This window comes from Microcoleus sp. Pol12B5 (genome assembly GCF_036701335.1).
Classification (GTDB): Bacteria; Cyanobacteriota; Cyanobacteriia; order Cyanobacteriales; family Microcoleaceae; genus Microcoleus.
Genome location: NZ_JAUBQQ010000047.1, coordinates 1 through 45,791, shown reverse-complemented (window position 1 = coordinate 45,791; position 45,791 = coordinate 1). Strand labels below are relative to the sequence as shown.

General features: G+C 45.9%; 38 protein-coding genes and 1 other RNA gene. 16 read left to right on the top strand and 23 right to left on the bottom strand.

The features are described 5' to 3' along the window. Positions 1-261: 261 nt before the first annotated feature. Positions 262-2,403 carry a protein phosphatase 2C domain-containing protein gene (locus tag QUA24_RS18790; protein WP_333231203.1) on the bottom strand — a complete coding sequence of 714 codons (2,142 nt, stop codon included), beginning with the start codon at positions 2,401-2,403 and terminating at the stop codon, positions 262-264. A 334-nt stretch (positions 2,404-2,737) separates the two neighbouring features. Here QUA24_RS18790 and QUA24_RS18785 point away from each other — a divergent pair, with 334 nt between their 5' ends. Next, positions 2,738-3,169: an NfeD family protein gene (locus tag QUA24_RS18785; RefSeq protein ID WP_333208874.1), complete on the top strand. Its 432-nt coding sequence runs from the start codon at positions 2,738-2,740 to the stop codon at positions 3,167-3,169. A gap of 102 nt (positions 3,170-3,271) precedes the next feature. Beyond that, positions 3,272-4,240, top strand: coding sequence for an SPFH domain-containing protein (locus tag QUA24_RS18780; RefSeq protein ID WP_333084632.1), 969 nt, complete (start codon positions 3,272-3,274; stop codon positions 4,238-4,240). A gap of 446 nt (positions 4,241-4,686) precedes the next feature. Here QUA24_RS18780 and cimA read toward each other — a convergent pair whose 3' ends face one another. Further along, positions 4,687-6,345: a citramalate synthase gene (gene cimA / locus QUA24_RS18775; protein ID WP_445242627.1), complete on the bottom strand. Its 1,659-nt coding sequence runs from the start codon at positions 6,343-6,345 to the stop codon at positions 4,687-4,689. Positions 6,346-6,420: 75 nt separating this feature from the next. On the opposite strand from cimA, the gene QUA24_RS18770 reads away from it, so the two are divergent. Together QUA24_RS18770 and thiO are read left to right on the top strand one after the other, a co-directional pair. Next, the gene (locus QUA24_RS18770) at positions 6,421-6,759 is read left to right on the top strand and encodes a 2Fe-2S iron-sulfur cluster-binding protein (RefSeq protein ID WP_333084631.1); all 339 of its coding nucleotides are present in this window, start codon (positions 6,421-6,423) and stop codon (positions 6,757-6,759) included. A gap of 151 nt (positions 6,760-6,910) precedes the next feature. Next, positions 6,911-8,008 carry a glycine oxidase ThiO gene (gene thiO, locus QUA24_RS18765; RefSeq protein ID WP_333231201.1) on the top strand — a complete coding sequence of 366 codons (1,098 nt, stop codon included), beginning with the start codon at positions 6,911-6,913 and terminating at the stop codon, positions 8,006-8,008. Between the two features lie 74 nt (positions 8,009-8,082). On the opposite strand, the gene QUA24_RS18760 is transcribed toward thiO, so the two are convergent. Beyond that, complete coding sequence (locus QUA24_RS18760; protein WP_333231199.1) at positions 8,083-8,550, bottom strand: hypothetical protein; 468 nt, start codon at positions 8,548-8,550, stop codon at positions 8,083-8,085. A 979-nt stretch (positions 8,551-9,529) separates the two neighbouring features. Here QUA24_RS18760 and QUA24_RS18755 point away from each other — a divergent pair. Then, entirely contained in the window at positions 9,530-10,615 is a 1,086-nt protein-coding gene (locus QUA24_RS18755) for a fatty acid desaturase (protein WP_333231197.1), read from the top strand. A 208-nt stretch (positions 10,616-10,823) separates the two neighbouring features. Here the strand turns inward: QUA24_RS18755 and QUA24_RS18750 are convergent, their stop codons facing one another. Continuing rightward, positions 10,824-12,572, bottom strand: a complete 1,749-nt coding sequence (locus QUA24_RS18750; RefSeq protein ID WP_333231206.1) for an ABC transporter ATP-binding protein — start codon at positions 12,570-12,572, stop codon at positions 10,824-10,826. A gap of 438 nt (positions 12,573-13,010) precedes the next feature. Here QUA24_RS18750 and QUA24_RS18745 point away from each other — a divergent pair, with 438 nt between their 5' ends. Further along, positions 13,011-13,169, top strand: coding sequence for a hypothetical protein (locus QUA24_RS18745; protein ID WP_333208885.1), 159 nt, complete (start codon positions 13,011-13,013; stop codon positions 13,167-13,169). Positions 13,170-13,199: 30 nt separating this feature from the next. Next, a complete protein-coding gene (gene groL, locus QUA24_RS18740; RefSeq protein WP_333231195.1) occupies positions 13,200-14,891 on the top strand; it encodes a chaperonin GroEL in 1,692 nt (563 codons plus the stop codon). Positions 14,892-15,330: 439 nt separating this feature from the next. On the opposite strand, the gene QUA24_RS18735 is transcribed toward groL, so the two are convergent. Further along, positions 15,331-15,588 carry a DUF2811 domain-containing protein gene (locus QUA24_RS18735; RefSeq protein ID WP_050813024.1) on the bottom strand — a complete coding sequence of 86 codons (258 nt, stop codon included), beginning with the start codon at positions 15,586-15,588 and terminating at the stop codon, positions 15,331-15,333. 225 nt (positions 15,589-15,813) lie between these two features. On the opposite strand from QUA24_RS18735, the gene QUA24_RS18730 reads away from it, so the two are divergent. Continuing rightward, positions 15,814-16,053, top strand: coding sequence for a hypothetical protein (locus tag QUA24_RS18730; RefSeq protein ID WP_333231193.1), 240 nt, complete (start codon positions 15,814-15,816; stop codon positions 16,051-16,053). A gap of 85 nt (positions 16,054-16,138) precedes the next feature. Here the strand turns inward: QUA24_RS18730 and QUA24_RS18725 are convergent, their stop codons facing one another. Both QUA24_RS18725 and QUA24_RS18720 read right to left on the bottom strand, forming a co-directional pair. Beyond that, positions 16,139-17,644, bottom strand: a complete 1,506-nt coding sequence (locus QUA24_RS18725) for a cryptochrome/photolyase family protein (RefSeq protein ID WP_333231191.1) — start codon at positions 17,642-17,644, stop codon at positions 16,139-16,141. A 103-nt stretch (positions 17,645-17,747) separates the two neighbouring features. Next, positions 17,748-18,392, bottom strand: coding sequence for a class I SAM-dependent methyltransferase (locus tag QUA24_RS18720; RefSeq protein WP_333231189.1), 645 nt, complete (start codon positions 18,390-18,392; stop codon positions 17,748-17,750). Positions 18,393-19,056: 664 nt separating this feature from the next. On the opposite strand from QUA24_RS18720, the gene QUA24_RS18715 reads away from it, so the two are divergent. Then, positions 19,057-21,102: an ATP-binding protein gene (locus QUA24_RS18715; protein ID WP_333231188.1), complete on the top strand. Its 2,046-nt coding sequence runs from the start codon at positions 19,057-19,059 to the stop codon at positions 21,100-21,102. 31 nt (positions 21,103-21,133) lie between these two features. Here the strand turns inward: QUA24_RS18715 and QUA24_RS18710 are convergent, their stop codons facing one another. From QUA24_RS18710 to QUA24_RS18685, 6 genes are all read right to left on the bottom strand, one after another. Then, positions 21,134-22,306, bottom strand: coding sequence for a Gfo/Idh/MocA family oxidoreductase (locus QUA24_RS18710; RefSeq protein WP_333231186.1), 1,173 nt, complete (start codon positions 22,304-22,306; stop codon positions 21,134-21,136). A 181-nt stretch (positions 22,307-22,487) separates the two neighbouring features. Further along, positions 22,488-23,210: a ribonuclease III gene (gene rnc / locus QUA24_RS18705; protein ID WP_333231184.1), complete on the bottom strand. Its 723-nt coding sequence runs from the start codon at positions 23,208-23,210 to the stop codon at positions 22,488-22,490. Positions 23,211-23,489: 279 nt separating this feature from the next. Further along, positions 23,490-23,923: RNase P RNA component class A (rnpB, locus tag QUA24_RS18700), an RNA gene on the bottom strand. A 448-nt stretch (positions 23,924-24,371) separates the two neighbouring features. Further along, entirely contained in the window at positions 24,372-25,550 is a 1,179-nt protein-coding gene (gene corA, locus QUA24_RS18695) for a magnesium/cobalt transporter CorA (protein ID WP_333231182.1), read from the bottom strand. A gap of 76 nt (positions 25,551-25,626) precedes the next feature. Next, complete coding sequence (locus QUA24_RS18690) at positions 25,627-29,862, bottom strand: PAS domain-containing protein (protein WP_333231180.1); 4,236 nt, start codon at positions 29,860-29,862, stop codon at positions 25,627-25,629. A gap of 577 nt (positions 29,863-30,439) precedes the next feature. After that, on the bottom strand, positions 30,440-30,577 hold the full coding sequence (locus QUA24_RS18685) for a hypothetical protein (RefSeq protein WP_333231178.1): 138 nt from the start codon (positions 30,575-30,577) through the stop codon (positions 30,440-30,442). 27 nt (positions 30,578-30,604) lie between these two features. On the opposite strand from QUA24_RS18685, the gene hemG reads away from it, so the two are divergent. Beyond that, the gene (gene hemG, locus QUA24_RS18680) at positions 30,605-32,065 is read left to right on the top strand and encodes a protoporphyrinogen oxidase (protein WP_333231176.1); all 1,461 of its coding nucleotides are present in this window, start codon (positions 30,605-30,607) and stop codon (positions 32,063-32,065) included. A gap of 119 nt (positions 32,066-32,184) precedes the next feature. Continuing rightward, positions 32,185-33,390 (top strand): transposase, encoded by a 1,206-nt coding sequence (locus QUA24_RS18675; RefSeq protein ID WP_333231174.1) that lies wholly within the window; start codon positions 32,185-32,187, stop codon positions 33,388-33,390. Between the two features lie 127 nt (positions 33,391-33,517). On the opposite strand, the gene QUA24_RS18670 is transcribed toward QUA24_RS18675, so the two are convergent. The 5 genes from QUA24_RS18670 to QUA24_RS18650 all read right to left on the bottom strand — a co-directional run bounded on the left by QUA24_RS18670 (position 33,518) and on the right by QUA24_RS18650 (position 38,922). Then, positions 33,518-34,210, bottom strand: coding sequence for a response regulator transcription factor (locus QUA24_RS18670; protein WP_333059446.1), 693 nt, complete (start codon positions 34,208-34,210; stop codon positions 33,518-33,520). 105 nt (positions 34,211-34,315) lie between these two features. Further along, positions 34,316-36,589 (bottom strand): hypothetical protein, encoded by a 2,274-nt coding sequence (locus QUA24_RS18665; RefSeq protein WP_333231172.1) that lies wholly within the window; start codon positions 36,587-36,589, stop codon positions 34,316-34,318. Positions 36,590-37,160: 571 nt separating this feature from the next. Then, a complete protein-coding gene (psb34, locus tag QUA24_RS18660; protein WP_106333461.1) occupies positions 37,161-37,328 on the bottom strand; it encodes a photosystem II assembly protein Psb34 in 168 nt (55 codons plus the stop codon). A 69-nt stretch (positions 37,329-37,397) separates the two neighbouring features. Next, positions 37,398-38,204, bottom strand: coding sequence for a thiazole synthase (locus QUA24_RS18655; RefSeq protein ID WP_333231204.1), 807 nt, complete (start codon positions 38,202-38,204; stop codon positions 37,398-37,400). Between the two features lie 208 nt (positions 38,205-38,412). Next, complete coding sequence (locus tag QUA24_RS18650; RefSeq protein ID WP_333231170.1) at positions 38,413-38,922, bottom strand: CdiA C-terminal domain-containing protein; 510 nt, start codon at positions 38,920-38,922, stop codon at positions 38,413-38,415. 45 nt (positions 38,923-38,967) lie between these two features. On the opposite strand from QUA24_RS18650, the gene QUA24_RS18645 reads away from it, so the two are divergent. After that, positions 38,968-39,669: a Crp/Fnr family transcriptional regulator gene (locus tag QUA24_RS18645; protein WP_333231168.1), complete on the top strand. Its 702-nt coding sequence runs from the start codon at positions 38,968-38,970 to the stop codon at positions 39,667-39,669. Positions 39,670-39,829: 160 nt separating this feature from the next. Here QUA24_RS18645 and QUA24_RS18640 read toward each other — a convergent pair whose 3' ends face one another. From QUA24_RS18640 to QUA24_RS18625, 4 genes are all read right to left on the bottom strand, one after another. Further along, entirely contained in the window at positions 39,830-40,165 is a 336-nt protein-coding gene (locus QUA24_RS18640) for a cupin domain-containing protein (protein WP_333231166.1), read from the bottom strand. A 92-nt stretch (positions 40,166-40,257) separates the two neighbouring features. After that, on the bottom strand, positions 40,258-41,037 hold the full coding sequence (locus QUA24_RS18635; protein ID WP_333231164.1) for a class I SAM-dependent methyltransferase: 780 nt from the start codon (positions 41,035-41,037) through the stop codon (positions 40,258-40,260). 143 nt (positions 41,038-41,180) lie between these two features. Then, positions 41,181-42,758: a sodium:proton antiporter gene (locus QUA24_RS18630; RefSeq protein ID WP_333231163.1), complete on the bottom strand. Its 1,578-nt coding sequence runs from the start codon at positions 42,756-42,758 to the stop codon at positions 41,181-41,183. Positions 42,759-42,777: 19 nt separating this feature from the next. Then, positions 42,778-43,716, bottom strand: coding sequence for a DUF389 domain-containing protein (locus QUA24_RS18625; protein WP_333231161.1), 939 nt, complete (start codon positions 43,714-43,716; stop codon positions 42,778-42,780). A gap of 543 nt (positions 43,717-44,259) precedes the next feature. On the opposite strand from QUA24_RS18625, the gene QUA24_RS18620 reads away from it, so the two are divergent. The 4 genes from QUA24_RS18620 to QUA24_RS18605 all read left to right on the top strand — a co-directional run bounded on the left by QUA24_RS18620 (position 44,260) and on the right by QUA24_RS18605 (position 45,608). After that, positions 44,260-44,676 (top strand): MAPEG family protein, encoded by a 417-nt coding sequence (locus QUA24_RS18620; RefSeq protein WP_333208917.1) that lies wholly within the window; start codon positions 44,260-44,262, stop codon positions 44,674-44,676. 181 nt (positions 44,677-44,857) lie between these two features. Further along, positions 44,858-45,040: a hypothetical protein gene (locus QUA24_RS18615; RefSeq protein WP_333231159.1), complete on the top strand. Its 183-nt coding sequence runs from the start codon at positions 44,858-44,860 to the stop codon at positions 45,038-45,040. After that, a complete protein-coding gene (locus tag QUA24_RS18610) occupies positions 45,009-45,371 on the top strand; it encodes a hypothetical protein (protein ID WP_333231157.1) in 363 nt (120 codons plus the stop codon). Before QUA24_RS18615 ends, QUA24_RS18610 begins: the two co-directional genes overlap by 32 nt. A gap of 36 nt (positions 45,372-45,407) precedes the next feature. Further along, positions 45,408-45,608, top strand: coding sequence for a hypothetical protein (locus QUA24_RS18605; RefSeq protein WP_333231155.1), 201 nt, complete (start codon positions 45,408-45,410; stop codon positions 45,606-45,608). On the opposite strand, the gene QUA24_RS18600 is transcribed toward QUA24_RS18605, so the two are convergent. Further along, positions 45,605-45,791 (bottom strand): hypothetical protein (locus QUA24_RS18600; RefSeq protein ID WP_333231153.1); only part of this gene is annotated, 187 nt, incomplete at its 5' end. The genes QUA24_RS18605 and QUA24_RS18600 overlap by 4 nt on opposite strands.

Sequence of the window (45,791 nt, the reverse complement as noted above, 5' to 3'; positions counted from 1 at the left end):
GCTGGGTGCGGTGAAAGTCGCACGCCCAGATCTAACCGAGAGGGGCGGGGAATAATATCCCCCCTCGACTCAACCTATTTGTAAAAACACTTCTTCTGGCTCCTTCCTTCTGCCTCAAATTAATTCAATAGACCTCTTGCAAAAATAATTAGGACGGGCTCTCCGGCCCATCCCACAAGAAAAAATAACTCTTGTGGGATGGGCCGGAGAGCCCGTCCCATCAATTGAGGAAAAGGATTTTTAAAAGAGGTCTAATCTCCCTTACTCCGCTGATGGCAAAGGAGTTTCCGCTTCTTGGGGCGGCGGAATTTCCGCAGGAGTCGATTCCGGCGACGGCGAGAGACTCTCGCTATCGGGCGGCGGAATTTCGGCAGGAGTCGATTCGGGCGACGGCGAGGGACTCTCGGCCCCGGGCGAGGGAGTCTCCGAAGGACTTGGGGCGGGAGTTTCCGGCGGTGGCGGAAGTGGTGCGGGATCTGGCTGGCGGCTTTGGAGGCTTTGCACCCACAAACCTAAACCGCCGCCGGCTAATATCAGCCCCAACACCCCCAGTAGGGGCAGCGGCAGCTTGGATCGCCGTTTTTGAACTGGTTCCGGGGCGGGGGAAGTTTCGGGGTACAACAACTGTTTGGACGATTCTGAAAGCTGAGATTCTGGAACCCTCCCGGACTTCTGGAGGGACGCAGCGACGAGGGAAGGCGGCAGCGACACCGAGGCTGACACGGGCGCTGACGCCGGCGCTGAGGCCACCGCCGGATCAAACAGTACCAATCTCTCCGGCGACATCCGACAGTGAGTCGCTACCACGGAGGTGTTGTCATAACCATTTTTCTCGTTGGCGAGACGAATCCAAGACTGAACTGCCGCTTCCAAAGACATTTTGCCCTCAAGCACCTCTGGGCCATAATTCTCCCAAGATTTCTCTACCCAGTCGTTGTCGCTCAAACCGTCGGAACACAGCAGCAGTAAGCCTTCCTCTTCGACAATAAATCGCTGAATCGTCGGGCGCAGGAAATCGGCATCCCGCGTTCCCAAAGCTTGAGTCAGGGCTCCTGCATCGGATCGCAGTTGAGTCTCCCAATATAAACAATGTCCTAGCTGGACTTCCCTTGAGGCTACGTCGTCGTCCACAGTCAGCCGGTGACAGTAATTTCTGCCAATCCAATAAGCGCGGCTGTCTCCAACATTGACTAAATAAAGTTCGTGGCTGTTATTTGAGGGCAAATCCTCGGAATTTTTCACTTTTTGAGGCAACTGGAGGGCCATCACCAAAGTCGTCCCCATCCGTTGCCGCAACTCTTTTCCCTGCTCATTATTTTGAGCAGAAATCACATTATTCACAACTCGGACTATTTCTTCGAGTTGCTTGATCACCATTGTTGGCGTCATCAACTCTTCTTGTTGAGCAATTTCTGCGAGCAAATTTTGGATTAAAGCTTTCAGGGATTGCACGGCTAATTGACTGGCAACTTCTCCTCCTTCGTGGCCTCCAACCCCGTCGCAAACCATTGTTAAGTAAGGAATTAATTTCTCGCCCCCTGAAGTTTTGCTAAATTGAAAATCAGCAGCAACCGGATAGCAACTGTCTTCATTTTGGGAGCGCTGTGGCCCGGTATCAGTCATGCCGACTACTTCTAAGTGCAGAGGCAATTGAGCGGCTTGTTCTAATAGTAAATCGTTTAGTTCCAGGGCGATCGCGTCGAAATTCATGCTGCTGCGGCGCATAAACTGACAAATTTCTCCGAGTTTCGACTGCACCTCGGGTTGCGCTGATTCCACCAAACCTGACCACACATCTCCCAAGTCCCGTAGCGTCGGTACAAAATTGCCCCGGTGCAGTTCCAGCAGGCGTACCCGCCAACCTTCCACCCGCAAATTTTCCGGTACCAGCAAACTCGAAGCGACTCCCTGTTCCGATAGTCGCGCCCACAGTTGGAGCATTTGCCACAGCCAGTAAACTTGGCGCGCGGCGGTTGTCCCAGACCAAGCTTCTAAAATAGAAGGATACAGGCGACCGAAATTATTGATGGGCACATTTTGCAACAACAGCACTTCTGTGGCTTCCGGTGCTTCCCCAAGCGAACAAAAACCGTATACTTCCGGCGTATGCAGCCGTTGGGGATACAAATGCAGGTAAGGCATAATCGTATCCGGCAGTTGTTCCGGGACGCTCGGAGGCAAAGCTGGACGGCTGTCGAGCCAGATTTGAGGTGCAATGACAAAGTATCGATCGGCTATTACCTTACCCGTCGGCACTTCCTCGGCTGCTTGCCCTACCACCCACACATAGCGATAAATTAAATCCGTTTCGCACGCTGCACAGTGCTGGCGGCCAAAGGTATTGCGGGGATCGGGACAGCTAAGATTCGGGCAATAAATGGGTTCGGAGAAACTGCTGATCATATCGAAATAGTTTGTGTAAAAAGATTCTGAAGATATATGATTCGCCAGCCCAAATTCATGAGCTTGAGAATAAACTGATTTTAGCCCCTATCAATTTCTTAACTGCCTTTGGGCCCGTAGAAATTGTAGTTTCTGCCAGCCTGCACCGGCTTAAATTGTAATTTAAGTTACTAAACTCAGACTTCGAGTACGATGGAAGCCTCAACCTGGTACCGCTGCGCGAAAAATCGCTCTGAGTGGCTGCAAGTCGCAAACCCTTGCATAGTCAGTTGTTGGCAATTCTTAAATCTTAAATTTCCAATCTAAGATCTAAATAGTATCACCTATTCTTTTTATGATCTTGACTCCTACGCTCCTTTGGCTGATAGCTGGGTCTTTGCTCTGTTTGGCAGAGCTATTTCTCCCGACTGCTTTTGTCGCTTTTATGATGGGACTGAGCGCCTTCGCGGTAGCTGGATGCTCTCTAGTTCTACCTTACGTTAATTTACAAATATTCCTGTGGATGGTATTTTCGACAGTTTTTGTGCTGGTGTCTCGGCGGTTGATACCAAAAGGCACCGCAAGGGCGATCGCAGATTCTCAGGAAGCCAAAACTTTAACAGAAATTCCCCCCGGAGAAGCCGGTCGAGTCATTTATGAGGGGAATTCTTGGCAAGCTCGCTGCGAAGACACGAAGGCCACTATCCCCCCCAACCAAAACGTAATTGTCGTCGGACGAAAAGGCACTACTCTGATAGTTTTGCCTGAAAATCTCTTGCATTCTTAAACAAAATGCGTAATTAATCACAGACAATTAGTAGTTAGTCATCAGTCTTTAGTCAACATTTAACAGTCAACACTCAACACTCAACATTTATAGGAGGCGACCGTGGAACAATTTTTTTTACTTGTATTTTTAGCACTCGGCGGCTCAGCCCTCGCAGGTTCCGTCAAGATTATCAATCAGGGAAATGAAGCGCTGGTGGAAACTTTAGGTAAATACAGCGGCAGGAGACTGGAACCCGGTTTGAATTTTGTCAAGCCGTTTCTCGATCGCGTCGTGTACGAGCAAACCATTCGGGAAAAAGTCTTAGATATTCCTCCGCAAGCTTGTATTACCCGCGACAACGTTTCCATCACTGTTGATGCTGTGGTTTACTGGCGCATTGTAGACTTGGAAAAAGCTTGTTACAAAGTAGAAAATCTCCAGTCAGCAATGGTAAATATGGTGCTGACTCAAATTCGTGCCGAAATGGGTCAACTGGATCTCGAACAAACCTTTACTGCTCGTTCTCAAATTAATGAAATATTGCTCAGAGATTTAGATATTGTTACCGATCCTTGGGGAGTGAAAGTAACGCGGGTAGAACTGCGGGATATTATCCCTTCTAAAACTGTACAGGAATCGATGGAATTGCAGATGGCAGCCGATCGACGCAAGCGGGCGGCAATTCTGACATCCGAGGGCGAACGCGAGTCAGCAGTTAATAGCGCCAAAGGTAAAGCAGAAGCGCAAGTTCTGGATGCAGAAGCGCGCCAAAAAGCGACTATTTTGGAGGCGGAAGCTCAACAAAAGGCGATCGTCCTGAAAGCTCAAGCAGAACGCCAAAGTCAGGTTTTGAAAGCTCAAGCTACTTCTGAAGCCTTGCAAATAATCGCCAAAACTCTGCAAAATGACCCCACTGCCCGGGAAGCTTTACAATTTTTGTTAGCTCAAAACTATCTGGATATGGGTCTAAAAATTGGCACCAGCGACAGCAGCAAGGTGATGTTTATGGACCCGCGCAGCATTCCCGCGACGCTCGAAGGAATGCGATCGATCGTTGGGGAAGGTAATAATAATGAGGTGAAAAAGTAGGGGAGCATCTCATATTTGTAAAAACACTTCTTCTGGCTCCTTCTGCCTCGCAGCAAGAGAGCCTCCTGCCTCAAAACTCCAATTTTGGGCTTGGCTGCTTTCATTGAGATGCTCCCAAAAGTAGGGGAGCATCTCACATTTGTAAAAACACTTCTTCTGGCTCATTCCTTCTGATATCGTTTCCGGTTGCATCGGAATCATAAAATCGAGTCAACAGTTAACACTCAACTATTCAGTTTTTCGACCCCTCCTTCTACAGTCAACAGTCAACAATCACGGACGGTGTAACCGGAATTGATATGACTCTTTCCTCCTGCCTCGCAGCAAGATAGCCTCATGCCTCAAAACTCCAATTTTGGGCTTGGCTGCTTTCATTGAGATGCTCCTTTTGGTATTTGGTATCTATTTAAACATCGATATTCAGGCAACTTCTCTTGGTCGTTAACCTAATAACTCGACATAGTTAAAACGATCGCCTCCCTATCTCCCAACACCAAACCATACTCCAAACCCTCAACAACTGCTTGATAAGAAGCATCCAAAATATTACCAGAAACCCCCACAGTCGTCCAGCGGTCTTGACCGTTGCTAAACTCAGCCAACACGCGAGTTTTAGCAGAAGTTCCGGCACATCCGTCCAGAATTCGCACCTTATAATCTGTTAAGTTAAAATCAGTAATTGCCGGATAAAAATTCCGCAAAGCCTTCCGCAAAGCCGCATCAAGTGCAGAAACAGGCCCGTTTCCTTCCGCGCATTCCAGAATATCTTGACCGTTAACAGTCACTTTCACGGTTGCTAAAGAATTAACTGTTTCCTCCTTACCTTTATCACAGTGAACTTGAAAACCTTTGATTTCAAATAAATGCTTCCGCTTTCCCAAAGCCTCCCGCATTAACAATTCAAAAGAAGCCTCAGCACCCTCAAATTGATATCCTTGACTTTCCAAATCTTTCAATTTTTCCAAAATTTGGCGGCAAGCAGGATTTTTGCGATCGAGATCCATGCCAAAAGTGCGCGCCTTCGCCAAAACATTGCTCAAACCGGCTTGATCCGAAATCACAATTCGCCGCCTGTTGCCAATTTTTTCCGGTTCCAAATGTTCGTAAGTTAACGGATTTTTTTCAACAGCCGAGACGTGAATTCCGCCTTTGTGAGCAAAAGCCGAAAGACCCACAAAAGGAGCATGATCATCGGGAGCAAGATTGACAATTTCGCTAATCGATCGACTTACTTGAGTTAATCTAACTAATTGCTCGTCTTCAATGCAATCATAACCTAACTTTAGCTGAAAATTTGGAATCAAAGAACATAAATCCGCATTGCCGCAGCGTTCGCCGTAACCGTTAATAGTTCCCTGTACCATCCTCACTCCTTCCCGCACAGCAGCCAAAGCATTAGCAACCGCAACTCCTGAGTCGTTGTGAGTGTGAATTCCTAATTGTAAAGATTTTTCACGATTGGTTCCTAAAGCTTCTAAAACCTCACGAACAACCTGACTGACTTCGTGAGGTAAAGTACCCCCGTTAGTATCGCAAAGTACCAGCCATTCTGCACCAGCATCGGCGGCAGCTTCTAAAGTTTTAATAGCATAATCTGGATTGTGTTTGTAGCCGTCAAACCAGTGTTCGGCATCGTAAATAACGCGCCTTCCCTGACTCCGCAAATATTCAATTGTATCTCGAATCATCGCCAGATTTTCTTCTAGCGTTGTCTTCAAACTTTCAATAACGTGCAAATCCCACGACTTGCCAAACAACGTCACCCAGCGAGTACCGGCGGACAAAATAGCCTGCAACATTTCATCATTAGCTGCCGTAGTTCCCGGCCGCCTAGTCGAACAAAAAGCTACAACTTCTGCTTGAGTTAGGGGCTGTTCTTTGAGACGCCAAAAAAATTGTACGTCTTTAGGATTTGCCCCTGGCCAGCCGCCTTCAATAAAGGGAATTCCTAAACTGTCTAACTGTCGAGCGATTCGCAGTTTGTCTTCGAGAGATAAGGAGAGTCCCTCGCACTGAGCACCGTCTCGCAGCGTGGTATCGTAGATCCAGAGCCGATTTGTCATGGGAAATTGCGATCGAGAAATTGGTAATATATCACTTACCATATTAGATGAATTTATTTGAATTTAATGCGATAATATATAGGAAAATTAACATAAATCTAATTGGGGTAAATTGCTGTGGTCAAGGTACAAGCGCAAGGAAAAACATTTGAGTGCGATCGCGGAGCCAATCTCCGTGAAGTTTTGCTCAAAAACGGCATTGATCTCTACAACGGCAATGCCAAAGTCATCAACTGCCACGGCCTCGGCACTTGCGGCACCTGCGCCGTCACCGTCGAGGGCGAAGTTTCCGAGCCCCAGTGGCGCGAAAAAGCCCGACTTTCGGTTCCTCCCCATTCTTCCACCTCCAACCGCCGTTTGTCCTGCCAAACCAAGGTTTTAGGCGATATTAAGGTGACAAAATATGACGGTTTCTGGGGTCAAGGTTCTGAAACTGTCTGGAAACCCCAAGCATAGATTGTTTGTTAAGAAAGGCTGATAGGACGATCGCCTTGCCAGATAATCTGTAAGACTCGCATAATAATTCTAACTGTAAGGTGTGCTTAGCGCACCTTACCCTAAAGAAAGCCGAGAGGTCAAAAAAGCCAGAAAGTCCATATAAAAGTTAATGAATTCATCTAAAGATATTCTGATTATTGGCGGCGGAATAATCGGCCTTTCGCTAGCAGTAGAACTGAAATTGCGAGGGGCGTCTGTCGCGGTTCTCACCGCCGATTCTAAACAACCGACGGCGCGGGCTGCTGCTGGAATGCTTGCCCCGCAAGCCGAACGAATTCCCCCCAGTCGGATGCTAGAGTTGTGCTTGCAAAGCCGCGCACTGTATCCCGCCTGGGTGGAACAGCTAGAAGATATTACCGGATTGAAAACGGGATATTGGCGATCGGGAATTCTCGCACCCGTGTGTCAAAATGAGCCTCAAGAAAAGCCGCTTTTGTCAAACCTTAATTATCAATGGTTGGACAGAGATACTGTTCGCCGGCATCAGTTTGGATTAGGTCAAGAAGTAATAGGCGGTTGGTGGTATCCTGACGACGCTCAAGTTGACAACCGCGCTTTATTTCGGACGCTTCAGGCAGCAACTAAAGAATTGCAGATTGAGATTATTCAAGGCAATGCAGGGGAAATTATTCGGCAGGAAAAGCGAGTTGTTGGCATTGAAACAACAGCAGGAAAATTGCAAGCAGACCGTTATGTTTTGGCTGCGGGTGCTTGGTCTGAGCAGTTATTGAATGTTCCTGTTTTTCCAAGAAAGGGACAAATGCTGTCAGTATGTGTACCAGAAGATTGGGGAGTTATCCAGCCCCTGCAAACCGTTCTATTCGGGACGGGCATTTATATTGTGCCGCGTCAAGATGGCCGAATTATTATTGGTGCAACTAGCGAAAATGTGGATTTCACGCCGGGAAATACCCCTGCGGGAATCCAAACTTTGCTAGCAGGAGCGATTAAGCTATATCCCGAATTACAAAATTATCCGATTCTGGAGTTTTGGTGGGGATTTCGGCCAGCTACTCCTGATGAGTTGCCGATTTTGGGTGCTAGTGCTTGGGAGAATTTGACATGGGCTACGGGGCATTACCGCAATGGCATTTTGTTGGCTCCGGTGACGGCTAAATTGTTGGCTGATTTGATGTGGGAGCAAAAGTTAGATCCGTTATTGGCTGCTTTTCATTATTCGAGGTTTGAAGCTTCAGCACTTACTTGAACCTCTATACGTAGGGTGCAACGTACCTTACTGCTATAATAGGCACATCCAAGCATTTTTTGGTAAGTCTTTAATTAGTTTGCATCCTGTTTTTTGGGTTGGTTTAATTCCCGGCATTTAGCTGCAGCCAAATCGTAAGCATTTTGGTAATCGCTACCGCCTAACATCAAATCGCCGTAATATTCATAAGGTTGATTGCCATAAATCGGCAGCGGGTCGTCTTCAGGGTAATCTTCTTTTGATTCTTCTAGGATTGCTTTGAGTTTCTTGACGCTGAAGCGCTGGACTGGGAAGTAATGAATGTCTTGAGCGATGAAACCGAGATGGGGAAAGGTGGGGTCAATAATTCGCTCGTCGAGTTCAATCCAGCTATATTCGATGGGTTTATATGGCACTCCCGGCACGGCTAAAAAGCCTTGAACATAAATCGCGCCCTCGGTGGCTAACGCTGCTTTATAAGCGTTGTCAAAGCAGTTTTTACGGTTGCTTTTGATGCGAGCGGCCATTTCAATAGAAAACGCCTCATCTAATAGTTCGGTCATAATCCCTTCTAGTCGCGTGTGCGATTAGATTGTAGCAAATCCGAGCTATCTCCGAGCACAAAAAACGCAGGCAATTGCGATCGCTCCTCAAATTCTCTTCTCAAGGACTTTAGCCAAAATCCTCTGCGGTTGTGGATGTTGTGTCAGCTTTGGTTTCCGGGGCAGGCGGTTTCTCGATCGCGCTTATAGCCCGCCAATACAAAGTTTTCGCCAGTATCCCAACTTTTGAGCGTGCGATCGAGTTGGGCTAGAACCCGGTAGAGTAAAGTGTGGCACAGACGATGCAAGCAAAAATAGTGGCATAAATTACTGAATGGCGTGCAACCAACCAATGATATTCATGCCTTCCGGTGCAGCGATTTGTTCGGCTGTTGACAGGCTTCACAGTTTTTTCTGTAAACAAAGCAGAGTTGTGATAACCTCATAAATGTGCAAAAATCGGTTCCAACAAAAAAACCTTTGGAAGAAACGGGGAAAGTCCGGCGTAAATCCGCCCCTGTCCCCCAAATGTAATGAGATTATACAGTCTCTACGGTTCCGCATCACTTGCAATTCCTAACTGAATTATCGCTAACAGATTATCTGTAACGACTGTCAAGAGAGCCATCCTCTATCTCAATTTTGCTTCAAATCATTGCGACATACCATCCCACCCAAGAAATTATTCTGCTAACAAATGACGGTCAAATAGAAATCGATTTTCTGCAACAATTAGAAATTACTCTGGCCGTTTGTTATGAGCAACTACGTCAATGCTGGGATTAATTTCAGCTTGGCGAAACCACCAAAAGGACGAGCTAATGAACTAAATATTATCAGCAGTTTTGTAAACTCTGGGTCAATTTTCAACCGCGATTCACCCAATTACCTGCAATAAAACAATTCCAAAAATAGCCAGCATCTCCTGATGGTAAGCTAAGCACTGATCCACACACCATAGACATACTGAATGAAAAACGCGATCAAAAAGTCGGATTTTGTGCTAGCTCCTTATATGAAGAGCAACAACTTGAAAGCTAGTTGCCAAATATTAAATACAGTGATTCCTTATACATTTTTATGGTTTTTAGCCTTTAAAGCGGCTGCCATTTCTGTATTCCTGCTGCCGCCGATAATGGTGTTGATGACACTTTTTTCAGGACGTTGTTTCTCTTTGATGCACGATTGCGGACACTATTCTCTTTTTAGCTCCAAAAAAGTCAATCGCATTATGGGTTTTATACTAGGTATCATCAATGCGATTCCTCAGTACCCCTGGTCGAGGGGACACGCTTATCACCACAAACATAATGGTAATTGGGATATGTACCGAGGCCCTTCGGCATTGATATCCACCGAAAAATTTGCGGCGCTAAGCCCATTTAGTCAAAAGATTTATCAGTTACTCAGACACCCATTGATGCTGTTTCCCGGTGGTTTTTTCTATCTAATTATTAAGCCAAGACTCGCGCTCATCTTGGGAATTACGGGTTTTATCCGACATATTTTTGCTTGTCTCAAGCAAGATTTTGGTATGGGTTTATCTGCAATTATTGCTTCTTATAAATCCAAACATTGGTATACGACGGCTGAATTTTGGGATTTACTGTTCAACAATATTTGTGTTGTTGGTAGCTGGATTTATCTGAGCAACTTACTGGGGTTTGGCTTTTTCTGGAGTGTTTACTCAATTGTCATGACTTGTTCTGCAGCGATATTTATCTGTATTTTCTTTGTTCAGCATAATTTTGACGGTTCCTACGCCCACAAAACAGAGGGCTGGGACTATCTGCTGGGCGCAATAGAAGGCAGCAGTTATCTGAAATTACCAACTATTCTTAATTGGTTTTCGGCTGATATTGCTTACCACAATATTCATCATCTCTCTGAGCGAATACCTAACTATAATCTTCGGGCTTGTCACAATGCTAATATTCACCTGCTGGCTAATTCAAAATCACTGACAATTCGCGATATTCCTGACTGCTTCCAATTCATTCTTTGGGACGCTGCTTCAGATAGTCTGCAATCGATTACATTATTTCAACAACAAGAAGAAATTCCCTTGAGTAATGTAGCTAATTAAAATCGGTGGGCAATAAATTTGGTTGCTTCTTTATCCCCACAATCCTATGATCTCGTTTCCGGTTGCACCGGAATTATATAGAGGACACGGCAGAGCTGTGTCCCTACACGGATTAATTGTAGGGACACAGCTCTGCCGTGTCCAGGCTGTGAATAATATTAATTCCGATGCTAGCGGATTTGATATAACTCAAAGTATCTGTCACTTGTCAATGCAGCAATTCCTCTAATTTTTGCTGGTTCCACAAATACTGATAAAGCCCTGTTTGCCCTACCAATTCAAGGTGAGTGCCGCTCTGAACTATTTCTCCTCTCTCCATCACAAAAATGCGATCGGCACTGGCCGCCGCTGACATTTGATGCGAGATAAAAATTACTGTTTTGCGATCGGTTCCCGTTGCCAAGTTTCGCAAAATGTCGGTAGCAGTTTGATTGTCAACGCTGGAAAGAGCGTCATCCAAAATGAGCACGGGGGCGTCAACTAACAAAGCGCGAGCAAGTGCTGTCCGCTGCCGTTGTCCGCCGGATAAAGTAATGCCGCGCTCGCCGACAACTGTTTTGTACTGCTGGGGAAAGTTGAGGATTTCGGCGTGAATTTGCGCTTGTTTTGCTGCGGCTTCAATCTCCGGCTGTTCCGCTAAAGGGTTTCCGTAGCGGATGTTATTCTTAATGGTAGTGCCGAACAGGAAACTTTCTTGCGGAACGTAGGCGATCGCCCCCCGCAATTCGGTCAATTTTACCTCGGTAATATCCTGTCCGTCTACAAATAACTGACCCCGATCGATGTCCAGCAGTCTGGGCAGTGCATTAGCTAAAGTTGATTTTCCTGAGCCGATCGCCCCAACAATTGCGACAGTTTCGCCCGGTTTTATGGTAAAATCAACATTTTTAAGCGCGGGTGTCTTAGCACCTGGATAAGTATAATTTAGATGGCGAGCTGCAATTTCGCCTTTGACTGGAGTTGCCAGTTCCACTGCATCGGCAGCATCCTTAATTTGCGGTTCCACAGTCAGAATTGATTCGATGCGATCGACACTCACTTCTCCCCGCTGGTAAGCAGTAATTGTGAAACCCAACAGCGCCGTCGGAAACACCAAACGCTCCACATAAATCAGCAACGCCACAAAATCGCCAATGCTAATTTGGCCATTAGCAATTGCCCCCCCACCAGCAGAAAGCAGCACCAACAAACTAATGCTTGCCAAACCGCCCAGCAGCGGAAAAATAAAGTTTCTAGTTTTTGCTAATTCCAAGTTTGCTGATAGCAACTTCGCATTGGAATTGCGAAAAGCTCGGCGTTCGTTTTCTTCTTGAGCGTAGATTTTAATTACTGACATCCCGCTCATATCTTCCTGAATTAAATCGCTCATCGCCGACAATTCCTCTTGCACGGCTAACTGTTGGATGCGAAGTTTGTCGCTAAATAACTGTACCAAAACCAGCATTAAAGGATAAACTGCGATCGCAAACAGTGTCAGCCTTACATTAATCCCCAGCATCACCGGCAAAGTCAAAGCATAGGCAAATGCCGTATTCGCCAAACTCAGCACTGCAAACCCCACCAAGCGCCGAATATTGTCCAAATCGGAAGTAGCCCGGTTAATTAAATCTCCTACCGTATTGGCTGCAAAATAAGACGGTTCTAATGTTAATAAATGATTAAATATTTGCTGTTTGAGGTCAAATTCTACTTGACGCCCCACGCCAAACAGCAGAATCCGCGACACCATCCGAATTACCCACATAATGGAGGCGAGGATCAGAATTAGTGCCACGAAGTTGAAAACTTCGTCAAATTTAGTCGCAACTTGGAGAGTGTCAACTGAATTCCGAATCAGCAGGGGAATGTAAACGCCCACAGCATTGACAATTAATAGCGAAAAAATGCCCCAGAATGTTGGCTTCCAGTGCGGGCGCATATAAGAGCCGAGTTTTTGCAGTCGAGAATAACGAGCCATAGGAAGAAGGAAGAAGGAAGAAGGTTCGGCAGCGGATTTTGTAACGGATGTAACGGATGGATGCTGAAGGAAGAAGGAATCTTCCTCAAGGTTTTCAGCAATTAAGAACGTCCTAATAATCTTGGCGGTTGCTATAGGGATGAGAATTAAATAAAATCCACTTTTCATGACTGTTGTGGGATGGGCGTCCCGCCCGTCTATTGGGGACGGGCGGGACGCCCATCCCACAAGAAAAAAGGGAAATTATTTAATTGACGATCCATAGAAGGTAGAAATCTGAAAAAAGAATAGAAGCTCTATCGAAAGGTAGATGACGGAAAACACAAGTTAAGAAATTTTTAATAAAAATTCTGCTTTGGGATAACGCGCCATCAAAATTAGGTTTTGACCTCAACCAAAACCTGAGTATATCGATATGTAACAAACCACATTATATCTGTGGCGACACGAGATATGTGGGGACACGGCAATGCCCTGTCCTTAGCCACCCGGAACGATCGCCCAAATCTCCCATCCGTCCCCGCAATCCCGCCCAGCGTTGAGTCGCGCTACAATCAAAAATCGATCGACTTAGCACTCAGCCTCAGAGAGTGCTAAATTTGCTAATGTAAGCGATTGGAGACAAACATGACCAAAATAGTTGCATTTAGCGACAAATCTCGGCGGGCACTAGAACGCGGCGTCAATCAACTCGCCGATGCAGTCCGCATCACCTTGGGCCCGAAAGGCCGGAACGTCCTATTGGAAAAGAAATACGGCGCTCCCCAAATTGTTAACGACGGTATCACCGTTGCTAGGGAGATCGAACTCGAAGACCCCCTGGAAAATGCCGGCGCTCGCTTAATTCAAGAAGTCGCCTCCAAAACTAAAGATATCGCAGGCGACGGCACAACAACCGCAACGGTTCTAGCTCAATCCCTCATTCGCGAAGGTTTGAAGAATGTCGCAGCAGGTGCAAACCCAGTCGCGCTGCGCCGGGGTATTGAAAAAACGATCGCCCACTTGGTGCTGGAAATCGAGAAATTGGCGAAACCCGTCGAAGGGGCTGCAATTGCTCAAGTCGCCACTGTCTCCGCCGGTAACGACGAAGAAGTCGGCGCCATGATTGCCCAAGCAATGGAAAAAGTCACCAAAGACGGCGTAATTACTGTTGAAGAGTCGAAATCTCTGACAACAGAATTGGAAGTTGTCGAAGGGATGCAGTACGATCGCGGATATCTTTCTCCCTATTTCGTCACCAACACCGATCGCATGGAAGTTGAGTACGAAAACGCTCGCATCCTGATTACCGACAAAAAAATTAGCTCGATTCAAGAACTCATTCCAGTTCTCGAAAAAATCGCCCGCACCGGTCAACCGCTGCTAATTATCGCCGAAGATATTGAAGGCGAAGCTTTGGCAACTCTGGTAGTCAACAAAGCGCGCGGTGTATTGAACATCGCAGCAACGAAATCTCCTGGTTTTGGCGAACGGCGCAAAGCTATGCTTCAAGATATCGCCGTTCTTACTGGCGGTCAACTGATTTCTGAAGAAGTCGGACTCAGCATCGATACCGCAACCCTAGAAATGCTCGGTACCGCCCGCAAAATTACGATCGACAAAGAAAACACGATCGTTGTTGCTGGCGAAGAACACAAAGCTGACGTGCTAAAACGGATCGAGCAAATCCGCAAGCAGCTAGAAGCGACGGATTCCGACTACGACAAAGAAAAGCTAACCGAACGCATCGCCAAACTCGCCGGCGGCATCGCTGTAATTAAAGTCGGCGCAGCTACCGAAACCGAGCTCAAAGACCGCAAACTGCGTATTGAAGACGCTCTGAACGCTACTAAAGCTGCTGTGGAAGAAGGTATCGTTGCCGGAGGTGGCACGACGCTAATTCACCTGATTACAAAAATAGATGCGATCGCAAATACTTTAGACGCCGAAGAACAAGTAGGCGCTGACTTGGTGAAGAAAGCTTTGGAAGCACCTTTGCGTCAAATCGCTGATAATGCGGGTGTTGAAGGTTCCATCGTCATCGAGCGAGTGCGGGCGAGCGAGTTCAACATTGGATACAACGCTCTCACCGACGTGTACGAAGATATGATTGCCGCCGGGATTATTGACCCGGCTAAGGTGGTGCGATCGGCTTTGCAAAATGCCGGTTCCATCGCTGGTATGGTTTTGACCACTGAAGCTGTGATTGTCGAAAAACCCGAGAAGAAAAAAGCCGGCGGCGACATGGGCGACATGGGCGGCATGGGCGGCATGGGCGGCATGGGCGGCATGGGCGGCATGGGCGGCATGGGCGGCATGGGCGGCATGGGCATGATGTAGTCTTCAGCCATTAGTTTGTAGCCTGTAGGGTGCGCCATAAGCATCATTGGTGTCAACAAGCGCGTCTTATGTACTACCCGTCTACTGTTTGACGATTAAGGCAGCTTATCCTCCCGGCATCCCCTGATAGTCCGGGGGGCTGTTTCATTCTCTTGTAGGGGCAATCCCCCGTGGCTGCCCCGATATTTGAAACACCGATTCCCTCGTCCGTGGAGGGGGTAGGCACGGGGAGTAGGGGTAGCACTACCCTACAAAAGCCTGATTTTCGTGAGAATGAAACCGCCCTGCTTCTTAAGGGAGATGCAATGGGGCTCAGCATTAAGCTATAAGCGATAGTTCTCAGGGATTTTAAGCTGAAGTTGCCACCTCTGCAGTGCCCGCCCTCTCGGTCAACTAAAATCCTTCCCAGAAACCGCGTCTCCCCCTCTCCCCTGATCCTTTAAGACGACGGAGTTACGTTGTTGCTGTGCAAGTCTTGAGGAGATTGAAACAGAGTTTCGAGATAAACTCTCGCAGCTTGGCGATAACTGCGCGAAGCTTCAGGCGTACCGCTATCGGCATTCTGCAACAAAAACAGCGACAGGGCCGCGCAAAATACTCGGTCTAGATCCCATTCGGGATGGGTTTCCAGGTAAGTTTTGAGAGAATCGTGCAGCGTTTCGGGAATTTCAGCAAAAATACTGACTGTTGGGTTCATCATTTTTTTTAGTCTCGCTAATAAATTGAAAACAGAAACCCCCCTCGGCCGGATACAGGTGCAGGCACAGCCGAAATCAGAGCGCTCTTTTTTAGGTCGGTCGCATCATTGTGCGCTATGAGGGGGTGGGTTTGTCAATGTTGCGAAATATTACAAACTCCTTTATATAAAAAAAAGATTTACCAAAGAATGAGCTTTTTAGGGCATTTTTTGTTACATATCTTTATGTATTGGGGGGTTTATAAGGAATTAGCCAGCAAGTTAAGGAAATCCCCAATTCCGCAGCAAGATGCTACCGTGCCGTTAATTTCTGTGGAAAACTTTGTCGTATCTGTGGAAAACCTCAGACTTGCCTGTGGAAACGCTGTGGAATGTTTAGGGAAAAGTCAGGGAAAAAATAAGAATTGCAAAGGGCATGGGGCATGGGGAATGGGGCATGGGGCGTTGTTGACTGTTGACTGTTGACTATTGATTAATGTTATTGGTTATTTGTTATTAGCCACTGCAAAGGATTAACAACTGACAACTGACAACAGTCAACTGACAACAGTCAACTGACTAAGTGCCACTCTGCCGCTTTTTGCCGGATGGTGGCCAATTCTGCCGGCGGCATTTTGTCGAGATTGGCTAAGATAAAGCTCATGCGACCGATCGACTGAAGTTTGTCCCGGTGGCGCGCTAGGAAATCCCAGTAGAAGAAGTTGAAGGGACAAGCATTTTCGCCCGATCGCACTGTGCGATCGAATTTGCACCCCCGACAATAATTGCTCATTTTATTAATGTAATTGGCAGAAGCAGCATAGGGCTTCGAGGCCAACACACCGCCGTCAGCAAACAAACCCATACCCAGCACATTAGTCTGCATTACCCAGTCATAAGCATCCACAAACGCACTGTGGAACCATTTTTCTAGCTCCTGGGGCGAGATTCCCGCAATTAGGCCAAAATTGCTCAAAATCATCAACCGCTGGATGTGATGCGCGTAACCGCTGCCTTCGACTTGAGTTAAAACTTGGCACAAACAGTTCATATCTGTTTTACTAGCGTCCCAAAAAAACTCCGGCAGCGGCTGAGTGTGGTTGAACCAATTCTTCTCAAAATAATCAGCATCCACGTAAAAATACATACCGCGAATGTATTCTCGCCAGCCCAGAATTTGGCGGATAAAACCTTCGACGCTGTTTAAATTTAAGTTATTGTCGAGGTAGGCTGTTTCGGCGGCTTGAATAACTTCTAAAGGATGAAGTAATCCAATATTGAGATACGGAGAAATTAGGGAATGCCACATTGTTTCCTCCCCCGTTACCATCGCGTCTTGATAAGAGCCAAAAGCGGGGAGAGACTGTTCGATGAAATTATCTAATACTTGCAGTGCTTGCTCTCGTGTAACCGCCCAGCGAAAAGGTTCAATCTTGCCGTAAGTTGGGAAAGATAGAGATTTAACTTGTGCGATAACTTCTTGAGTTATGGCGTCCGGTTCAAACCATAGAGGTTTCGGGGTATCCAGTTTTCCTTTGGGTGGCTGACGATTTTCTTTGTCAAAATTCCACTTCCCTCCCACAGGTTTATTGCTGCTATCCATTAAAACTTGAAAACGCTGGCGGCTGGCTCGATAGAAGTCTTCCATTAACAAACGTTTGCGGCTTGAAGCCCAATCTTTGAATTCTGTTTCTGTCCAGAGGAATTGATTGTTGGGAATTAGGGTTGTTTGACAGGGGAGTTGCAAGTTTTGAACGATCTGTAAAAAAGGTCGATCGTTCGGAGCCATCACCCGCACTTCGGTGATATTCTGAGCTTGTATCCAAGCTTTGAGAGGTGCTTCAAAGTCCTCCGATTTTGTGTAAGTAACTTGCCATCCACTGTCGCGCAATTCTTTCGCGAAGTGCCGCATTGCCGACCAAATTAATACTAATTTTTGTTGGTGGTAGCGCCGCTGTTGAACGTGCTGCCAAGATTCAATTAAAATTATCGGTAGGGAGGATTTATCATCTGTGCGGTTGAGAGCAACTTGGTTCTCCCACAATTGATCGCCTAATATCCAAACGCCAACAGTCATTTTACTTTTTGTGAGTGAAAGTTATCTTTTACTTTTTATGAGTCCTGGTGGTCTAGTCAAAAAACTTAATTTATTGACCACTCACAACTCATAAGTTTTTAGGTTATCCTGAAAACTTACTAGAGCATAACATTGATTTCCAAAGATAGGGACACCGACCAGCAAATTTAAATCTTATGTCTGTGTATCCTTCAGATGTCAATAACTTGGTCAGCGTCTCTACTGAAAAAAATTTAATGTGACCGTTATCCCAAAGAACGGTAAAATGTTTATCTAGTTTGCCAGAGACCGCTAAAGCCAGATTTTTTAAATAGCCGTGATATGGTGTGGAAATAATTAATTTTCCTCCCGGCTTGAGGCATTTTTTCGCAGTTTTTGCTAGCTCTTTAGGATAAAGCAAGTGTTCGATTACTTCAATAGCTAAGACAACATCAAATGAGTTCACAGTATCGGTATCTGGAAGGTCGTAAATATCTGCTTCGATAAACTGACATTCGGGGAAACTTTGACTGGAGATGGCAATTCCGGCCGCTGAACTGTCAACGCCGACAACTTCGCAGCCGTGCTCTGCGATAACGTGACTGAGGCTGCCATTGCCACAGCCGAGATCCAAAACTCGGAGTTTTGTCTTGCTGGTCTGCTGAAGTGTCGCCAGCATTTCTAAAAGGGGAGATATCAAATATGCGTGATGATATCTCGGACGGTTGTTTGTGTAATAATACGTATAATTGCTAAAGTTTTTTTTCATCGATTAAGCTATGGAGATTATTGCCGAGACCGCGAATTTACCGAGCGTGGGTACACTGTTTGAGCTAAGGTTCCCCACATTAGGGTTGTCAGAGTTGATCGGCAGCTCGATCGTCTCATTCTTTTTGTTTGACAGGTGAATTATTGTCACTGAATCAATCAGATGGCAAAAGAAATATTTGACAAGGTGCAAAATCTCGCATCGCCCATCTCTGGCCCATTTCTCGAAGGCCTTGGGAAAGAAAAAGTCCGATCGAGCAAGAATGATCTCTGTACACTAACCGGAAACCGAACTTTTTGCCTGTTAATTGGGGGCGAGTGCATCTATGCGATTCTAGCTTCAAGCCACTGCGGTATGTCCACCCGACGCTTTCTGCAGCCTGAAAAATAGGCATCTGGGCGATCGGGTGTCACTCGCTCCGAGAATTGTGAAGGGAAGTGTGACCGAAATCACAGGCATTTGCCCAACAAATTGCTCAGCATCTTTTAGTCCACACACTTAGAATCGAGATTACTACAGTGGCTTCTATAATTGTGTTTAAATGTTGTTCTGAAGCTGTGTTGTCCAGTCAGCAGAGCCCCCTAGACAGATTCATGCTTTCGGTCTGGTTTATTTCACTGTAATGGTCGCTGTTGGGTGTTGCACCTTAATTTAGATATTTCCTATGGTTAAGTTAGGTCAATCCTCCTTTCGCCGTATTTTACTGTCGCGGATTTTGTTGCTCAGCGTACCTGTTCTACTGGTGGGGGAGTATGTTACCTATCGCAAGGCACGCTCGACGCTTCTGGAAACTGCTCGTCAAAACTTGACAGAAAGTGCAGTCAGAAAAGCAGACACTATTGAACAGTGGGCGAAATCGCTGAAGTCGAATCTGATCGGCGCTTCGGAAAGCTCGATGTTGCAGTCGGTAGATCCGAAGGATTATCAAAAGTTTATCGCCCAATTAGGGCAGCGGTTGCCAGCGCAGGTTGATTGCTTGCAATTGACTAATTTAAAGACAAATCAAGTGATAGCAAGCACTTGCGGGCAACAGCCGATTCAGTCCTTGCCCGCAAAATTTTGGCCACCCGTACAGCAGCAGCAAACGCTGCTGGACGACAAGAGCGTTTACATCAGTCTGTCCTTACCTCCGCAGCGACAGGGGACAGCAAACGATCAGAAGGTGGCTTTGGGGGCTGAGGATTTTCCCGATGCGGGTAAAGAAGGCTCCGATAGCCAAGCGAGTTTGGTGTTGAGCGCTCCTGTTTACATTCGTCGGGGCAATACCCTGCAGTTGAGTTATGCTTTGAGTCTGCAGTCGGCATTGCCTGTGCAAACCAGCGCTCCCAAGGGTTCTTTAGCCGGCTATACGGTGGCGATCGACCAAGATGGGACGATCTTGGCGCACCCGAATATCAACCGCGTGGGCCGCAATATTGACCAAGAAGCAGATGCCGCTCGACTAAAAAGTATTGTCAGAAGGGCGATCGCCGGCGGCACAGCTTTTCTCCACCTATTTTCCTTTGAAAGAAATGGTGTAGAGTTGCTAGCAGGATACGCCGCTATCCCGAGTCCTTCAACTACACAGGAGAACAGCAAGTGGATTATTTTAGCTGTCTCTCGTTTAGATTACGCTCTGTCGGGTTTGGAAGAAATTCAGCAAGTTTTATTTAATTTAATTGTAGGTTTGGTTGCTGCTAGTATCATCGCCACTTTATATCTGTCTCGCGACTTGGCGCGTCCTGTGGAAAAACTGAGAGACTATGCGATGAAAGTAGATACAGAAGCGTCGCAGACAGTGCCACAAAATTTCCAAATTAGGGAATTCAATCAACTATCAGAAGCACTAAACAGCATGGTGCAGGGTCTCAGATCCAGGGCCAAAGAATTGGAAGTCGCAACCAAGGAAGCGCAAGTTGCCAATCAATTAAAGAATGAATTTTTGGGCAATATTTCTCACGAATTGAGAACCCCGCTCAACGGGATTATTGGTTTTATTCAAATTGTGCGGGACGGCTACTGCGATGACCGAGATGAAGAAATGGAATTTTTACAGCGGGCCCACGACTCGTCAATGCAATTGCTCAATATTATTAATGATATTTTGGACATTGCTAAAATAGAATCCGGCACGTTCTCCATGATGTTAGAAGTAGTTGATATTACTCAGGTACTTGAAGACGCGATTGATTTGCAAGCGACTCCAATCGAGGAAAAAGGCTTGAAGTTAAGTTTGCCAGCTCCTCACGATCCGATTATTGTTCATGCCGATCCGGAGAAGCTAAAACAGGTGTTTTTAAATGTTTTGAGCAATGCGGTTAAGTTTACAGAGTCGGGCAGCATTAATATATCTGTGCGACTAGAATCGAGGACTAATTCTGGTAGTTTTAACGGCAGTGCTGAAAATACGACTGGCACCAGCGGTCAAAGCGATTGGGTGGTGGTGACAATTAAAGATACGGGAATTGGTATAGATCCCGAGCACCAGCAGAAATTGTTTCAACCTTTTGTGATGGCTGATGGTTCTACAACTCGCAAGTTTGGCGGTAACGGTTTGGGCTTAGCTATCTCGCGAAGGATAATGGAATCTATGATCGGAAGCATTACCCTGCACAGCGCGGGCGTGAATCAAGGTACTACGGTGATGATTTCTTTGCCGGTAAACCAGCAGTCAAGTTTTTATTTTCACAGCCCCGACTTAGTAACGGAAAAGGGAAATTTCAAAAGTTGAGGAGTGATGTTCCCAATCTAAAATCTAAAATCTAAAAGGGTATTAGGGGCTGTCCGCCGAGTTCGAGGGATTTGCTCAAAGTGCTGAGAATGCGGATTAATTCGACGGAGGCGGCGCCCGAAGAGGTAAGACAGGGGGTATTTGTTTGCACGCAATTGAGGAAGCGATCGCACACTCTCCGCAGCGGTTCTACTTGTTCTAAACTCAACACTTCGCGATGGCTGAGGCTTGTTGGCTGCGGCGCGATCCTCTTCGTTGGCGTAGCCCCCGTAGGGGCGGGCTTCGCTAACGCACTTTCAAAACAGTTATTCTCTTCGCCTCGCCAATCTGGATTGCCGCGCTGCACAATCAGGGGAGTTTCTGGCGACATTTCATCAAAAATTAAGGTTCCCAAACTGCCAACAACTGTTAAGCGCCGTTGTTTGTCGGGATTTAGCCAGCACAGGTGAATAAATGCTTGAAATCCGTCGGGATAGGTGAGTGTTACCCAAACTAAATCTGCTAGTTTTTCTGCAGGATTAGTAGTCACCAGCGAAGGAGCAAATTGATTTTCCATTTCTGCTGCTTCTTGATTTATTCCTTCTTCCTTTTTCCCTTTTCCTGATTCCTTTGGAAAAACAGTACCCATCGCCCTTACTTCAATTGGCGTTTGTTCCAGCCAAGTATTGAAAATAGCGATATCGTGAACTGCCAAGTCCCAAAGGGCATCAACGTCATGGCGGACCGGTTCAAAATGGGTGCGCTGGGCGTAACCGTAGCGCAATTTTCCGAGTTGATGCTGTTGAATAATTCTTTGGCCTCGATCGACTGCTGGATGAAACAGATAAGTGTGGTCAACGAAGAGTTGCCGCTGCTGTTTTTCGGCTAATTGGCAGAGTTCTATGGCTTCAGTGAGGTTGAGGGCGAGGGGTTTTTCTGCTAAGACGTGGTAGCCTTGTTTCAGCGCTGCTGCTGCGAGAGTGTAGTGTGTGGAAGCTGGAGTAGCGATCGCCACAGCTTGCAGTCCCGGCAGGGCTTGCACTTGAGACCAATCGGTAGCTAGAATCACCGAGGCATCCAGATTAAATTGTTTTTGAACGACCGCCAATGAATCTCGATTCGGGTCTACCACCGCTAAAACTTGGCTGTTGGGATGTTCGAGAAAGTTGCGGATTAGGTTAACTCCCCAGCGACCTGCACCCAATACAGCTATTCCGATTTTCATTGATTATAATTGCAAAAATCGCACAGTAATTATAGCATAATTTGTTATTATTATCTATCTTTTCATTCAAAAAAATCACTGTTGACTGTTGCTAGTAGTTATGTAGTAGTTATTGATTATTGGTTATTGGTAGCAGCTAACAAATAACCAATAACTGATAGCACGAGTCAACAGTCAACAGTTAACAGTCAACAGTCAACTGACTATTAACTAATTTATTGAAAGCTACCTGAGCCGCTGCTTGTTCGGCCGCTTTGATCGATCGACCTTTTCCCTCTGCTACCAACTTTCCCTGAATGAGAACTTCTGCGGTAAAACGATCCTCCCCCCCCTGCACTGTCCCGGTTTCTTGCACGCTATATTTGGGCAAAGTTTTGTATTTGCCTTGAGTCAACTCTTGGAGAGCAGCTTTGTAGTTTTGGCGGGCAGGATCACTGCGGATTTCTGTCGCTAAGCGTTGAAAGTGAGAATCTAGCCAAGGGCGAATTAATTCTAAGCTCTGGGTACTCAAATAAAGCGCAGCCAGTACCGCTTCCAAAGCATCTGCCAGCCGGGGTTCAGCGCCTGTTTTGTCTGCGGCGGCGCTGCTGGAAACAATTAAATAGCGATCGAAGCCGTAACTTTCAGCGATTTTAGCAAGAATGCGATCGCTCACCAAGATCGATCGAATAGCAGCAAATTCCCCCACTGTACAGTCAGGATAAATCTCAAACAACAATTCCGACGCAGCCAGCCGCACAACTGCATCCCCGACAAACTCTAGTTGCTCGTAATTTGCTTTAGCTGACGCGCTCGCATGAGTCAAAGCTAAATCGAGGAGATGCCATTTTATCGAAGCATCCTTCGTCAGTCCCAATTTTTGAATTAATGTTTCAAGTTGCTTTTGCCGACCCGGATAAATCATACCATTTTAGATTTTAGATTTTAGATTTTAGAAGTGGCAATCACGGATGACTATCCGGGTTGGGAGGTTTTAAAAAGTGACATTATTTTTTTTAACTGGTATCAGATTCATATTAATAAAAAACTTTTCCTTAACAAACTCAATATTCCTCCCGGTGTTTATGGCGCACCTTACCCAAAATCTTCCTCCCGGTGTGCAGTGCACACCTTTCCCAACATAAAACAGGTCTAAAGGATTGGTCAACCTGATTTCCCAGCGGTAATTTTAATTAAATGGGGGGGAAAAAGTCGGACATAAGCCGGGTTCTGTTCTCTCAACTGCAAGCAGTTTTCGAGGGCAGTTATCTATCTGGGGCGCCTGTTACCAGACGCCTCAAGCGGTACCAAAAAACGGAACTGGTAAAAAACCAACCATAGTTCCTCCGACCTTGCTCCCAACTGGGGTTTACCGAGCCAGCACCTCTCGATGCTGCTGGTGCGCTCTTACCGCACCTTTGCACCCTTACCCCCTAACATTTTGCGATTTTCGATGCTTGATTTTTGATTCAATCTCAAATCTCAAATCTCAAATCTCAAATCGGGGGGCGGTATCTTTCTGTGGCACTATCCTCACGATCGCTCGCACTGGGCGTTACCCAGCAAGTTTGGTTTTTCGAGAGCCCGGACTTTCCTCAGACAAGCTTTCGCTAATCCGCAACCGCCTGCGCCTACTTTTTCCCCAGATTTATTGTACGCGATCGTTCGTCAATCAATTTGGGATTTGAGATTGAATATTTTAACTTGTCGCCCACTTAACTTGGACATTTGTGTTTATTCTCACATCTGGCACTATTGTCAATAAGCTTTTTATGAACAGGCTTTCCGGCCTGTTCCACAATCAAGTTTATTTTTTGTGGAACAGGCCGGAAAGCCTGTTAAGCCAGAATGGTGAAACATCTCAGTTTATTCAAACTCTTGTACGGTGGACCCGAAGCCCGCCCAACAATTAAATTTCCCTGCAACTCCCTTAAAATCACTCACTGATGAATCAGGAGGCACAAAAGTTGGCAATTATCATACAAGGATTTATCGCACGGATTTAACTAGGGGCAGGAAACCTTTTCACCTAACAGGATTTTGAATTCTTCAATCTTTAATCCCCAATCTTAAATGTTCAATTCGGTTACTTTAATGAGTCATCTTTGATAGTAGAAAAATTATCAAACCAGCCACGCCGCCAGAAGAAGTAAACTAAACCAGAGGCGATTCCTACCATCACCGCCCAACACAGCGGATAGCCAAAATACCAATTCAGTTCCGGCATATTCCAGGGCGATTTCTCTGTATTGAAATTCATCCCGTATACTCCTGCCACAAAAGTTAGAGGAATAAAAATACTGGAAATAACCGTCAGCAACTTCATGATTTCATTCATTTTATTACCAACCGAAGACAAGTAAACATCCATCAAACCCGAAGACAACTCTCGATAGGTTTCCACCATATCCATCACTTGCACCGTGTGATCGTAACAGTCCCGCAGGTAAATTCGCACCTCTGGACTAATCAAATCACTGCTATCTCGAATCAAAACATTAATTGCATCCCTCTGCGGCCAAATGGCGCGGCGCAGAGTCAGCAATTCTCGCCGGATTTTATAGATTTTCTCCAGGGTTTTGCGCGTAGGGTTCACCACCACTTCATCCTCTAATTCTTCAATGCGCTCTCCGTAAACTTCTAATACAGGGAAGAATCCATCTATAATGGAATCTAACAAAGTATAAGCCAAATAATCTGCTCCGTGTTTGCGAATCATGCCTTGTCCTTTACGAATGCGATCGCGCACTGGTTCAAAACAATCATAGTCCGGTTCTTCCTGAACAGTTAACAGGTAATGCTTGCCCAAAATAAAACTTACTTGTTCTTTATGAAAAGTATCTGATTCTGGATGCAGCATCACCATCCAAGCAATGATTAAAATGTGTTCTTCATAGTCTACAACTTTCGGTCGCTGGGGAACATTAACTACATCTTCCTGAGCCATTACGTGCAAATTAAATACTTCGGCCATTTGCCGCCAAGTTTCTTTGTTTCCCAATCCCAACATATCAACCCAAGAAACAGATGCTGTATCTAAATACGCAGCAGCTTTTTGAGGATTTGCCAAGTGGGCGCGAGTAGCTGCTGTGTCGCAATAGTCAATTAATACAATCTCCGGAGGCGGCGCATCTGGTTCTAAGTCGAGAGTTCCAGGCGGAGCCCCCTGATCGTCATAAAAATAGTCAACATAGGAATCATCATTTTCTTCTTCTTTAATTTGTTTTGCAACGGCACTAGAAGTATGTATGCTTTTGTATACCATGCTAATATTCCTGACTTTTAGAACCTTTAATTAGATTATCATTTTTCTCGTGCAACTACCAATTACCAATAACTCATTACCTCTGCCGAATTGGAATCTCGATCGCAAATTCAGTTCCCTCTCCCGGCGCGGAAATGCACTGCAGCGTCCCTCCGTGTCTTTCCACCACAATCTGATAGGAGATAGACAGTCCCAAACCTGTACCTTTGCCTACTGGTTTAGTAGTAAAAAACGGGTCAAATACCCGACACTTAACAGACTCTACCATGCCATACCCGTTATCTGAAATTACGATCGCCACCCGATTGTTCTCCAACACATTCGTGCGAATCCGAATCAAGGGCAATGTGTCGCAAGTTAAAGGTAAACCAGCCAAATCTTGCCGTTCTTCTTCCGAATAACTCGCTAATTCCAGCTTCCTATTCCTGACATTCGCTAAAGCATCAACAGCATTATTTAAAATATTCATAAACACTTGATTTAACTGTCCCACGTAGCACTGTATCTGCGGCAAGTCCCCATATTCTTTAACTATTTGAATGTGACGATTTCTGCCATTTTCTTTAATCTTGTGTTGCAAAATTAATAGAGCACTGTCTATTCCTTCGTGAATATTAACACGCTTAATATCTGATTCTTCCAGGCGGGAAAAGTTACGCAAAGACAGAACAATTTGGCGAATCCTATCTGCTCCGGTTTGAATTGAATTCAGCAGGTGCGGGAAATCCTCTTTCATGAATTCTAGTTCTATTTTTTCTGCCACATCTTGGATAACAGCAACAGGTTTCGGGTAGTGTGCTTGGTACAAACTGCACAGTTCCAGCAAGTTTTTGGCATACTCACTAGCGTAAGTGATATTACCGTAAATAAAACTGACAGGATTATTGATTTCGTGAGCAATTCCCGCCACTAGCTGTCCCAAACCCGACATTTTTTCCGCTTGAATTAGTTGAGCTTGAGTCCTGCCTAATTGTTTCAATGTTTGCTCTAGCTGGCGATTTTTATGTTTTAATTGAGCTTCGGCTTCTTTGCGCTTGGTAATATTGCGGGCTAGAATAATAATCTGATCTGAATTAAACGGCAACAGTCGAGCTTCATAAGTTTTTTCTCCTTCCGACATGGAAAGCGAATATTCTATGTCGATTGAGTTTCTTGTTTGGGAAATTTCAAAGATTGCTTGGGCAAATTGGCCTGCGACATTCCGTGGCAATACGTCTGTCATTCGTTGACCAAGAAAATGTTCGGGAGGTACGTATAAATTCGAGGAAGTTCCTGACAAATAATCTACAATTATACCCTCAGCATCTAGTCGAAAATACAAATCAGGCAAAGCGCGAAAAACTGCTTCTAACTCTAAAGTTTTTTGGCGCAATGCTTCCTCAGCGTAGTACCGATCGCTAATATCAAAAATCACCCCGTCCAAACAGCAAACGTTTCCCTCTGCGTCGAACACAGGAGAACCTTTATCCCACACCCATTTAACCGTGCCGTCTGCTGCTAGCAAGCGGTATTCCAAGTTATAAGACTCTTTGTTTTCTATGCCTTGCCGAATAGTTGCTTCTACTTTTGCCAAATCTTCCGGGTAAATAATACTAGCAAAAGTCCGGGATCCCCTGTCCAAAAACCAAATAAAATCTGCCGCAGGGTAGCCTGTTAATAAGTAAACTGCCTCGCTAATAAAATTAGTCGAAAAATCGCACTTCCAGCGATAAACCACTCCGGGAATATTAGCAACCAAAGACCTAAACCTTGATTCACTTCTACGCAAAGCTGCTTCCGATTCATGTCGTTCTGTAATATCGTGAGCGAAAGCTAGCACTGCAAATACATTACTTTCAGCGTCGCGCAGGGGAAGTTTTTGGGTATCAAAAATATGTACTGAACCGTCAGCAATAGTTGCCGGATCGCAGGGATTGTGGATAATTTCGCCGGCCAGTACAGCAGAGTCGTCTGTGCGGAAGCCTCGGATATTTTTGGCGGAATTCCCAAACACTAGATCTTCGGAAAATCCTAATTCTAAGTCGGATTTGCCAATTATTTCTTCGACTGTTTTGCCGATCGCTTCAGCGAAACTCCTGTTGGCCAAAATATAGCGAAAATTTGTGTCTTTGGCAAAAATCCAGTCGCTAGTTTTGTCTATTACTGTACGCAGGAGTTGTTCGGAACGTTCGGTTTTTTCCAAAGACGCCTGCAGTTGTAGTTCTAGGCACTTGCGAGCAGTAATGTTTTCAAAAGCAACACCTACGCAGTTGTTGGGTAATGGAAAAGCTTTAATAGAAAAAGCGCGAGTTATTCGGCCCTCTTCATCGCAGTCAATATCTTCAAGTTCTACGGCTTTCTGGCTGCGAATTACCGAAGCAAATGCTTGGGGAATGTTTTTCGATCGCAGGTGGGGAAAAATCTCGTCGATTGTCATTCCCAAAACATCAGCCATTTCTAATCCGGTAAATAGGGTAGCAGCGGGATTCGAGGCGATCGCCCTGAGAGTGCTGTCATCGTCTATATTTTCTAAATGGTAGACGTACAAACCAATTTGCATATTCTCGACAATTTGGTCGTAGAGGCGCACGCTTTCGTCTACCTGCCTGCGTTCGGTAATATCTTCAGTAATCCCCAAAACGTACTGAGGACGGCCTGCTGCGTCGAGAATTGGCACTTTGCGGGTGTGCAGTATTCTCATACCTTTGTGGCGAGTTTGGATCGGCTCTTCGGCGATGTCTTTAACAGTAGACTGATTGTGATGACCGGTCAATATTTCTCTGTCTTGAGCAGTAAAAACATCAGCTTGTTCTTTGGGGTAAATATCATAGTCATTTTTGCCGATCGCCTCTTGAGAGGTAACACCTGCGATCGTTTCTCCCGCTTTATTCCACAGCACAAATTTCAGCGAAGAAGCATCTTTAGCAAAAACTCCCACCGGTAGATTTTCTACTACGGAATTGAGAAAGCCTCTAGCTGATTTTAATTCAGCTTCTGCACGCTTGCGTTCGATGCCTAAAGCAATGACATCGGCAACCGATGCTAAAGTTTCCTGAAACGGTGCTGTCAGCGGTTGGCAACTGATAATTACTATGACTCCCACCAGCCGTTCTTCGACTATCAAAGGGTAGCCTGCGAAGGTGAGAATTTGCTTGGGAATTGGGCAGTTTGTCGGCTTTTGACTGGTGTTGATAATTGCTACTTCGGAACTGTGTACGTCTTTTGCTTTTGCGGATTCTTCCTCTGGTAGTCCAAAATTATTCAGTTCAAATCCGCAGTCAAATTGCGGTTTTTGCTGTTTGGCGATTGAGTTAACCTTACTTTCAATATAGCTAGCCCGATCGTCTGTGCGACTGTATATTCCCGATGCTGCTTGCAATTGCCAAAGATTATGTTGAGAGTTGAAAATCCAAATTTCAGCAGAAGCGACATCAATATTCTGCACCATTGCCTCGCAACAGGGAAGCAGGATATCTTGAGGGTGTTTGGTGAGGGCAATACCCACATCGGCTACCATTGCTGTGAGGCGAGAAGCTTGGGCTTTTTCTGCTTCCAATCGTTTGCGATCGGTGATATCTTCCACCAAAGAAAGCACGGTAAAAGTGTCGCCACTGCGAATAATCGAGTTGAACCAGCGACACCAAATTACCTGTCCGCTTTTAGTATAGTTGCGGTTAATTGAAGTATTGCCGTTGCCAGTGGCTAGTTCAAGCTCGATCGCGCTTATAGCCTCTCTATCTTCCTGGCAAACCAAAGCCAAATCGCCGAAGTGCTTGCCCATCATATCATCGGATGTCCAGCCAAAGATTTCCTCGGCACGTTTCGACCACTGAACGATCCGAAAATCTTCATCCCAGCCTACCATTGCCAGCGGACTGTTAGCTGCATTCAACCACAGTAAATGGTTCGACCGGCGTAACTGTTGAGTTTTCTGCTGCTGCCAGCGGTAGTGCCTGGTGATATCTCTACCGACGCCCAAAACCCGCATCTGCTTGCTAGAGGAATCCACCGCTGGCGTATAAGCAGTTTCGTAAATTTTAATCCGGCCGTCTGCCGTCGTCACCTCATGAATTGCCAGCCGTTTTTCCCCGGTAATAAATACTTGTTGCAGGCAGGAATCAATCTGCGAGATTATATTTCTGACAGCCGCATTATTGGGATATAATTTTAATAATTCCTGATTAGTTTGGTTGACTATTTCAGCAGGCTCCAATCCCATCCAAGCAGCAGCGACAGGATTGATCGATAGGTACTTTTGCTGTCGATCGCACTCTAGGAAAGCATCAACAGAGTTAGAGAAAAAAGACTGAAACGAGTTGATAACTTCCTGCATGGGTATTTTTTCATGAGAAAAGCTTAGTATTGTGGAAACCTCGTGTCTAAAGACCGATCGAGGTAACACTCATCAGGCAGTTTTCACCGCCTTGAATATTGATTGTTGCTACAGGGGGCTACTTCGGCACTTGGTACTTTTATGATCTACTTTCAACGGAACAATTACCGTTTCAAATATTTCACGCGATATCGCATAGCAGCTTGAGCTTACACCCATAATTTTGATAACGTAATCAGTTAAGACGATAGCTGGTCAACTATGTCTTTTGATTAGGGCATAAAGCCCCATCTCTTCCGAGCGGGGTGCTGACTTGCTTAAGCTCTAAAATTTTCCTAACGTTAGTTTAACCCACTCAAATCTTTTTGAGCACTCTACTGCTGCGTTTCCCGGTGCAATTTTCGGCGCTGTTCCCTATAATACAAAAATTTTAAAGAAATAGTGTTTTTGGGAATATAACTTAATTACAGCAGATGCTCTTTTTTTAAACCAGACCCAGCGGATACAAAAGCGAGATGAAGAGACCGGGAGACGGGGAGGTGGGCAGAGGTCAATCCACAACCTGCGAGAAAAATGCTTAAGAAATGCCGGACAGCTTACCGATTCCCAATCCCCAATTCCCAATTCCCAATTCCCAATTCCCAATTCGGTAATCTGAAAGCGGTTTGGCAGTACGCCCAGCAAAGAACGCAAGCCGTGCAAAGCCATGTAACATAAAGATTGCGATATTTTTCTATGTAATATGGAACTATTAGATACCTTGATTGTGGGTGCGGGTATTAGCGGTTTGAGTTTGGCGCACGCACTTCACAAGGAAGCAACGAGTCCATCCTCGCTGAAGATTTTAGTCGCTGAGAGTCAAGGACGTGTGGGCGGGAACATCACCACTGTGACAGCGGAAGGGTTTCTCTGGGAGGAGGGCCCGAACAGTTTTTCGCCGACACCGGAATTGATGAAGTTGGCTGTGGATGTGGGATTGAAGCAAGAGTTAATTTTTGCCGATCGCAAATTGCCTCGTTATGTTTATTGGCAAAAAAAGCTGCAACCGGTGCCGATGACTCCACCGGCGATGATTCAGTCTCAGTTGCTGAGTTTTCCGGGAAAACTGCGGGCGTTGTTCGGGGCTTTGGGGTTTGTCGGGCCGGCAATGGGCGATCGACTTTCGCAGCAGGGTGACGAGGAAACTGTTTCTCAATTTTTCCGCCGTCATCTGGGGCAGGAAGTGATGCAGCGGTTGGTGGAACCTTTTGTTTCTGGGGTTTATGCCGGCGATCCGCAACAACTTAGCGCGGCGGCGGCTTTTGGCCGGGTAGCCAAGATGGCTGATGTGGGTGGCGGGCTGGTGGCGGGGGCGCTGCTTTCTGCTAAAAACAGGCCGAAGAAAATCCTTGCAGACCCGAATGTTCCTAAGACTAGGCCGGGGGAGTTGGGTTCGTTCAAGCAAGGGTTGAAGGCTTTGCCAGAGGCGATCGCTGCTCAATTGGGCGATCGAGTGAAACTCAACTGGCACTTGACTCGCCTCCAGCGCACAGAACGCGAAACTTACATTGCTGTATTCTCGACGCCCGACGGACAGCAGGAAGTTGAGGCACGCACCGTGGTTTTGACAACGCCGGCTTACGTTACAGCCGATTTGTTGCAGCCTCTGCAACGGAAAGTTAGCAGTGCTTTACAAGCTTTTACTTATCCTACGGTTGCCTGCGTTGTATTAGCATATCCGCAGTCTGATGTCAAAGGTAAATTAGTAGGTTTTGGAAATTTAATTCCGAGGGAGCAGGGAATTCGCACTCTGGGGACGATTTGGACATCAAGTTTATTTGCCGATCGCGCGCCCGCAGGGTGGCAAACTCTCAGCAGTTACATCGGCGGGGCTACTGATTCGGAAATTGGCAATCTCGACTCAGAACAAATCGTTCGTGAGGTACACCGAGATTTGTCTCGGATTTTGCTGAAGCCCTCGGCGGCGCAGCCGAAAGTTTTGGCGGTGAATGTGTGGAAGCGGGCGATTCCTCAGTACAATTTGGGACATTTCGATCGCCTGCAACAAATCGATGAGGGCTTAAAATCTTTGCCTGGGGTGTATTTGTGCAGCAACTACGTTGGCGGCGTGGCTTTGGGAGATTGCGTGCGAAGGGGTTTTGAGGGTGCACGAGAAGTGGGCGACTATTTACAGAAAAAACAATCAGATACTCGATCGATCTGAATGATTGTGTGGGGAGGGCGGGTTTGCCGAAAAAATGGGTTTAAAGCCCCGTCCTTACAGGACGGCTTTAATTCCGTCAAAACTGTGAATTAGTTTTTATATCCATTCCCTCGACGTAAATGTTAGTATGTGAAGCCAAGCTAGAAGGAAAGAGCGAGCAGTACGAACGGCTAGACGAAGCCATTCGTACTGCTCGCTTTATTCGTAATAGCTGCATCAGGTACTGGATGGAGACAAAAGGTGTAGGTCGCTATGACTTAAGCGCTTATTGTGCAGTCTTAGCCAGGGAATTTCCTTGGGCAGCCAAGCTTAACTCAATGGCTAGGCAGGCTTCGGCCGAAAGAGCTTGGTCAGCGATTGCACGGTTTTTCGACAACTGCAAAAAAGCAAAACCCGGAAAGAAAGGTTTTCCCCGTTTCAAAAAGCATGAAACGCACGGTTCTGTTGAATACAAGACTTGCGGATGGAAGCTTTCTGACGACAGGCGAAATATAACTTTCACCGACGGATTTAAAGCAGGAAGTTTTAAATTATGGGGAACTCGTGACCTACACTTCTATCAGTTAAATCAAATCAAGCGGGTTCGTGTAGTTCGTCGAGCCGATGGATACTACGTGCAATTCTGTATTGATGCCGAACGAAATGAAAAGCGGGAACCTACGGGACGAACCATTGGTTTAGACGTAGGGTTAACGCACTTCTATACAGATTCTGACGGAAATACCGTAGAGAATCCACGTCATTTGAGAAAGTCCCAGAGGTCGCTTAAAAAGCTTAATCGCAGGCTTTCTAGAACGCAGAAAGGCTCTAAAAATAGAGCTAAGGCTCGGAATCGTTTAAGTAGAAAACACCTCAAGATAAGTAGGCGACGTAAAGACTTTGCCGTGAAATTAGCAAGGTGCGTAGTCCAGTCCAACGACTTGGTAGCCTATGAAGACTTGTCGGTGCGTAACATGGTGAAAAATAAAAAGCTGTCCAAGTCTATATCAGATGCAGCCTGGACAGCTTTTAGGAATTGGGTTGAATATTTTGGCAAAGTATTTGGGGTGGCGACTGTTGCAGTACCGCCTCACTATACAAGCCAAAACTGTTCTAGTTGCGGGAAAGTGGCGAAGAAATCGTTAAGTCAAAGAACACATATTTGTCCGCATTGTGGATTTGTTTTAGACCGAGATTGGAATGCCGCTCGCAACATATTAGAACTAGGATTGCGTACCGTAGGGCATACGGGAACCTCAAACGCCTCTGGAGATATCGACCTCTGTTTGAATGAGGAGACTCTTTCAAATAAGTCGGGTCGCCGAAAGAGGAAGCCTAAACAGTGATGTTATGAATCACCGTGGCTTTAGCTGGCGTGAGAATGTCAAAAATATCGAGTGTTAATCCGAAATATTGGTGAACCCGCACCTACAGCCTTCTGCCTTCATATCCGCTGCCCAATGCCGAATGTTACTAGGTTGTTGGCTCAAACTTGTAACCCACCCCCCGGACGGTTTGAATCATCGGCATTTGATTGGGATCTAGTTCAATTTTGCGGCGAATTTGACCGATATGGACATCCACCACGCGATCGGCTCCTACATACTCGTAGTCCCACACTTCATGCAGCAATTCCGATCGCCTCCACACGCGACCGGGTTTGCTAGCCAAACAGTACAGCAGGTCGAATTCTAAAGCAGTCAAAGCAACTATCTGGCTGCCGAGAATTACCTCGCGGCGAACCGGATCTATTAGTAGCTCTCCAAAAGTAAGAGTTTGTTGTTCGGCGGGAGTAACAATGCGTTTGCGCTTCAAAATTGCTGCAACACGAGCTCCAATCTCTACAAGACTAAAAGGTTTAGTAATGTAGTCGTCAGCACCTTCGGCAAACCCTTTCATTTTGTCAGCTTCATCGGTTCGGGCAGTCAGCATTAACACAAACACACCCGTGCGTCTTTGCATTTCTTGACACAGTTTGTAGCCAGTTGTATCAGGTAAATTTACATCTAGAACTACTAAGTCAGGATTGAGTTGCTCAAATAATTCCAGACCAGTCTGACCGTCCTCGCCAGACTCAACTTGATAACCTTGCTGGCTCAAAAAACGGTGAATTAAATTTCGGATTGCCGGGTCGTCATCAACCACAAGGATTTTTACAGGGGCCATGACCACAAGTTTGCTTGAAGAATTAGGCAAGAATATTCAGCCATAATAATAGAAAACTGGATACAAATCTCGAAAAAATTGAGCTTTTAATAGTTATAGCCCTATTTATAACCTACGCAAAATTTCAGGCAATAAATCTCCCGGAACTTTGGATAAGGCTAAATTTTGGCCTGGCAGCCCACATTCACTATAGAAAGCTCTAATCGTTTTGACAATATAGCTCAATGCTGTTTGCCGGGAATCAGCAGCTTGGGAGTTTGCTGCGGCTTGCAAGTTGAGTTTATCCCCATATGTTAACCCTTTGTCATTGAGATGTTGTCCCCATTCGGCACACACTTGCAACTGGTGGTGCAGTGCTGCTTCTAGATGGCTTGTCTGTGCGACTTTGTTAGCGGCGAAATCTGGGTCGGTGGCTAGTTGATAGTGGGCTAGTCCGAGATTGTTGCGGGCGGCCAAGGCGTCAAAGGTGAGTTTGGTTCGATCGATCTCTGCGGCGATATCCAGGGCGGCTTCGTAGGCGGTAATCGCCTGCTGCAATGATTCCGTCCGCGCCTGTTTCTGCTGAAACTGGTTTGCCAAATGCCAATAAGCCGTACCGAGATTGTTGTACGTGGCGGCTGCTGCTGCGGGTACTAATTCTCGGGTGCGGTATTTCAATGCTTCGCGGTAGGCGGAAATCGCCCTGACTAGCAGGGGTTCTGAGGGTTGGTGCTGGGCGAGGTTCCAGCAGGCGGTACCGAGGTTGTTTTGCACTCCGGCATAGTTAAGGGGTTCTCGTTCGGGACTGTAGCAGGAGAGGGCTTGGGTGTAAGCTGCGATCGCACTTTTGAGATATACGATCGGCTCACCATCTTGAGCTAAATTCCAGTATGCTGTCGCCAAATTATTCTGAGCAGCAGCGTACTGCTGAGGCTCCACGGCGGGGTCTAGATCCAGCAGCGCTTGTTGGTAAGCTGCAACTGCGTGCTGCAAGTTCTCTGTCTTGTCTTGATAGCGGGCTAAATCGGCCGAGGCGATTCCCAAATTTTTGTTTAATCTAACGCGGGTTTGGGGTACGGTTTCGGCATCTGTTCGGTTCAAACCTTCAAGGTAGAGGGCGATGCTGCGTTCAAGGCTGGATACCGGATCTGAGGCGTTGAGGGCATTGGTGCGATCGCGCGATAGCATCCAATAGAGAGTGCCGAGATCGTTGAGAAGATCGGAAATTGGCGGTAGGCTGTTGGACTCCTGGGCGTACTGAGTTAAATTTTCTGTCAATTGGGCAATCAGCCGCGCGCATTCCTCAGTTAGTGGTTGATTTTGCTGCGAGTTGCTGTCAAGGTCGAGATATGCAATCACTTGTTCGATCGCACGAATGGCGATTGTCAGGTTTTGCTCTGAAACGTCTCCGCCCAGAATGCGATCGCGGTAGTAATTTCCCAAACCGTGATAAGCCAAAGCCAATGCTTCGGAACAACACTGATGTTCTTGCAGCAGTTCGATGTATTGCAGGGTTTGCAGCGGCAGAAAATTCTCCTCTGATGCGGAATTATTTTCGGCTGCCAAATCCTCAGAAGCCGCTGCTAGCACCAAATCTGCCAGTTGGACGGATTGAGAATCTGGCGCTGGGGACGGGGGATGGGAAATTGGCGATGGTTCCTCATTTGCCAATGGGACGGATTTAGAACCAGGCGCTGGGGACGGGGGATAGGAAATTGGGAATTGTTCATCGGGAATTGGGGATTGTCCCGACAAAGAAGATATTAAAAGTTTGTTACCAAAATCTCCGCTGTCCCGCAGGTTTCGCAAGTCTCCTGAGTTCCCGAAGTCCTCAAAGTGCCCGAAGTCTTCCTTAGCTGGAGTTGGTTCGCCTTCAAACTCAAATACTCCGGTTCGCCAGTGCCAAAATTCCGGGGCCGATTGTTCGATCGAACTTAGCCAGGGCCGCGACACCCACAGCAACAGAGTAGACTCGCACATTTGCAGGTTTGCTTCGATGTCTCTCAAATAGCTCAGGAACGACCACTGCACGGCTGCTGACTGCCTGGTCAGGTGTTCGGCCCCAAGAATTTGAAATCCCGGCACAGGGCTGTAGCTGCCCCTGTTTTGCGGCTGTGGGTGTTGGGTCAGCCACGCGGCGATCGAACCCCAAGGATTTGGATCGCTCAAGTCGAGTTCCAAACTGACAAATCGGGGGTAGTCGATCGGGGAGCGAGGATAGGAGCCTGCGCTCTCTGCGGCTAATTCTGTCTGCAAGCGGGCGGCTAGACAGTCCCGCAACCACAAGTCGTCGCAGGCGGCAATAAAAATTTGACGGCGTAAATTGAGGTCGATCGCCTGTTTCAAGCGTTGATAGATCAGCTTGTTTGAGCTAGAAACTTTTTGGGAAGGAATAGACATCAGGAGCAGCCGATTTTAGATTTTAGATTTTAGGTTTTAGGTTTTAGATTTGGGATTGTAGATTTTAGATTGTAGAGTTGAGAGTTGAAATCTCGATCGCTCATAACTCACAACTAAGCCCCGAAGACAGTCAATCGATTTTAGATTTTAGATTTTAGATTTTAGATTGAAGCCTTGACCCCACGGATAAATTCGGGTGCTCCTTTATCGGATACAGGTTTTTTATTTCTGGACGGATGAATCCGGGGGCTTGTATCCTGGATGCTTGATTGTCAATCGCACCGATGATGACTAAAGGATTGTAGATTTTCAATTGGCAATTTTATGTGGGTGGCGAACCAGTGTGATTAAGTGCAACCCAAGTCCCTGAACCCGACAGCCAAGAGGAAAACACCAAATTTATGCTTGTCTTATTTAGCTTTCCAGCTCGCTCGGCACGCTTCAGGATTGTCGCAACTACCTGCTTTTATTGAAACACAAAAACCATGTTTCCTTGGGAAAGGAAAACATGGTTTCTCGAAGGATTATTTAAAATTGCGATTTGAAGCAGCTTTGAGTCTCAGGCCAGTTTTCAGACGGAGGCAGCCACGTACACCAAACCGGCGACTAACATGGCTGCTGCAATACCCATGATGATGTAGTTGCGTTGCTGATTTTTGTTGGGAGGTACGGCTTCATACACCTTCGGCTCTTTAGCAAAGTTGTTCAGGCGTCCATCGTCATCTTTGATGTAAGGCATCAGTCACAATCCTTAATATTTTTGATGTTTACAACTCTACCAAAAAAGCGCCCAGGAAAATTCAGGAATTTATTTGGATGTGACAGTGCCTGTTTGGGGGGAAGAGGCGATCGCGTAATCTTTGATCGGCATTCTGCCTGCTAAGTACGCCATCCGCCCCGCTTCTGCTGCCATTCCCATTGCTTTTGCCATTGCCGGGGAATTTTGGGCATTGGCGATCGCGGAATTAATCAACAGTGCATCGGCTCCCATTTCCATTGCTCGCGCCGCTTCGCTGGGCGTTCCGATCCCCGCATCGACAACCACAGGAACATTTACCGTGTCAATAATGATTTGAATGTTGGCCGCATTGTTGATCCCTTGCCCTGAACCGATGGGCGAACCTAAAGGCATGACTGTCGCACAACCGACTTCTTCTAGGCGTTTTGCCAGCAGGGGATCGGCATTGATGTAGGGCAAAACGGCAAAACCTTCTTTAACTAATTGTTCTGCAGCTTCCAAAGTGCCGATCGGATCTGGCAGCAAATATTTAGCATCGGGAATCACTTCTAACTTGACAAAATTATTGTCTTCTTGTCCTAAAAGTTTCGCCATTTCCCGCCCTAAACGAGCTACTCTAATCGCCTCATCCGCAGTTTGGCAACCGGCAGTATTTGGCAGCATCCAGATTTTAGTCCAATCGAGAGCCTCTGCCAATCCTTCATGCCCCGGAGCATTTGTTTGCACTCGCCGCACAGCTACGGTAACAATTTCGCACCTGCTAGCGTTGACACTTTGCTGCATTTCTGCGATGCTGCGATATTTTCCCGTCCCCGTCATCAAGCGAGAATGAAAAGTTTTGCCGGCAATAATTAGAGGTTTGTCTAAAGATGGCATTTCTGTATCTACTGGATAGCCAAAAATGCTGTACTCAAGTGCCTCTTCCCAGTTTTTTCTGCCTCCCAGCATTGCTTCAAGCTGCCAACCTTCTTTATTTGTCAGCTCATCGCGGGTAACTGCATAAAGAATTTGCCCAACAGTTATCAATTGGGCATCTCGCGGCATATTATTTTTTAATCCTCTTTGTATAATTTCTTCAAACTCATTAAAAACGTCTTTCATTTTCCCATTCCTCCCTAGTAATTTCTTGAGATTCTTCGCTATTGAATACTAATATAATGCTCTGAATCCGTTGTGTGTCGTCCCAATAAAAAGCTTTTCTGATGCCGTCGTTTACCTTCCAAAACTCGTAACTCTTTCGGTTTACGTGAAAAATAATCGTTACTGCACCTTGTTTTTTTGCTCTACTGATGCCTTCTTGCACTCGGTCTCTGATGTTTTGAGTCTGTTCTGTCAACTCCTTAAATTCGCAAATCTCACCGTCTATCTCAGCATCTGGCGTTCTCACACCCTCTGCTGCTTGCTCGCTCAACATTCTAACTCTCTTCCCTATTTTAGCCAAAACTTCAGTAATAAAGATTTCCGAATTATTAAGATTATGTTGTTGGTGAATTAGCACAAATCCGCCAGCTATCTCATCAAAATAATATCGCCGATATTCTGGTTCTGCTTTTTTGTAGATGGCTCTGCTTGTTTCGATATATTCTGAATTCACCGTTACTATACTCTCAATGGACTCGGATCGGGTAGAGTTAAAGGTATGAAAGCAAATGTTGAGCAACTGGCTAAAATAGGAATATTTACCAGCTTAAACCAAACTGAATTAGAGCGATTGCAAGAACATACAATAATTCGCACTTACCGACAGGGAGAAGTTGTGATGTATGAGGGCGATCGCATCCCCGAAAAATTATACACTCTTTTGAGCGGTTCTCTGCGGGTTGCAAAAACAGCGGCGGCGGGTAAAGAAACAATTCTCCGCACTTTATTTCAGGGAGATATTTTTGCCGCACCTGCTTTGCTAGGCAACGGCATTGCCCCCGCAACGGTGACAGCAGAAACTGATGTGGAAGTTCTTACCACAGAACGGGAAGTTTTGCTAGCAGCAATTCGGGAAAATCCTGAGATTGCGTTGCGAATATTGGCGGTGTTTAATCAGCGGTTGCAGCAACTGCACGAGACTGTGCACGGTTTGGTGTCGGAAAGGGCGATCGTGCGGCTGGCCCGATTTATTCATTACTTTGCCGTCGAGCAAGGTACGAAGATTGCGGATAATAGTGTATGTTTAGAAAAACGTTTTCCCTACTATCAAATTGCTCGCAGTATTGGAATTACCTACGAAGAATGCGTGCGGTTGTTTAAGAAACTCAAGCCGTTTGTCTCCTACGGTCGAGGCGGTAAAATTATTGTATTAGATTGGGAAAAATTGGAGTATATCGCCTCTGGAGATGACATAGACTAAATGTTAACATCCCAATTTTTGTAGTACGGGTTTCACAAACCATATTTTACTGCTACTCACTATATAAAACCGCCCCCACAATCTGTGAATCAGGACGGGTTGATGAGATGATTGACTTGAGGCAAGTATGAAACCCGCCCCCCAAGCAATATTGCGTAAATTAATTCGCTTCGGAAAGTGTCAAAATAAACGCCAAATTTTCTTCGGCTTTCAAAGCGTGAAGAGCTTGACCGGGCATGAAGACAAATACCCCCGGTTCCAAAACAATATCCTTGCCTTCCAAAGTCAAAATACCCTTTCCTTCGATGACATTAACTGTGGCATTCCGTGCCGAAGAGTGTTCGGAAATTTCCGTTCCTGCAGCTAGACAAAATAAACTGTACTGACAATTCTTGTCTTTGACTAAAATTTTGTTCAGCACTCCGGCGGCGGGATATTCAATTGCGTCTCGGAGTTGGATTGCTGAAGATTGTAGCGGTAAAAGAGTAGTAGTCATAGTTTTTGACAATTAATTAATTTGGTCACAAGTCTCGGATTTATCAGTGACTTCACTTTCTTCCATCGAAAATCGAAAATCGATTGAGTCGGTTAAGATGGTTTTTTGGCAAAGATAAGGATGTAGCCTAGATCCTGTTGGTAATGCTGGAAAACTCGACGCATTGCTAAGATACGATCGCGAATTTGCGATCGACTTAAAATGTTCCACACAATCCGCACAGTACCCACAAACCCTTCATCTTGCAGCATTCGCGACAAATTTAGGAGACCCATCGCCCCGGTTTGAGACTTTTCTACTTGCAAACCCGCGTTTTGGCAAACAGCAATCCAGCCAGACTCAGACAAAGGCGTTGAATTGACGCGAATCACTTCTGATAAAGCTTTGTGAATTTCAGCTTCTCGGTTTCTAGCTAAAAGTTCGTGAGAGAGAAACTTGCCACCTGGTTTTAAACGATCGCAAATTCCCGATACAATTTTAGCTTTCCCTGATGGCGCCTGCATTGTCAGGATAGCTTCAGCCAAAACCCAATCAAACTGTTGGGAAATCCGATCCAAGTGAAAAATATCTCCTTCCACAATTTCCACTCGATCGCTCAAACCCGCTGCTGCAACATTAGCACGAGCGCGGGCCACACTCTGGGGATTTTTCTCAACTCCCACTACTTTTACGCCAAAACGTTCAGCAAGGGCGATCGAACTATATCCAAAACTAGCAGCCAACTCCAAAACAGTTTCCCCAGGCTGAAAATCCGCCCATTCAAATAACTGTTTTGTAGCAAGTTTCCCTCCCGGCCTCAGCATTCTCTTACCCGCCGCCGCCAGAACTTCATGTCCGGGTGCAGTCTTAAAATTGAGAGCAGTATTGGTCATTAAATTGACCTCCTATTTAACCTTACTCTCAGTTTGCCAAATTTTCCCAAATCTTTCTATGATCTAGCTCATATTCAAATGCTCGTAGGCTGACGAACCCTACAATATCCGGAATTATACCCTGTCCGCCCCTCAAAAATCTATTAAGAAACAATTTTATCATTCCGCTCTTTAAAACATTGCTGCAACACAGAAATAGGCAGCTCATTCAATTGACCCGATCGCACAAATTCAGCATAAGTATCAGCCTCTATTGCCTGCAAATCCCCTTCTAATTTGTCGATAGTCATCTGTCGCAATTCAGGAGATAGATCGTACATTTGGTTGATTCCTGCTTGCAGCAGGTTTAATTTTTCTTGAAGCTGACTCACGAGATGATTGGAAAACTCAGGCTCGATTTTACGATCGCCCGATACTTCAGATAGATGCTTGAGAACCCGGTTGAGAGCAACACGTTGGGCGATCGCCTGCAGATACTCCTGGCGCAACTCCTGGTTGCTCAACAACCCCAGTTTTTCCAGCAGCGCCTTGGTGGTTAAACCTTGTACTAGCAGCGTAAATAAAACTACACCAAACACGATGGCAATAATTTTTGGTCGATCGGGCAGAACATGGGGTACGCTCAAAGCTAAAGCAATCGATACAGATCCCCGTAACCCTCCCCACCAAATCACAGTTTGATCTGGCAATGAAATTTTAGATTTTCCTAACCAATTGCTCAACCATCCTAGACCAAAAATAGCGATTGCTCGCGTCACAAACATCGCCACTACAGTTATGCCAATCACTCCTAAATTCGCTCCCAAATCAGCAAAACTAATCTGATCGCCAATCAGCAGGAACATGATCGAATTTACAAAAAACGCCAAAAAATTCCAAAATTGTGTTACCGCAAGTCTGGTACTGGGTTGCATACCAATCTGAGAGCCAAAATTGCCAAATATCAAGCCCATCGTCACCACTCCAATCACCCCTGAACCACCCAATTCCTCCACAATTATATAAGTGCCGTAGGCTGAAACTAAGGTTAACGATTGCTCCACCAAAGGTAAATCAAATGGTTGAGTCAGATAAGAAACTCCAAAACCTATTAAACTGCCGACAACCACCCCAATTCCCACAAAAGCTAAGAAACGCGCAATCAGAATTGGGATGCCAACGTCATCATTCCCTAGAGAGAATCCCACCAAAAAACTAAACGCAACAATAGCAATCCCATCATTAAATAAACTCTCACCCTCCACCAGCAAAGCTAGGCGTTTTTCAACTCCCAATTCCCGGAACAATGCAATGACTGAAACAGGATCGGTAGCAGATATACTAGCTCCTACCAAAAGAGCGATCGCTAACGAAACTCCAGCTATTTGATTGAGAGCAAAAGCCACGCCAGCAACAGAAATAACAACACCCAAAATCGCATAAAGAGCGATCGGCACTAAATCCCGCTTGAGTTTAGGCCATTCCAGATTCCAAGCAGCTTCAAACAAAAGAGGCGGCAAAAAAATCAACAGAATCAGTTTCGGTGAAAGCGTCACCAGTCGCACATCTATAAAAGCCAAACCCAACCCGACAATTACTAACAGCAGCGTGTAGGGAATTTTGCTCAGCCATCCAAAGATTTGCGGCAGCGTCGCCACAGTTAAGGAAACCGCTAGCACTAAGAGAAATTGCTTCAGATTCCCCTCGATCGTCACTTGGTCAATTAGAGTTTCTGGGGTCATAGCATTAGGGATAAAATAGTTAAGGTTTCGATTTCGGTCGGAACTTATCCGGCGTTGAACCCCGCACTTCTTCAACTTGACTGACTTGAAAAATTAGGGTAAATTTTTGACCCATTTCTTTTTCGACAAATGCTTCTAAAAGCTGCACTTGTTTGCGTGTCAAAGCTTCGCTGCTGCGAACAATCAGACGAACCTCCGGCGGTTTTGTCAACCAGTTAGTATCAGTTTGAATCAGTTCCACCCGTTGAAAAGTGATAGTTCGGTTAAGCAGCGCCCGCTTCAGACTGACTTCTAGTTGCGCTTGCTCGATCAATTCCGCAAAACTCACCCCCAGAGGAATCACAAGTATAGCCGTCAATGCTAGCGCCCAAAAGAGGGCTTTACGGGCGCGATGCAGGGGCGTGTAGCCGGCAATTAAAGAAGTTAGCATACAGGAGAGAGTAATCCCCAGCAAATTAGTAAGATACAGGAGGCTTGCTCCCAAACTGAGCGACCAATTAGCTTGAGATAAGCCTAAACCTATAACACAAATTGGCGGCATGAGAGCCACGGCGATCGCAGTTCCCGCCAGAGTAGCAGAAACTTTGGGCTGAACTTTCGCATAGCCGCTGATTCCCCCAGCGGCGATCGCAATTCCTAAGTCTAGTAATGTAGGTTTAGAACGAGCTAGAACTTCGCTCCCAAAGTCGGGAATTTGTATCAAAGCTCCCAAAAAACAAGCTAGAAAAATTGCTAGCAGCGTCCCGACAGATAATGCAATTAAACTTTTGCGGAAGAGGAGAACGTTACCTTCTACGGCTCCAAACGCTAACCCTCGGATTGGCAACATCAGAGGGGCGATGATCATAGCACCGATGATGACGGCCGCACTGTTGGAAAGCAGTCCAAAGGTGGCGATTATACAGGAGCCCAGAATTAAGACAAGATAGTTAATATCTAGGGTTGATTCTTCTAACAAGTCAACTCGTATTTGCTTTAAATGCTCTCGAGGAATCCTGCTCCTGGTGAAATATTTAAGACTGTCTCGAATATTGTTGAGCAAAATAATCTCCTTAAATCGGGGGCTTGTATCCGTATGCAGATAAGGTCAGTCGATTTGAGATTTTAGATTCTAGATTTCAAATTTTAGATTTTAAATTTACTCCACTGATAAATCTGGTAGCTGGAACAAAAGTCTAAAATTTGGGGCTACCCAGTCGATTTGAGATTTGAGATTTACTCCACAGATGAATCTAGGAGCTTGAACTAGGGTCTAAAATTTGGGGTGACTCACGATAAGAGTCGGGGGCTTGTCTCCCTGTGCAGGTGCAGTCAAAAGAATCAAAATCCCAGCCAGCAATTTTTCGAGGACGTCCCAGAATCCGAAAGTAATTGTCGCGTCGCTAATAGCCACCAGTTGAATCACATTCCGTGCATGGAATGACGGGAGGGCTATGAATAACGCGATCGGAAATAATTGATTTATAATCAAGATATATACTCCACCCAATAATACCGAATCATGCTCGCAGAAGCAAACGCGACACTTTGGCCTAGTCTAATTACTGTTTCAGCATTAATTCTCTACTTCGTTGTTACCATCAACGTCGGCAGAGCTAGATTCAAATACAAAGTTTCCCCCCCGCAGATGACAGGAAACCCAGACTTTGAGCGAGTGGTGCGAGTTCAGCAAAATACCTTAGAGCAAATGATTCTATTTTTGCCCTCGCTGTGGCTGTTCTCGCAATTTATTAGCCCAGTTTGGGGCGCAGGTATCGGCGCAGTTTGGATAATTGGACGCATTTTGTTTGCTTGGGGTTACTATCAAGCTGCTGAAAAAAGAGCGGCAGGATTTGGCATTAGCACTTTAGCTACTTTAGCTCTGCTTGGTGGTTCCTTAACAGGCATAATTATGTCGCTGCTGAAGGTTGGAGCGTAAATTCTGATCGACATAATTGTTTTTCTACTCGTTTCCAGGCTCAGCGTGGTAACGCAGATCCGGAGGCTCTGCCTCCAATTTTCCTCCTGAAAAAGCGAGTCAGAGCCTCTCGACAGCGGTTCCCTGGCTCTGCCAGGGAACCAGTTAAATCCAAGTCTTTCAATTACTTTCAGGAGTAAATGTGTCAGAAACCAACAAACCCGTATTTGAAATTAACCCGAAACTTTTTCAGCAGCTTGTCGAGTGGCAAGAAAAACTTGAACGAGAAGATGAATTGGCAAGCGAGTCAGAAGACGAGAAACCAACTGAGGTAAAAAATCCTCCCGACAGTGATGAACAGCATTCTCAAACAGATAATTTCTAGCTGGTGGCTAGCAGCATCTTTGGGATTTCCGGCTGCTGTCTCGGCTCAATCGCTGACACCCACCCAAATTCAGCAAGTCAATAGCGGTTTGTTTCGTTCTAACTCTCAACATTTCTTTGAGCAAGGAAATCGCCAACTCGAAAGAGAAATCGCAATTTTGTTGCAAAAAAATGTAGCTTCCGAAGGTCTGATTCTGGAGATTGATGAAAAATTGCTCTCTCAGATTTGCAGCAAAAAAATTAAAATATCCTCGCCACCTTCTGATACAATAAGTGCTGCACAGATTGCTGATTTTCAGAGCCAATTAAAAGACATTTGCAGACAAAATTAAAATAAAAGTGAGGTCAATATTCAAAGTTTAGTGCTAATGGATAAAGAGGCAATGGCAAAGTTAAAAACAGCCATGCTGGAAGCGGAAACCGCTGCTCATTTGGCGGCAATCATTATTGATTATACTCATGAGGAAATAATGATAGTTTTTAAGGAGCTAGAATGGGAAGAGCAGGCTAGAATTAAAGATATTTGGAAGACAGTATGGACGGGGGGGGCTTATGAAGATTATGGTTAGCCAATTAAAGATGTTGGTGAACCCGCCTCTTGTATCTTGAAAGCGGTAGATTGTGATTGACTGTTGGGTGGGGGCGGGTTTACGAGATTATTGGTTTTAGGCATAAATTGTTGGTGAACCCGCCCCTTGTATCTTAAAAGAGTTGGTGTAGCGATCGTACCGTCAAGCAGGCGATCGCTCCGT

Bases quoted from the DNA above. Each gene is read 5' to 3' on its own strand.
- QUA24_RS18790 (WP_333231203.1), bottom strand. From the start codon at position 2,403: ATGATCAGCAGTTTCTCCGAACCCATTTATTGCCCGAATCTTAGCTGT.
- QUA24_RS18785 (WP_333208874.1), top strand. From the start codon at position 2,738: ATGATCTTGACTCCTACGCTCCTTTGGCTGATAGCTGGGTCTTTGCTC.
- cimA (WP_445242627.1), bottom strand. From the start codon at position 6,345: ATGGTAAGTGATATATTACCAATTTCTCGATCGCAATTTCCCATGACA.
- thiO (WP_333231201.1), top strand. From the start codon at position 6,911: ATGAATTCATCTAAAGATATTCTGATTATTGGCGGCGGAATAATCGGC.
- QUA24_RS18760 (WP_333231199.1), bottom strand. From the start codon at position 8,550: ATGACCGAACTATTAGATGAGGCGTTTTCTATTGAAATGGCCGCTCGC.
- QUA24_RS18750 (WP_333231206.1), bottom strand. From the start codon at position 12,572: ATGGCTCGTTATTCTCGACTGCAAAAACTCGGCTCTTATATGCGCCCG.
- groL (WP_333231195.1), top strand. From the start codon at position 13,200: ATGACCAAAATAGTTGCATTTAGCGACAAATCTCGGCGGGCACTAGAA.
- QUA24_RS18735 (WP_050813024.1), bottom strand. From the start codon at position 15,588: ATGAACCCAACAGTCAGTATTTTTGCTGAAATTCCCGAAACGCTGCAC.
- QUA24_RS18730 (WP_333231193.1), top strand. From the start codon at position 15,814: ATGTATTGGGGGGTTTATAAGGAATTAGCCAGCAAGTTAAGGAAATCC.
- QUA24_RS18725 (WP_333231191.1), bottom strand. From the start codon at position 17,644: ATGACTGTTGGCGTTTGGATATTAGGCGATCAATTGTGGGAGAACCAA.
- QUA24_RS18720 (WP_333231189.1), bottom strand. From the start codon at position 18,392: ATGAAAAAAAACTTTAGCAATTATACGTATTATTACACAAACAACCGT.
- QUA24_RS18715 (WP_333231188.1), top strand. From the start codon at position 19,057: ATGGTTAAGTTAGGTCAATCCTCCTTTCGCCGTATTTTACTGTCGCGG.
- QUA24_RS18710 (WP_333231186.1), bottom strand. From the start codon at position 22,306: ATGAAAATCGGAATAGCTGTATTGGGTGCAGGTCGCTGGGGAGTTAAC.
- rnc (WP_333231184.1), bottom strand. From the start codon at position 23,210: ATGATTTATCCGGGTCGGCAAAAGCAACTTGAAACATTAATTCAAAAA.
- corA (WP_333231182.1), bottom strand. From the start codon at position 25,550: ATGGTATACAAAAGCATACATACTTCTAGTGCCGTTGCAAAACAAATT.
- QUA24_RS18690 (WP_333231180.1), bottom strand. From the start codon at position 29,862: ATGCAGGAAGTTATCAACTCGTTTCAGTCTTTTTTCTCTAACTCTGTT.
- QUA24_RS18685 (WP_333231178.1), bottom strand. From the start codon at position 30,577: ATGTTACATGGCTTTGCACGGCTTGCGTTCTTTGCTGGGCGTACTGCC.
- hemG (WP_333231176.1), top strand. From the start codon at position 30,605: ATGGAACTATTAGATACCTTGATTGTGGGTGCGGGTATTAGCGGTTTG.
- QUA24_RS18675 (WP_333231174.1), top strand. From the start codon at position 32,185: ATGTTAGTATGTGAAGCCAAGCTAGAAGGAAAGAGCGAGCAGTACGAA.
- QUA24_RS18670 (WP_333059446.1), bottom strand. From the start codon at position 34,210: ATGGCCCCTGTAAAAATCCTTGTGGTTGATGACGACCCGGCAATCCGA.
- QUA24_RS18665 (WP_333231172.1), bottom strand. From the start codon at position 36,589: ATGTCTATTCCTTCCCAAAAAGTTTCTAGCTCAAACAAGCTGATCTAT.
- psb34 (WP_106333461.1), bottom strand. From the start codon at position 37,328: ATGCCTTACATCAAAGATGACGATGGACGCCTGAACAACTTTGCTAAA.
- QUA24_RS18655 (WP_333231204.1), bottom strand. From the start codon at position 38,204: ATGCCATCTTTAGACAAACCTCTAATTATTGCCGGCAAAACTTTTCAT.
- QUA24_RS18645 (WP_333231168.1), top strand. From the start codon at position 38,968: ATGAAAGCAAATGTTGAGCAACTGGCTAAAATAGGAATATTTACCAGC.
- QUA24_RS18640 (WP_333231166.1), bottom strand. From the start codon at position 40,165: ATGACTACTACTCTTTTACCGCTACAATCTTCAGCAATCCAACTCCGA.
- QUA24_RS18635 (WP_333231164.1), bottom strand. From the start codon at position 41,037: ATGACCAATACTGCTCTCAATTTTAAGACTGCACCCGGACATGAAGTT.
- QUA24_RS18630 (WP_333231163.1), bottom strand. From the start codon at position 42,758: ATGACCCCAGAAACTCTAATTGACCAAGTGACGATCGAGGGGAATCTG.
- QUA24_RS18620 (WP_333208917.1), top strand. From the start codon at position 44,260: ATGCTCGCAGAAGCAAACGCGACACTTTGGCCTAGTCTAATTACTGTT.
- QUA24_RS18610 (WP_333231157.1), top strand. From the start codon at position 45,009: ATGAACAGCATTCTCAAACAGATAATTTCTAGCTGGTGGCTAGCAGCA.
- QUA24_RS18605 (WP_333231155.1), top strand. From the start codon at position 45,408: ATGGATAAAGAGGCAATGGCAAAGTTAAAAACAGCCATGCTGGAAGCG.